General features: G+C 44.6%; 54 protein-coding genes and 2 tRNA genes (2 of these 56 running past the window's edge). 24 read left to right on the forward strand and 32 right to left on the reverse strand.

The features are described 5' to 3' along the window. The 8 genes from ybeY to ADP71_RS09385 all read left to right on the forward strand — a co-directional run. Window positions 1–167: the 3' end of an rRNA maturation RNase YbeY gene (gene ybeY / locus ADP71_RS09345; RefSeq protein WP_104932058.1), read on the forward strand. The gene continues 346 nt to the left of window position 1, outside the view; only the last 167 of its 513 coding nucleotides appear in the window; its start codon lies beyond the left edge, outside the window; it ends in the stop codon at window positions 165–167. Continuing rightward, entirely contained in the window at window positions 167–1,003 is an 837-nt protein-coding gene (locus ADP71_RS09350; protein ID WP_019957129.1) for an HlyC/CorC family transporter, read from the forward strand. Before ybeY ends, ADP71_RS09350 begins: the two co-directional genes overlap by 1 nt. A 26-nt stretch (window positions 1,004–1,029) precedes the next feature. After that, complete coding sequence (locus ADP71_RS09355) at window positions 1,030–1,932, forward strand: DUF808 domain-containing protein (RefSeq protein ID WP_171461105.1); 903 nt, start codon at window positions 1,030–1,032, stop codon at window positions 1,930–1,932. After that, window positions 1,932–3,479, forward strand: a complete 1,548-nt coding sequence (gene lnt, locus ADP71_RS09360) for an apolipoprotein N-acyltransferase (RefSeq protein WP_171461106.1) — start codon at window positions 1,932–1,934, stop codon at window positions 3,477–3,479. The genes ADP71_RS09355 and lnt overlap by 1 nt, the downstream gene beginning before the upstream one ends. Before the next feature lie 312 nt (window positions 3,480–3,791). Then, window positions 3,792–4,652, forward strand: a complete 861-nt coding sequence (gene rpoH / locus ADP71_RS09365) for an RNA polymerase sigma factor RpoH (RefSeq protein ID WP_019957126.1) — start codon at window positions 3,792–3,794, stop codon at window positions 4,650–4,652. 61 nt (window positions 4,653–4,713) lie between these two features. Continuing rightward, window positions 4,714–5,148: a DMT family transporter gene (locus tag ADP71_RS09370; RefSeq protein ID WP_171461107.1), complete on the forward strand. Its 435-nt coding sequence runs from the start codon at window positions 4,714–4,716 to the stop codon at window positions 5,146–5,148. Window positions 5,149–5,210: 62 nt separating this feature from the next. Then, window positions 5,211–6,464 carry an IS256 family transposase gene (locus ADP71_RS09375; RefSeq protein ID WP_104931213.1) on the forward strand — a complete coding sequence of 418 codons (1,254 nt, stop codon included), beginning with the start codon at window positions 5,211–5,213 and terminating at the stop codon, window positions 6,462–6,464. Window positions 6,465–6,664: 200 nt separating this feature from the next. Next, window positions 6,665–7,006: a hypothetical protein gene (locus ADP71_RS09385; protein WP_019957124.1), complete on the forward strand. Its 342-nt coding sequence runs from the start codon at window positions 6,665–6,667 to the stop codon at window positions 7,004–7,006. Window positions 7,007–7,111: 105 nt separating this feature from the next. Here the strand turns inward: ADP71_RS09385 and ADP71_RS09390 are convergent, their stop codons facing one another. The 3 genes from ADP71_RS09390 to ADP71_RS09400 all read right to left on the reverse strand — a co-directional run bounded on the left by ADP71_RS09390 (window position 7,112) and on the right by ADP71_RS09400 (window position 9,981). Next, the gene (locus ADP71_RS09390; protein WP_019957123.1) at window positions 7,112–7,906 is read right to left on the reverse strand and encodes an ABC transporter ATP-binding protein; all 795 of its coding nucleotides are present in this window, start codon (window positions 7,904–7,906) and stop codon (window positions 7,112–7,114) included. Beyond that, the gene (locus ADP71_RS09395) at window positions 7,903–8,808 is read right to left on the reverse strand and encodes an ABC transporter permease (RefSeq protein WP_019957122.1); all 906 of its coding nucleotides are present in this window, start codon (window positions 8,806–8,808) and stop codon (window positions 7,903–7,905) included. The genes ADP71_RS09390 and ADP71_RS09395 overlap by 4 nt, the downstream gene beginning before the upstream one ends. A gap of 129 nt (window positions 8,809–8,937) precedes the next feature. Then, complete coding sequence (locus ADP71_RS09400; protein WP_019957120.1) at window positions 8,938–9,981, reverse strand: ABC transporter substrate-binding protein; 1,044 nt, start codon at window positions 9,979–9,981, stop codon at window positions 8,938–8,940. 416 nt (window positions 9,982–10,397) lie between these two features. Between ADP71_RS09400 and ADP71_RS09405 the strand changes: the two genes are divergently transcribed. The 4 genes from ADP71_RS09405 to bfr (ADP71_RS09420) all read left to right on the forward strand — a co-directional run bounded on the left by ADP71_RS09405 (window position 10,398) and on the right by bfr (ADP71_RS09420) (window position 13,247). Then, complete coding sequence (locus ADP71_RS09405; protein WP_019957119.1) at window positions 10,398–10,946, forward strand: gamma carbonic anhydrase family protein; 549 nt, start codon at window positions 10,398–10,400, stop codon at window positions 10,944–10,946. A gap of 19 nt (window positions 10,947–10,965) precedes the next feature. Next, on the forward strand, window positions 10,966–12,021 hold the full coding sequence (gene tal / locus ADP71_RS09410) for a transaldolase (RefSeq protein WP_019957118.1): 1,056 nt from the start codon (window positions 10,966–10,968) through the stop codon (window positions 12,019–12,021). Window positions 12,022–12,285: 264 nt separating this feature from the next. Beyond that, complete coding sequence (gene bfr, locus ADP71_RS09415) at window positions 12,286–12,750, forward strand: bacterioferritin (protein WP_019957117.1); 465 nt, start codon at window positions 12,286–12,288, stop codon at window positions 12,748–12,750. A gap of 20 nt (window positions 12,751–12,770) precedes the next feature. Continuing rightward, window positions 12,771–13,247, forward strand: a complete 477-nt coding sequence (gene bfr, locus ADP71_RS09420; RefSeq protein ID WP_019957116.1) for a bacterioferritin — start codon at window positions 12,771–12,773, stop codon at window positions 13,245–13,247. 3 nt (window positions 13,248–13,250) lie between these two features. On the opposite strand, the gene ADP71_RS09425 is transcribed toward bfr (ADP71_RS09420), so the two are convergent. Beyond that, entirely contained in the window at window positions 13,251–13,457 is a 207-nt protein-coding gene (locus tag ADP71_RS09425; RefSeq protein ID WP_019957115.1) for a (2Fe-2S)-binding protein, read from the reverse strand. Between the two features lie 170 nt (window positions 13,458–13,627). Between ADP71_RS09425 and ADP71_RS09430 the strand changes: the two genes are divergently transcribed. Then, complete coding sequence (locus ADP71_RS09430; RefSeq protein ID WP_019957114.1) at window positions 13,628–15,640, forward strand: alpha/beta fold hydrolase; 2,013 nt, start codon at window positions 13,628–13,630, stop codon at window positions 15,638–15,640. Window positions 15,641–15,700: 60 nt separating this feature from the next. Here ADP71_RS09430 and ADP71_RS13140 read toward each other — a convergent pair whose 3' ends face one another. The 3 genes from ADP71_RS13140 to pmbA are packed head-to-tail and all read right to left on the reverse strand — an operon-like array spanning window position 15,701 to window position 17,727. Further along, a complete protein-coding gene (locus ADP71_RS13140; RefSeq protein WP_257793065.1) occupies window positions 15,701–15,829 on the reverse strand; it encodes a hypothetical protein in 129 nt (42 codons plus the stop codon). A 13-nt stretch (window positions 15,830–15,842) separates the two neighbouring features. Then, window positions 15,843–16,346 carry a disulfide bond formation protein B gene (locus ADP71_RS09435; RefSeq protein ID WP_171461108.1) on the reverse strand — a complete coding sequence of 168 codons (504 nt, stop codon included), beginning with the start codon at window positions 16,344–16,346 and terminating at the stop codon, window positions 15,843–15,845. A gap of 37 nt (window positions 16,347–16,383) precedes the next feature. Further along, a complete protein-coding gene (pmbA, locus tag ADP71_RS09440; RefSeq protein ID WP_104932062.1) occupies window positions 16,384–17,727 on the reverse strand; it encodes a metalloprotease PmbA in 1,344 nt (447 codons plus the stop codon). A 152-nt stretch (window positions 17,728–17,879) separates the two neighbouring features. On the opposite strand from pmbA, the gene yjgA reads away from it, so the two are divergent. From yjgA to ADP71_RS09465, 5 genes are all read left to right on the forward strand, one after another. Next, the gene (gene yjgA / locus ADP71_RS09445; RefSeq protein ID WP_019957110.1) at window positions 17,880–18,413 is read left to right on the forward strand and encodes a ribosome biogenesis factor YjgA; all 534 of its coding nucleotides are present in this window, start codon (window positions 17,880–17,882) and stop codon (window positions 18,411–18,413) included. Window positions 18,414–18,428: 15 nt separating this feature from the next. After that, the gene (locus ADP71_RS09450) at window positions 18,429–19,394 is read left to right on the forward strand and encodes a YheT family hydrolase (RefSeq protein ID WP_040755244.1); all 966 of its coding nucleotides are present in this window, start codon (window positions 18,429–18,431) and stop codon (window positions 19,392–19,394) included. After that, window positions 19,391–20,182 (forward strand): indole-3-glycerol phosphate synthase TrpC, encoded by a 792-nt coding sequence (gene trpC, locus ADP71_RS09455; protein WP_104932063.1) that lies wholly within the window; start codon window positions 19,391–19,393, stop codon window positions 20,180–20,182. The genes ADP71_RS09450 and trpC overlap by 4 nt, the downstream gene beginning before the upstream one ends. A 60-nt stretch (window positions 20,183–20,242) precedes the next feature. After that, complete coding sequence (gene map, locus ADP71_RS09460) at window positions 20,243–21,019, forward strand: type I methionyl aminopeptidase (RefSeq protein WP_019957107.1); 777 nt, start codon at window positions 20,243–20,245, stop codon at window positions 21,017–21,019. 234 nt (window positions 21,020–21,253) lie between these two features. Next, on the forward strand, window positions 21,254–21,538 hold the full coding sequence (locus ADP71_RS09465; RefSeq protein ID WP_019957106.1) for a helix-turn-helix domain-containing protein: 285 nt from the start codon (window positions 21,254–21,256) through the stop codon (window positions 21,536–21,538). A gap of 89 nt (window positions 21,539–21,627) precedes the next feature. Here the strand turns inward: ADP71_RS09465 and ADP71_RS09470 are convergent, their stop codons facing one another. From ADP71_RS09470 to ADP71_RS09505, 8 genes are all read right to left on the reverse strand, one after another. Continuing rightward, complete coding sequence (locus ADP71_RS09470; protein WP_171461109.1) at window positions 21,628–24,444, reverse strand: valine--tRNA ligase; 2,817 nt, start codon at window positions 24,442–24,444, stop codon at window positions 21,628–21,630. Between the two features lie 116 nt (window positions 24,445–24,560). Beyond that, entirely contained in the window at window positions 24,561–24,749 is a 189-nt protein-coding gene (yacG, locus tag ADP71_RS09475; RefSeq protein WP_104932064.1) for a DNA gyrase inhibitor YacG, read from the reverse strand. Further along, on the reverse strand, window positions 24,737–25,525 hold the full coding sequence (gene zapD / locus ADP71_RS09480; protein WP_019957103.1) for a cell division protein ZapD: 789 nt from the start codon (window positions 25,523–25,525) through the stop codon (window positions 24,737–24,739). Before zapD ends, yacG begins: the two co-directional genes overlap by 13 nt. An 8-nt stretch (window positions 25,526–25,533) precedes the next feature. Continuing rightward, window positions 25,534–26,136, reverse strand: a complete 603-nt coding sequence (gene coaE, locus ADP71_RS09485; protein ID WP_019957102.1) for a dephospho-CoA kinase — start codon at window positions 26,134–26,136, stop codon at window positions 25,534–25,536. Next, window positions 26,133–27,014 carry a prepilin peptidase gene (locus tag ADP71_RS09490; protein ID WP_026353355.1) on the reverse strand — a complete coding sequence of 294 codons (882 nt, stop codon included), beginning with the start codon at window positions 27,012–27,014 and terminating at the stop codon, window positions 26,133–26,135. Before ADP71_RS09490 ends, coaE begins: the two co-directional genes overlap by 4 nt. Before the next feature lie 5 nt (window positions 27,015–27,019). Beyond that, the gene (locus ADP71_RS09495; RefSeq protein WP_171461110.1) at window positions 27,020–28,249 is read right to left on the reverse strand and encodes a type II secretion system F family protein; all 1,230 of its coding nucleotides are present in this window, start codon (window positions 28,247–28,249) and stop codon (window positions 27,020–27,022) included. Between the two features lie 32 nt (window positions 28,250–28,281). After that, window positions 28,282–29,973: a type IV-A pilus assembly ATPase PilB gene (gene pilB, locus ADP71_RS09500; RefSeq protein ID WP_019957099.1), complete on the reverse strand. Its 1,692-nt coding sequence runs from the start codon at window positions 29,971–29,973 to the stop codon at window positions 28,282–28,284. 134 nt (window positions 29,974–30,107) lie between these two features. Continuing rightward, complete coding sequence (locus ADP71_RS09505; RefSeq protein WP_104932065.1) at window positions 30,108–31,148, reverse strand: porin; 1,041 nt, start codon at window positions 31,146–31,148, stop codon at window positions 30,108–30,110. A gap of 457 nt (window positions 31,149–31,605) precedes the next feature. On the opposite strand from ADP71_RS09505, the gene ADP71_RS09510 reads away from it, so the two are divergent. Further along, a complete protein-coding gene (locus ADP71_RS09510) occupies window positions 31,606–31,926 on the forward strand; it encodes a ComEA family DNA-binding protein (RefSeq protein WP_171461111.1) in 321 nt (106 codons plus the stop codon). Window positions 31,927–31,975: 49 nt separating this feature from the next. On the opposite strand, the gene secA is transcribed toward ADP71_RS09510, so the two are convergent. Then, complete coding sequence (gene secA, locus ADP71_RS09515) at window positions 31,976–34,654, reverse strand: preprotein translocase subunit SecA (protein WP_171461112.1); 2,679 nt, start codon at window positions 34,652–34,654, stop codon at window positions 31,976–31,978. Window positions 34,655–34,826: 172 nt separating this feature from the next. Between secA and ADP71_RS09520 the strand changes: the two genes are divergently transcribed. After that, window positions 34,827–35,249 carry a DciA family protein gene (locus tag ADP71_RS09520; RefSeq protein ID WP_104932067.1) on the forward strand — a complete coding sequence of 141 codons (423 nt, stop codon included), beginning with the start codon at window positions 34,827–34,829 and terminating at the stop codon, window positions 35,247–35,249. A gap of 48 nt (window positions 35,250–35,297) precedes the next feature. Continuing rightward, window positions 35,298–37,316: an NADPH-dependent 2,4-dienoyl-CoA reductase gene (locus ADP71_RS09525; RefSeq protein ID WP_104932068.1), complete on the forward strand. Its 2,019-nt coding sequence runs from the start codon at window positions 35,298–35,300 to the stop codon at window positions 37,314–37,316. Window positions 37,317–37,371: 55 nt separating this feature from the next. Here the strand turns inward: ADP71_RS09525 and ftsZ are convergent, their stop codons facing one another. The 15 genes from ftsZ to mraZ form a co-directional block, all read right to left on the reverse strand. Beyond that, window positions 37,372–38,535 carry a cell division protein FtsZ gene (ftsZ, locus tag ADP71_RS09530; RefSeq protein WP_019957093.1) on the reverse strand — a complete coding sequence of 388 codons (1,164 nt, stop codon included), beginning with the start codon at window positions 38,533–38,535 and terminating at the stop codon, window positions 37,372–37,374. Window positions 38,536–38,636: 101 nt separating this feature from the next. Then, a complete protein-coding gene (gene ftsA, locus ADP71_RS09535; protein ID WP_040755481.1) occupies window positions 38,637–39,872 on the reverse strand; it encodes a cell division protein FtsA in 1,236 nt (411 codons plus the stop codon). A 15-nt stretch (window positions 39,873–39,887) separates the two neighbouring features. Then, a complete protein-coding gene (locus tag ADP71_RS09540; protein ID WP_019957091.1) occupies window positions 39,888–40,700 on the reverse strand; it encodes a cell division protein FtsQ/DivIB in 813 nt (270 codons plus the stop codon). Next, window positions 40,684–41,595 (reverse strand): D-alanine--D-alanine ligase, encoded by a 912-nt coding sequence (locus ADP71_RS09545; RefSeq protein WP_026353353.1) that lies wholly within the window; start codon window positions 41,593–41,595, stop codon window positions 40,684–40,686. Before ADP71_RS09545 ends, ADP71_RS09540 begins: the two co-directional genes overlap by 17 nt. A gap of 10 nt (window positions 41,596–41,605) precedes the next feature. Beyond that, window positions 41,606–43,003 carry a UDP-N-acetylmuramate--L-alanine ligase gene (gene murC / locus ADP71_RS09550; protein WP_040755194.1) on the reverse strand — a complete coding sequence of 466 codons (1,398 nt, stop codon included), beginning with the start codon at window positions 43,001–43,003 and terminating at the stop codon, window positions 41,606–41,608. Between the two features lie 17 nt (window positions 43,004–43,020). After that, window positions 43,021–44,088: an undecaprenyldiphospho-muramoylpentapeptide beta-N-acetylglucosaminyltransferase gene (gene murG, locus ADP71_RS09555; RefSeq protein WP_171461113.1), complete on the reverse strand. Its 1,068-nt coding sequence runs from the start codon at window positions 44,086–44,088 to the stop codon at window positions 43,021–43,023. Further along, window positions 44,085–45,245 (reverse strand): putative lipid II flippase FtsW, encoded by a 1,161-nt coding sequence (gene ftsW, locus ADP71_RS09560; RefSeq protein WP_019957087.1) that lies wholly within the window; start codon window positions 45,243–45,245, stop codon window positions 44,085–44,087. The genes murG and ftsW overlap by 4 nt, the downstream gene beginning before the upstream one ends. Further along, window positions 45,242–46,594, reverse strand: a complete 1,353-nt coding sequence (murD, locus tag ADP71_RS09565) for a UDP-N-acetylmuramoyl-L-alanine--D-glutamate ligase (RefSeq protein ID WP_171461114.1) — start codon at window positions 46,592–46,594, stop codon at window positions 45,242–45,244. The genes ftsW and murD overlap by 4 nt, the downstream gene beginning before the upstream one ends. A gap of 12 nt (window positions 46,595–46,606) precedes the next feature. Then, window positions 46,607–47,698 carry a phospho-N-acetylmuramoyl-pentapeptide-transferase gene (gene mraY / locus ADP71_RS09570; RefSeq protein WP_019957085.1) on the reverse strand — a complete coding sequence of 364 codons (1,092 nt, stop codon included), beginning with the start codon at window positions 47,696–47,698 and terminating at the stop codon, window positions 46,607–46,609. 10 nt (window positions 47,699–47,708) lie between these two features. Continuing rightward, window positions 47,709–49,070 carry a UDP-N-acetylmuramoyl-tripeptide--D-alanyl-D-alanine ligase gene (locus ADP71_RS09575; RefSeq protein WP_019957084.1) on the reverse strand — a complete coding sequence of 454 codons (1,362 nt, stop codon included), beginning with the start codon at window positions 49,068–49,070 and terminating at the stop codon, window positions 47,709–47,711. Window positions 49,071–49,082: 12 nt separating this feature from the next. Beyond that, a complete protein-coding gene (locus tag ADP71_RS09580) occupies window positions 49,083–50,495 on the reverse strand; it encodes a UDP-N-acetylmuramoyl-L-alanyl-D-glutamate--2,6-diaminopimelate ligase (protein ID WP_019957083.1) in 1,413 nt (470 codons plus the stop codon). A gap of 65 nt (window positions 50,496–50,560) precedes the next feature. Beyond that, window positions 50,561–52,318 carry a peptidoglycan D,D-transpeptidase FtsI family protein gene (locus ADP71_RS09585; RefSeq protein ID WP_026353351.1) on the reverse strand — a complete coding sequence of 586 codons (1,758 nt, stop codon included), beginning with the start codon at window positions 52,316–52,318 and terminating at the stop codon, window positions 50,561–50,563. 3 nt (window positions 52,319–52,321) lie between these two features. Beyond that, window positions 52,322–52,582: a cell division protein FtsL gene (gene ftsL / locus ADP71_RS09590; protein ID WP_019957081.1), complete on the reverse strand. Its 261-nt coding sequence runs from the start codon at window positions 52,580–52,582 to the stop codon at window positions 52,322–52,324. 7 nt (window positions 52,583–52,589) lie between these two features. Then, window positions 52,590–53,534 (reverse strand): 16S rRNA (cytosine(1402)-N(4))-methyltransferase RsmH, encoded by a 945-nt coding sequence (rsmH, locus tag ADP71_RS09595; protein ID WP_019957080.1) that lies wholly within the window; start codon window positions 53,532–53,534, stop codon window positions 52,590–52,592. Beyond that, window positions 53,531–53,986: a division/cell wall cluster transcriptional repressor MraZ gene (gene mraZ / locus ADP71_RS09600; RefSeq protein WP_019957079.1), complete on the reverse strand. Its 456-nt coding sequence runs from the start codon at window positions 53,984–53,986 to the stop codon at window positions 53,531–53,533. The genes rsmH and mraZ overlap by 4 nt, the downstream gene beginning before the upstream one ends. A gap of 369 nt (window positions 53,987–54,355) precedes the next feature. Here mraZ and ADP71_RS09605 point away from each other — a divergent pair, with 369 nt between their 5' ends. From ADP71_RS09605 to ADP71_RS09615, 3 genes are all read left to right on the forward strand, one after another. After that, window positions 54,356–55,510, forward strand: a complete 1,155-nt coding sequence (locus ADP71_RS09605; protein WP_104932072.1) for a class I SAM-dependent methyltransferase — start codon at window positions 54,356–54,358, stop codon at window positions 55,508–55,510. A gap of 100 nt (window positions 55,511–55,610) precedes the next feature. After that, a tRNA-Met gene (locus tag ADP71_RS09610) sits at window positions 55,611–55,687 on the forward strand. Between the two features lie 160 nt (window positions 55,688–55,847). Next, window positions 55,848–55,924: transfer RNA gene (locus ADP71_RS09615), tRNA-Met, on the forward strand. A 158-nt stretch (window positions 55,925–56,082) separates the two neighbouring features. Here ADP71_RS09615 and ADP71_RS09620 read toward each other — a convergent pair. Next, window positions 56,083–57,671: the 3' portion of an AMP-binding protein gene (locus ADP71_RS09620; protein WP_104932073.1), read on the reverse strand. 43 nt of this gene lie beyond the right edge of the window; only the last 1,589 of its 1,632 coding nucleotides appear in the window; the start codon falls outside the window, past its right edge; it ends in the stop codon at window positions 56,083–56,085.

Here is a 57,671-nt window from a genome sequence, read left to right on the forward strand (position 1 = left end):
ACAAACCTTTAAAAGCCCATTACGCACATTTGACCGTACATGGCATGTTACATTTGATCGGTTTCGATCATATTGAAGAATCTGATGCTGAGGAAATGGAAGCGCTTGAAATAAGCATCTTGCATCAGTTAGGATATACCAACCCATATTTACAGGATGAACAATAATGGACGAAGGCTCGTCGAAGAAACCCAACTTTTTTGAACGCATTTTAAGCCGCTTAAGCAATGACACGCCAGAAAGCCCAGCAGAAATTTTAGACGTTTTGCGTCTGGCTGCTGACAATGAAGTGGTTGACAAAGAAACCCTAGAGCTTCTAGAAAATGTGTTGGATTTTGCCGATTTAGAAGTGCGTGATGTGATGGTCACTCGCAGTCAAATGGATGTCATCAAAGCCAATGACAGCATCGAACGCATCATCGCTTACGTACAAGAAACCTCACATTCACGTTTTCCCGTGATTGGCGAGGACAAAGACGAAGTATTGGGCATCGTCCATGCCAAAGATTTATTACGCTTTTTTGGGCAACCTGAACAATTCCAGTTGGCCAATATTTTGCGCCCTGCCGTATTTGTACCTGAAAGCAAATCACTGACCAACATCATGAAAGACTTCCGTGCACAACGCAATCACATGGCAGTCGTGATTGATGAATATGGTGGCGTATCAGGTTTGGTCACTTTAGAAGATGTGACCGAAGAAATCATGGGTGACATTGAAGACGAATTCGATTTGGATGACAACGAAGATCAAATTTTCGCCATCAGTCCTGAACGCTTTCGCGTCAATGCTACAACAGAAGTCGAAGATTTCAATGAGTACTTCAAAACTCAATTTTCTGATGAAGAAGTCGATACCATCGGTGGTTTGGTCATTCAAGAATTTGGTCGTTTACCTGCACGTGGTGACAAAATCACCATTGGTGATTGGACATTTACCATCGCCCGCGCTGATGCCCGTCGTTTGCATGTGTTATTGGTCACGCCCAACACAGAAGAATGATGTTTTAATAAGTTAGGAATATAATTATGGCAGGCTCTTTACTTCTTTTATTAGACGACATTGCAGCTGTTTTAGACGATGTGTCTGTGATGACCAAAGTCGCCGCTAAAAAAACAGCAGGCGTGATTGGTGACGACTTGGCATTGAATGCCGAACAAGTCACAGGTTCTTCTGCTCAGCGCGAACTGCCCATTATTTGGGCAGTAGCCAAAGGTTCTTTTTGGAATAAAGTGGTATTGGTGCCTGCTTTTCTAGCTTTGTCTTATTTTTTACCCTTTTTAATTGGTCCAATACTGATTATCGGTGGTGCTTTTTTGGCCTTTGAAGGTGTCGAAAAAGTATTGCACAGCTATCACAAATACAAACAAAAGCGCCAACCTGCTGTTCACTCTTCTGAACCTATCTCGGATATGGCTTTTGACGAATCCGCCAAAATCAAAGGCGCCATTCGTACCGATTTTATTTTATCAGCCGAAATCATTGCCATTAGTTTAGGTACAATGGCCACTGCCCCGATTTTAAAACAAGCCTTGGCATTGTCTGCCATTAGCGTTGCAGTCACCGTTTTGGTTTATGGCTTGGTTGCTGGCATTGTAAAAATTGATGACTTAGGTTTTTGGATGAAAACCAAAGCCTCTGCTTTCTCAAAAAAATTAGGCTCTGTATTAATTAGCTCTACACCTTATTTAATGCGCACTTTAAGTATCGTCGGTACTTTTGCCATGTTCTTAGTAGGCGGTGACATCATCGTCCACAATCTGCCATTTTTAACCCATTTAGCACACAATCTCGAACATATAGGTAGTGGCATCACCAATCTCTTAGTCACCAAAAGCTTTAGTATTCTCATCGGTGCCATTGTTGGTAGCATCATTGTATGGATTGTGCACATGATACAAAATCTACGTGGACAGAAAGCTGCTCACTAATGCCCCAATCTTTGTTACAACGCCTCGCAAGCAATCCAATTATGGGCGCATTGCTGATGGTCATTTCAGCGGCCTTAACGCCTTTTGCTTATGCACCTTATCGCTTGTATTGGCTAATGCCTATTTTATTGGCAGTCATGCTCATTGTGGCATTTTGGCATGAGCGCTATCGTTTGCGCTTGGTCTATTTATGGGCATGGGTGACTTATTTTGTGCAATGTTATTGGATTAATACAGCATTACATGACGTTTCAGGTTTGCCTTTGCCAATTTCCATTCCTTTGACTGCTTTATTGCCGATGTATTTGGCACTGTATCCGACATTAACCATTTGGTTATGTGAAAAAATCCGCCTACCTGACAGTGGCAAATTACTGTTGGTTTTTCCCGCTGTTTGGACCTTAACCGAATTTGTACGCGAGCGCGCCTTCACAGGTTTTGGTTGGGGAGCATTAGGCTATACGCAAATTGCCGAATCACCTTTGGCTGGTTACGCCCCTGTCAGTGGCATTGCTTTGGTCACATGGGCCACTGCATTGATTGGTGCAGCAATAGCAGGTCTTATTTTATGTAAGCCGATTTGGCAAAAATCGTTACATGTCGCTGTCAGCATGTTGATTGTCGCCATAGGTGTCAATTTATCACAACACCATTGGACAGAAAGAGATGGCACCCAAGCCAGTGTGGCTCTATTACAAGGCAATATTCCACAAACTTTAAAATGGGAGCCTGAAGCTTTTGCGCATACCATACAAGTATATTATGAATTGCTCACACAAGCTGAGGCTGACATTGTCATCATGCCTGAAACCGCCATACCCCTCATGCGCCAAGACTTACCCGAAGGCTTATTAACCCAATTTGTGAATACGGCACATAGACAAAACGCCGCTTTGGCAATAGGCATACCAGAATACACGCATACAGGCCGCCAATATTTAAACTCAATCATCAATTTTAGTTCATTTGATCCTGAAAAACCCGATCAAGCCTTGCCCACTTACAGCAAAAACCATTTGGTGCCATTTGGTGAATTCAAACCACAAGGCACACAATGGCTATATCAGATGATGAACATGCCACTGGCAGACTTCAGTGCTGGTGGCAAAAATCAAGCACCATTGGCATTGGCCAATCAGAAAATAGCTTTTAACATTTGTTATGAAGACAGCTTTGGTGATGAATTGATTGCCTCAGCCCAACAAGCTTCTTTACTGTCCAATGTCAGCAATATGGCTTGGTATGGCACCTCCCACGCCATGGATTTACAATTGCAACAATCCCAAGCTCGAGCTTTAGAATTAGGTCGCTATATGGTGCGCGCCACCAATACAGGCTTAACAGCGGTGGTGGATCCGAAAGGTCATATTGTGTCTTTGGCACCGCGCGATACCCAGCAAATTTTGACCACCACCATTCACGGTTATCAAGGCGAAACCCCATATATGCGCTTAGGTGGTACTTGGCCGTTGGCGATTTTGCTCTCGGTTTGGTTGTTGATATTATTTATTTACAGTCAGTTTAGACCAAACCCTCAGTCATATTGATATTTATAATCGGTCTTGCATTTTTATGTCAAATACGTAATGATATTTAAACAATGCAAGACCGAATATTTCTATATACCCACTCAATATTTAGTATTTCTGCTACTTTTTTCAGTCTGGTTCCGTCTGTCTTGCGCACTTTTTTAATACAACATTAACACTTAAGCTTTAACTTAATTTAATGAAACTATCAGACTTGCCAAAAGTCTTAAGAAAAGTTAAATTTATGTTACAGCAATAAGATAGCGTTGGTTTTATGCTACACTCAGTTGCTTGCATTATGTCTCATTGAAAGATAAGGACAATACATTGATGAACCCAGCTTTTGCTTTACCTGTACCCAGCGGTCATTCAACTTTGGAACAGTATATTCACACAGTGAACAGCATTCCATTATTGAGCGCAGAGGAAGAGCATGACTTGGCCGAACGTCATGCTTTGTATGATGATTTAGAAGCGGCAAAAAAAATGATTTTGTCGCATTTACGTGTCGTTGTTTCTATTGCACGAGGCTACGATGGTTATGGTTTAAACCAAGCAGATTTGATTCAAGAAGGCAATATCGGTTTGATGAAAGCCGTGAAACGCTTCGAGCCTAGCCGTGGTGTGCGTTTGTTTTCATTCGCTGTGCATTGGATCAAAGCCGAAATCCACGAATTCATTTTGCGCAACTGGCGCTTGGTACGAGTGGCAACTACCAAGCCACAACGCAAATTGTTCTTCAATTTGCGCAGCATGCGCAAAAATATGAATGCTTTGAGCGACATCGAAGCGCAGCAAATCGCCGACGATTTGGGCGTCAAATTGTCTGAGGTGTTCGAGATGGAGCAACGCATGACCGGCAAAGATGTGGCCTTGTTATCCGACAGCGATGACGATGAAGACAGCTTTGCACCCATAGATTGGTTGACCGACCACAACAGCGAACCGACACAAATCTTGGCGCAAAAAGCCCATCACCAATTGCAAACCGAAGGCTTGCAAACTGCCTTGGCACAATTGGATGACCGCTCACGCCACATTGTCGAATCTCGTTGGTTACAAGACGATAGCGGCTTAACCTTACACGATTTGGCCAGCCAATACGGTGTATCTGCCGAACGCATTCGCCAAATCGAAGCCAAAGCATTGCAAAAATTGCGTGGTTTTTTAGGCGAAGTCGTTCCAGCATAATCCTGATTAATGACAAGCGTCCTGTAAACTTACAGGACGCTTTTTTTATGAAAGAATATTCATGCAATGGTTATATCTGAGCATGGCTTTGATAGCAGGTGTTTTGCTTTCCACCCAAGCTGCCGTCAACAGCCAATTGGCAAAATCCCTACTCCAGCAACCTTTATTGGCTGCATTCATTTCTTTTTTAATTGGCACATTGCTGTTGTTCAGCATTGTGTTATTCAAAGGTCAATTGCCGACACTGCAATTGCTCCCACAACAAGCATGGTGGAAATGGACGGGCGGCTTGATGGGCGCATTTTTGGTTTGCTCTAGCATCATTGTTGCGCCTAAAGTCGGGGTTGCCAATATGTTGTTGTTCATCATCATGGGTCAATTGTGTGCAGGTTTACTCATTGATCATTATGGTTGGCTCAACATGCCGCTCAAACCCATAGATTTGAGCAAAATTATGGGGAGCTATAGTCATTTCTGGTGTATGACGAACAAATGAAGAAGGCGTATCCTGTTGATTGATTTCCGACCAAAGATTTCAACCAACAAAAGGAATACGCCATGACTGATTCTAACCCAAATGCATTCGTACAACCACAGCAAACATTCAATGACCCATTGACCGATTTGCTGCGTCAGGGAGCCAGGGAGTTGATTGCCAAAGCAGTTGAAACCGAATTGCAGATTTTGCTGGAGCAACACTCACCCAAGAAACTTCCCGATGGTCGCCAAGCATTGGTCAGAAATGGTTATTTGCCGGAACGAACAGTGCAGACTGGCATTGGTGATGTACAGGTGAAAGTGCCGAAGGTACGAGATCGCAGTGGTGACGGTGTGTGTTTCAACAGTCAATTGTTGCCGCCTTATTTGAAACGTACCAAAAGCATCGAAGAATTGCTGCCATGGCTGTATTTGAAAGGCATTTCCACAGGTGACCACCAACAAGCTTTGGCGGCTGTATTGGGAGAGCAGGCCAAAGGCTTGTCAGCCAATACCATCAGTCGTTTGAAGCAACATTGGACGGACGAACATCGGCAATGGAGCCAGCGGGATTTAAAGGGCAAACGCTATGTGTATTGGTGGGCCGATGGCATTTACAGCAATGTGCGATTGGACGATAGACTGTGTTTGCTGGTCATCATTGGTGTGACTGATCAAGGACATAAAGAGTTGGTGGCGGTTGAAGATGGTTATCGGGAATCTGAAGTCAGTTGGTCAGAAGTGTTGATAGGCTTGCGTTTGAGGGGTTTGGAAACCAGTCCAAAATTGGCGGTCGGCGATGGTGCGTTGGGCTTTTGGAATGCCATGGCCAAGTCTTATCCAGACACCAAACATCAGCGCTGTTGGGTGCACAAAACGGCCAATGTGTTGGCAGCCGTACCCAAATCGGTACAAGGCAAATTGCGAGAGGCTTTGAAAGAAATTTGGATGGCCGAAACCAAAGAAAGTGCAGAACAAGCCTTCAAACAAACAGTGGCTCGCTTTGGTGACAAATACCCCAAAGCCATTAACAAACTGGTGAAGGATGAAGAAGAGTTATTGGCATTCTATGACTTTCCAAATGTGCATTGGACGCACATCCGCACCACCAACCCGATTGAATCCACGTTTGCTACCGTACGATTGCGTAGTAAGCGGGCTAAAAACTGCGGTTCCAGAGAAACCACTTTGGCGATGGTGTACAAATTATTGGAAACGGCCCAAAAGCGTTGGCGCCGGATTCAAGGATTCAACTTATTGACCTTGGTGGTCAACAACGTCATCTTCAAAGATGGCAAGCAGGAAGACGAGCAATCAACAGAGAAAGCGGCCTGAATGCCATACACCAGATTTGACAATAACTCAATTATGGGCATGGGCATCATCATATTGGGCTTGTTGGTATTTTTCTTTGGTCACAAATGGTTGAAATTTTAAAGTATTTTTCACCGATACCAGACACCACCTGTCCCCATTTTGATTACAATAAAGCCATAAATCTATTTTTCTGAAACTTGATTTAGGAAAACACCGCCATGAAACTCTCTTTAGTGTGTGCAATCATTGGGCTATCGCTACCAGTTTCCGCATGGGCACTTAGCCAACAAGACGTTGATTTTGCCAATCGTCAATGCGCCCAACGCCAAGACCCACAAAAATGCCAAACCGCTCGTGACTTGTCCAAAGCCTATAACGAGCAGCAACGCAACCGCTTAGAATACGATGCTGCGGTGCGTGCAGGTCAACCCATGCAAGGCAGTGTGCGCATTGAAACCAATGTGTATGGCGGTGACAATCGAGGTGCTTACCATTGGAACAGTCGCCACAAAAAATACTGCCACCACAATAGTGATGGCAGTGTGTTCCGCTGTTATTAAGCGTCCTGTAAAAATGCAAACAAGCGTCCTGTAAAGATTACAGGACGCTTATTTTTCATCCATCAATCCAATATACAAGCTGAATTGATTTTATTCACTGCATGATTAGCTTAACAACAACGCATCATCCGCCAGTTTTTCACCACTGGTTTGGTGGAACAATTGAATCAAACCTGCTTCATCCATATTGGCACGTTTGTCACCCGACACATCAAAAATCACCTGACCTTGATGCAACATCACCGTACGATGACCATGATCCAAAGCTTGGCGCATCGAATGCGTCACCATCATTGCGGTCAATTTGTTCTCGGTAATGATTTTATCGGTCAACTCCAATACAAATGCAGCAGTTTTCGGGTCAAGTGCGGCAGTGTGTTCGTCTAACAATAAGATTTTTGAAGGCTGCATGGCTGCCATTAACAAACTCACTGCTTGACGCTGACCACCTGACAACAAACCCATACGGTCTGGCAAACGGTTTTCCAAACCCAATTGCAACACGCTCAAACGCTCACGAAACAGCTCACGCTTGTCTTTGTCCAAAGCCAATTTTAAGCCGCGCTTTTCGCCACGACTCAAAGCCAAAGCCATATTTTCTTCAATGGTTAAAGCTTCACATGTGCCTGCCATCGGGTCTTGAAACACGCGAGCCACCAAATGCGCTCGTTTGTAAGCCGGTAAACGGGTCACATCTTGACCGTCAATGACAATACTGCCTGTATTGACCAACAAATCGCCACTGATGGAATTTAAGAAAGTCGATTTGCCCGCACCATTAGAGCCGATCACAGTGACAAATTCGCCCTCATTGATGCCCAACGTCATGCCACGCAAAGCACGGTTTTCAATCGGTGTACCTGGGTTAAATGTCAGGCGTAAATCAGTTGCTTGCATCATGATGGTTTACCCACTTTCTTAAAGTAACTTTTGATTTGCGGGAAACGCAATGCCAATACCACGAGCAAAGCCGTCACCAAATTCAAATCTTGCGGGCCAAAACCCATAGAGCGCAAAGTGTCGCTGCCCAAAGCCAAAGCAATAAACAAACGATACAACACCGCACCAATCACCACCGAAATGGTAATCAACAAGAATTTCTTAGACGGAATCAACGTTTCGCCAATAATCACGGCAGCCAAACCAATCACAATCGTACCGATACCAATCGAAATATCCGCACCACCTTGGGTTTGTACAAACAAAGCACCGCCTAAAGCAATCAAACCATTGGACAAAGCCATGCCTAAAATGACCATTTTATTGGTCGACACACCTTGCGCACGCGCCATACGTGCATTGGCACCTGTCGCTCGCATTGCCAAACCTGTTTGGGTAGAAAAAAACCAATCCATCAAGAATTTAGCCGCAATCACAAAACCCAAAATCACCAATGGCTGTATCCAATATTGGCTAGCAAAATCATCGCCCACAAAACCACTGTACACGCTGGCCTCACCAATCAGTGGTACGTTGGGCGAACCCATAATGCGCAAGTTGACCGAATACAAAGCCACCATCACCAAAATACCTGCAAGCAATTGCAAAATCTTCAAAGACACATGCATCCAAGCTGTCAACATACCTGCCAGAGCACCTGCAATCACAGCCACACCACAAGCAAGCCAAGGATTGACACCATTGACAATACAAACTGCCGCCACCGCACCACCTAAAGGGAAAGAGCCATCGGCAGTCAAATCAGGAAAATCTAAAATGCGAAACGAAATGTATACACCCAAAGCAACCAAAGCGTAAATGAGGCCCGTTTCCAAAGCCCCGAACAATGCAATCATGGACATAAGGATCTTCTTTGTCTTATTTAATCAGTTTTTATCACACCACTCGGTAAGCGGCCTGAATCAAAAAGGCCAACTCCAACAAAATATGCTGTTTAGAGTTGGCCATACTCAGTGGCACCTAAGCGAGACTTATTGAACGACTTCTTTAGCTGTGCTTACCAAATCAGCAGGAATTGTAAAGCCTTGCGCTTCAGCACCTTTTGGATTAACAAACAAATCCAATTTGTCCATTTTTTGCGGTGCAATGGCACCTGCTTTTTCACCTTTTAAAATGCGGGTCACAATTTTGCCCGTTTGCAAACCAACATCATAATAGTTCACACCCAAAGCCGCTGCCGCACCACGTTTCACAGTATCTGTGTCAGAAGCGAGCAATGGAATTTTGTTAGCCAAAGCCACTTTGTACAAAGCTTCATAACCTGAAACCACATTGTTGTCGGTGGTGGTGTAAATCAATTGTACTTTGCCTGCCAAGCCGTTTGCCGCAGTTGAAATGTCCGTAGTACGCTGAGCAGGCGCACCCACCACTTCAATGCCTTGCGCACCCAATTTGGCTTTCAACTGTTCCAAAATCACAGTTGAATTGACTTCACCCGGGCTGTAAACATAACCCACTGATTTGACATTCGGTACCAATTTTTTCATCAAATCAATTTGTGGCTCTAAAGGCAATTCATCCGATACGCCTGTCACATTGGTACCAGACGGCTCCCAAGACGTCACCAATTTCGCCGCCACAGGATCGGTCACCGCTGCAAATACCACAGGAACCGTGCGTGTTGCCGCTACCATTGATTGCGCACTTGGTGTCGCAATCGCCACGATGGCATCAGGATTATCGCCTGCAAATTTCTTCGCAATCTGACCTGCGGTTGCCGTATTGCCTTGTGCACTTTGGAAATCAATGGTCAAGTTTTCACCGACTTTATAACCATCTGCCGCCAATTGCTCTTCCACACCTTTGCGCACAGCATCCAAAGCAGGATGCTCTACAATCGCTGTAATAGCGACACGTTTTGGTGTGCCATCAGCCACAGGGGCCGATGCTGTCGTCGTACCTGATGCCGCTGCTGGTGCAGCTGCCGCAGGTTTGGTATCTGCACCGCCGCCGCACGCAGCCAAAGTGATGCCAGCAATGGCAGAAACAATCAAAGTTTGCACAAATTTAGCCACGTTTTCTTCCTTCGTTATGATTTTTCAATTTGATAAATTAACCCACACCTAAACCCAATCGCCTATAAAAAGTTGCTTGGTGCTTAGAGATAACGCTCATTTATGCTAGTTAATTAAATTAGGTTTCATTCTAAATTAATTTCTCTCAGGCTAACATGCCTACAATATGACAAACGGCCTGATAAATTATTATTTTTTTTCATTAAATCTCAATCAAAAAATAAAATCAACCAATGTATTTCATAAAAATAAAATAATATGCTAACAATAAAAGCCGATTCGCTAGAATCATACTTATCACTTATTTGCTGTTTTTGGGTGCTTAAATTAATGTCATCAGATATAGTTGTGACAAAAATCACGCAAATCGACCTTTTAAAGCGTTTCTTTTTTAACCTTATAATATGGCAATGATGATGAACAATATTCGACCATTTTTAAATACCATTCCAGATACACAGCATGCTGTTTTCATCGATCCTAGCTGTGTCATCATTGGCGATGTCATTTTAGGTACACAAAGTTCGGTTTGGCCTATGGCGGTGATACGTGGTGATGTTAACTACATTCGCGTAGGCGCACGCAGCAATGTGCAAGATTTGGCCATGCTGCATGTGTCACACAAAAATGATCAAAAACCTGAAGGCTCACCGTTAATCATTGGTGATGATGTGACGGTGGGTCATATGGCGATGCTGCATGGTTGCCGCATTGGCAATCGTGTTTTGGTGGGTATGAAAACAACGGTCTTAGACGATGCCATCATCGAAGACGATGTGATGATAGGAGCAGGCAGCCTCGTTCCTGCTCGCAAACGCTTGGAAAGTGGCTATTTGTATGTCGGCTCTCCAGTCAAACAAGTGCGCCGTTTAACTGAAGAGGAAATCGCTTTTTTGGCTTATTCTGCCCAACACTATGTTAAAGTCGCCCAACAACATCAGCAGTCTTTAAATGGAAATACGTAACAATATCAAAGGAACAAACATGAGCAAGTTGCAACAAGTGGCTCAATTAGGACAACAAATTTGGCTCGACAGTTTGTCGCGCTCATTGATTCAATCAGGGGAATTGGCAAGCAAATTGGCAGATGGTGTGATGGGTGTCACATCCAATCCTGCCATTTTCCAACAAGCTTTTCAAAACGATGCGTTGTATACCGAAGAATTGGCTGCTTTAAAACAGCAAGATATGGATGCCAAAAGCCGTTATGAAACCTTGGCCATTGCCGACGTACAGGACGCTTGTTTGGTGACTTTGCCTGTTTACCAAGCCCACAATGGTCAAGCTGGCATGGTGAGTTTGGAAGTATCTCCTGAATTGTCACACGATGCCCAAGGTACCATCACCGAAGGCAAACGCTTGTGGCAAGCGATTAACCAACCGAACGCCATGATCAAAGTCCCTGCCACAGACGCAGGCATTGAAGCATTGACCGAATTGGTGGCCTCTGGCATCAACGTCAACATGACTTTGATATTCTCGCGCCAAGTATTGGCACAAATCATGGACGCACACGCACAAGGCTTGCAACAACGTGTTGCGCAAGGTTTGCCGATTGACAAAATTTTTGTGGTCGCCAGCTTTTTCTTATCGCGCATTGATACGGCTTTGGACATCAGCTTGCCAGAAGCTTTACAAGGCAAAGTGGCTTTGTCTTTGGCACGCAGCGCTTATGCCGATTGGGAAGCGTTCACGCAACAAACACCTTGGCAAGATTTGCAAACACAAGGTGCGACACGTTTGCAATTGTTATGGGCATCGACAGGCACCAAAAATCCTGCCTACCCTGACACATTGTATGTGGACGAATTGATTGGCGAGCACACTGTCAATACCGTTCCTAGCGCCACTTTGAATGCCTTTATCGACCATGGCAACGTCAGCGCCAGTTTAAGTGGCAAAGAAGCTGCCTCAGCACAAGTATTGGCAGATGTAACGGCTTTGGGCATAGACTTGGACGCTTTGGCGTTGCGTTTGCGCGACGATGGCTTGAAGCAGTTTGAAGAGGCTTTCGCCAAAATTCTGTTGATTACCGCTTAAACAAACGTTGGTCGATAGATAGTGTATGGCGTCTGAATCACCATCACTAACAAGGGTTTAGACTCAAGCGTCCTGTAATGATTTACAGGACGCTTTTTTAGATACAAATAGCATTAATTTTCATTTAAATCATTGAAACTTAATGAGAACTGTTATTATTAATAATATAAATTAATACTTTCAAATTGATAAAATTTTTTGTTAAAATAAACCCATTACTACCCATGTCTGGTTCATCCGAACCACAAAATAAAGGAATCCATCATGCAAGGCTCAAAAGCTGTCATTCAATATTTGAACGAGTTGCTCGCAGGTGAGTTGGGTGCGCGTGACCAATATTTTATTCATGCCCAAATGTACGAAGATTGGGGCTATAGCAAATTGTTCGAACGCATGACGCATGAAATGCAAGAAGAAGGCGACCATGCCGCGCAAATGATCAAACGCATTTTGATGCTCGGTGGCACACCTCAAATGGTGCCCAGCGCATTGAATATCGGCACAGACGTTCCATCGATGTTCCAATCGGATTTGGCTTTGGAATTGCACGTGCGCGATGCTTTAAAACAAGGCATTCGTTTGTGTGAACAAGAATTCGATTATGTCACTCGCGATTTGTTGATTGTACAATTGCGTGATACCGAAGAAGACCACGCTCATTGGCTAGAACAACAATTGCGCTTGATTGATTTGATGGGCTTACAAAACTACTTGCAAAGCCAAGTCTAAACTCAATAAAGGAGACGAACATGCAAGGAAGCCGTCCTGTAAAACGTGAATTGAACAAAGTCTTGGCTGTGTCTTTGATTGCCATCAATCAGTATTTTTTACATGCACGCATGTTGAAAAACTGGGGCATCGAAGCTTTGGGCAAGCACGTTTACAAACAATCGATTGAAGAAATGAAGATGTCTGACGACGTCATTGAACGCATTTTATTGCTCGAAGGTTTGCCAAACTTGCAAGATTTGGGCAAGTTACTGTTGGGCGAAAACGTCAAAGAAATGCTCGAATGTGATGTGCAACTGGAAAATATCAAAAGCGCAGCTTTGATTGAAGCGATTAAAGTGTGCGAAGCTGAAGGCGATTACGTCAGCCGTGACATGTTGCACAAACTTAAAGAAGAAAACGAAGAACACATCGATTGGCTAGAAAATCAATTGTTCTTGATTGAAGAAATGGGTCTGGAAAACTTCATCCAACAAGCTGTTGGCAATCAAGCATAAAGCTTACACAGCGTGGATTAAAATGCCCACTGAGCGAGGTTCATGAACATGATGGGCTTCGCTCAATAATTTTTCGCACATATCACCACAACGACCGCAACAAGTCGCCACTTCCAACTCCGCTTGCAAACTCGCCATATCACGGCAACCATCCGCAATGCTTTGCTTGATTTCAGTATCAGTCACACCATTGCAAATACATACAAACATGTGGCAATCCTTGATTTAAAAACAATTATGAATCGCTATAATAATGATAGCTTTTATCATTTGCAAGTAGATTCACTGGATTTACACAAACTGTCAGTCATGTTGCCACTCAAAGCGGCCTGTATTTCACGTTATAATGCATCATTGATGCTTTGATTGAATTGAATACCATGAATTGTGATGCCCACAGCCATCTAGAAGATTTAAACCGTCCTGAAACCCAACAATATGCCGCTTGTGCCCATGCGCAAACCTTGGCACAGTTTGAAGACCAACGCACCAAAGACATGGCGCAAGACATGTTGGCGCAGATTCAAAATGAAAAACAAATTCCGTTTTGCCAAGAGCATCGTGCGCGGATGTACCACATTCATCAAAATGCCGATTATCCTAAAGGCGTTTATCGTGTGTGTACGGCGGCCAGTTTTCGTTCGGGCTTGCCTGATTGGGACATTTTGTTTTCGGTGGAAGCATTTGATGAGGTGTTACAGGACGATGTGTATTTGAATCATGTCACGCATTGCACGTTGCACCCAACTCGCACTTTGTTAGAGTTTGGCAGCAATGGCGGCGATGCCGCTTATACATTGGAATTTGATTTGGCTGAAAAACGCTTGGTGGACAGTGGTTTTCATTTTCCATTGGGCAAAAACCACATTGCATGGCGTGACTTAGACAGCGTTTGGGTCTGCCCTGCTTGGCACGAAGCGCAATTAACCACCAGCGGCTACCCTCGCCAAGTGTGGCTATTAGAGCGTGGCAACAGTATGGATGAAGCCATTCCCGTTTTACAAGCTGAAATCGATGATATGTTTGTCGCAGCTTGTCGCTATTTGGATCCACAAGGCAAAGATTTGGATGTCATTGAAGTGGCGCATGATTTTTACCGCAAAACCTATTACTGGGTCGATGGCGATTTGCAAGCGCAGCCTTTAAACCTGCCTGAAAACTGCGATTTGATTGGTTATTTGGGCGGTCAATTATTGGTGTGGCTCAAAAGCGATTGGCAACGTGCCAATACCCGTTATGCCAATGGCAGTTTGTTAGCGGTCAAATTGAGCAAAGGTCAATTGGGTGCAGCACAAATTTTGTTCGAGCCCACAGCGGCCTGTATTTTAGAAGCGGTCGAAACCACACGCCAATTTGTAGTGATGCATGTGTTGGACAATGTTCAAAGCCAATTGCGTGCGCAACAATTTTCCCAAGGTGCGTGGCAACAAGCCACCGTGCCTGCGCTGCCTCGTGGCACCATCGAATTAGTCGACCAACCTTATGGCGGTGATGTGGTCTATGTCGCCATCAGCGATTTCAGCACGCCTTTGACTTTACTGTGTGTCGATTTTGCCCAGCAAGATGTGGCGGTTTTGCGCAAACAGCCGAAACAATTTGATGCTAAAAACATGCAAACCCAACAATTTTGGACGCAAAGCACAGATGGCACGTCCATTCCTTATTTTCATGTTGGCACGCCAAGCGATGCGCCCAAACCGACAATTGTGTATGTGTATGGTGGTTTTGCTGTGGCTGAATTGCCGCATTATTTGGGTTTAATGGGTCGACATTGGTTGAGCCAAGGTTATGCTTTTGTGGTAGCGAATGTGCGTGGTGGCGGCGAATTTGGTCCGCAATGGCACCAAGCGGCCATTGGTAACAACAAGCACAAAACCATTGAAGATTTACTCAGCGTGGTACAAGATTTACAACAGCGAAATTTGGCAACTGCGACACAAATTGGTTTACAAGGTGGTAGCAATGGCGGTTTGGTGGTTTTGGCGGCGATGGCACAAGCACCGACTCAAATCGGTGCTGTGGTGGCTGAAATGCCATTAGCCGACATGCTCAATTATACAAAATGGTCGTCAGGAACATCGTGGATTGCTGAGTTTGGCAATCCAGATGATGCAGACCCAACAGCCACAGCATCACTACAAGCTTTGTCGCCCTACCACAATTTGCAAGAAGATGTGACTTATCCTAAAACTTTGCTCACCACCAGTTTCAGTGATGACCGCGTGCATCCTGCTCACGCTTTGAAAACGCATGCGCGCTTGCAAGAACTCAAACAAGCAGCATGGTTGTTGTGTCCTGAAGATGGTGGTCACAGCGGCAATGGCACACAAGACCAATTGGCAGAAGAAACCGCTTTGGTATTGCGCTTTTTTGAACAGCAATTAAGCCAATAAAAACGGATACAAACAAGCGTCCTGTAAAACCTTTACAGGACGCTTGTTGATTCAGCCAAATCAATGTGAGGTATAACCCACGCCACCGCTTATTTGACCATACACTTGGCTAGAACCTGAATGGGAACCTGTGCTGCTACACGCAGCCAAAGCCAAAACAATCAAAATCATACCCATACTTTGTTTCATTTTCATCACCTTATCAATAACCATACCGATGGTTTGGACGTGACTTGAACCAAGCAAACCAAGCCATACCAATAGCAAACACAAAAAACAAGGCGCTCCAAATTGGCAAAGGTACACCCAAGAAATAATCCACCACCGCACATTCACCTGAACCACTTAAAACCGTTTGAATCAAACTTTGCAATGGCAAAGTATTCATCATAAAGTCCAAACCCGGACCACAAGCAGGCACTTCTGAAGGTGGTAAACCTTGAATATAACGTTGGCGCAATGCAATGCTCAAACCAATGAGCGCAGGAATGCTGATTAAAATTGCCGCACCCAAACCAACCGTTTTTTGACGATTGGGAATCAATGCCATCAGCAAAGCCACAGCACCCACTGCCATTACCGCCACGCGCTGAAAAATACACAAAGGGCAAGGCTCCATTTTCAACACATGTTGCGAATACAGAGCTGCTGCCATGATGATGGCCGACACCACCACAATGAACCACAAATACTTTTTACCGGACATCTTCTACCCTTAGAATGTGAATCGATGCAGCTCAGGCTTAATCCTCAACTGCTTCATCACCGGCAATCGTCATCTCGCTGATGAGAATCGAACCAATGCGGTGCGCACTGCGTTTTAACCCATCATTGCCAATGGCGACAATATTTTTAAACATATTTTGCAATTGACCGGCAATCGTGATTTCATCAACAGGGTATACAATCACACCGTTTTCTACCCAAAATCCTGCTGCACCACGCGAATAATCGCCTGTTAACGCATTCACGCCCTGTCCCATCAATTCGGTAACCAACAAGCCTGTACCCATTTGCTTGAGCACATCACTCAAATCAATGCTATTGGGACTCAACACCAAATTGTGTGCACCGCCAGCATTGGCTGTGGTTTGCATGCCCAGCTTGCGTGCACTGTAACTGCTCAAAAAATAGCCTTCGACCACGCCATCTTTGATGATGTCGCGCGGCTTGGTTGCCACGCCTTCGCTGTCAAAATACGTGCTTGATAAACCACGCACAATGTGAGGCTCTTCACGCAATTGCACCCATGCTGGCAAAATAGACGTGCCCAAAGAATCTTGCAAAAAGCTGGATTTGCGATACAGGCTGCCACCACTCAAAGCACCAACCAAATGACTGATTAAGCTGCCTGAAACCGTATTGTCAAACACCACAGGATAAACCCCTGTTGGTACTTGGCGCGCACCCAAACGGCGTACAGTGCGCTCGGCAGTGATTTTGCCCAAAGTTTCGTTGTCCAATAATTCAGTGGCAATACGGCTTTGATCGTACCAATAATCGCGCTCCATACCATTTTCGTCTTGCGCCAATACCGAGCAAGATTTGCTGTGGCGGCTCGATTGCATGAACGCGGCAAAGCCATTGCTGTTAGCCAATACATATTGGCTAGAGCCTGTATTGATGCTCGCACCTTCACTGGTATGAATACGGCTGTCTGCTGCCATCGCTGCCGCTTCACACGCTTTGGCTTCCTCAATGGCTTTGTCGACATCCAAAGCCCAAGGATGGAACAAATCCAAATCTTGCCATGTTCGTGCCAACAAAGCCGAGTCTGCCAAACCAGCACAATCGTCTTCGGCAGTATATTTGGCAATATTGAGTGCTGCATCGACAGTCGCTTTTACCGATGCCGCAGAAAAATCGCTGCTAGAGGCATTGCCTTTGCGCTGTCCCATATACACGGTAATATCGAACGATTTGTCTTGTTGGTATTCCAATTGCTCGATTTCTTGCAATCTGATGCTGACCGATTGACCAACCGACTCACTCACGCCGACATCGGCGGCGCTTGCACCACATTGCTTGGCATAATCCAAAGCTTGTTGAGCCAAATCGCTCAATTGTTTTTCGCTGTGATTGAACATAACCTCTTAAACCCATTTATCAGATTGCATCGTCGTTATTGTACCGATATTGTTTGAACTATGGTTAATTGTTATTTAACGGGCTGTTAGCTGCGAAGAATCGATAATTTCGGTATCATTCAACCTTGAAAATTTATGTGGTAGGAACTCTCATGCAAGAAGAAGAATTCGTCAGCAAGACCCAAATTAAAAAACAAATGGACGACAGACAAGATTTGGGCATGCAACTGACCAAATTATCAACCGATACTTTGAAGAAAATAGGCTTAGACGAAAGTTTGTACGAAGCCATCGTGTTTTACAAAAAAATCAATTCTAACGGTGCGCTTAAACGCCAAGCCCAATACATTGGCCGCTTGATGCGTGACACCGACCCTGCACCTATTGAAGCCTTTTTAGCCCGCTTAAAAGGCGACAATACCGCTCACAATGCTTTGATGCAGCGTTTGGAATTATTACGTGAACGCTTGATTGACAACGATGAGGCTTTGACCACTTTAATCAATCAAGAACCTGATTTGGACATCGGCACTTTGCGTACTTTGATTCGCAACGCGCGCAAAGAAAAAGAATTGAACAAATCACCTAAAGCCCGTCGTGAGATTTTCCAAGTTCTCAAGCAGCATTTCACTGCCGAAAAAAGCAGCGATAACGACAACAATGCTGATGAAAATGAACACAACTGATTTTCAGGACGCTTGATGCTCCCCCACTACGCCGCCCCAATTTGGCTAAAAGGCGGGGGGCATTTGCAAACCATTTACCCCAAAGTCCTTGCCCTTCCCTCAGTTTGTTACCGCCGTGAGTTGCTCAGCGATTCCACACAAGAAACTGTCGTCGCTTACGATTTCATCGATGCGCCCCAAACCCATGCGCCTGTCGTGGTTTTATTTCATGGTTTAGAAGGCAGTAGCCACAGCCATTATGCGTTGACATTGATGCATATGGTTAAACAAAAACAATGGCATGGTGTGGTCGTACACTATCGCGGTTGTGGTGGTGTGGTGAATCAAAGCCACAAAGCGTATCATTCAGGTGACAGTTTGGAGTGTGAATGGATGTTACAACAACTGCGCCAACGCTATCCTGAGCAAAAATTGTATGTGATGGGTGTGTCATTGGGTGGCAATATGTTGGCAAAATATTTGGGTGAAGCGCAAAATTTGGCACTGGCGGATGCTGCTGCGGTGATTTCAGCACCGTTGGATTTGCCTATGGCCAGTGTTGCCTTGGAAAAAGGTTTGAGTAAAAAATTGTACGCACCGTATTTTTTGCGCTCTTTACTGCCCAAAGCCACACAAGAGCGGCACCAAGGCAAACACCCCCATTTACATTGGGACCATTTGCTCGCCAGTAACGGCCTGAAAGACTTTGACCAACACTATACCGCACCTGTACATGGTTTTGACAATGCTGACAGCTATTACCGCCTCAGCAGTGCCAAACCTGTGTTGCGCCACATCCAAATACCCACGCTAATCATCAATGCCCAAAACGATCCATTTTTGCCGCCAGAAGCATTGCCAACGGCAGCCGAGGTCTCTGCATGCGTCACCTTGTATCAGCCTGATCATGGTGGGCATGTGGGCTTTGTCAGTGGGCCATTTCCAGGCAACTTACAATGGTTGCCACAAACCGTATTAACCTTTTTCAGTGAGCACGCATGAACGATATTTTGAATAAAATTCTGGCCACCAAAGCACAAGAAGTGAGCGCTTTTTTAGCACAAACCGATTTGACCACCATGCAACATCTCGCCCGCGATCAAGCGCCTGTGCGTGATTTTGTGGGTGCCATTCGTGCCAAACATGACCAATCGTTGCCTGCTGTGATTGCTGAAATCAAAAAAGCCAGTCCATCCAAAGGTTTAATTCGACCGCACGACTTTAATCCTGCCAATATTGCCCATATATATGAACAAGCTGGTGCGGCTTGTTTGTCGGTTTTGACCGATGAGTCCTATTTTCAAGGTGCGCCTGAGTATTTGCAACAAGCCAAAGCGGCCTGTAACTTGCCTGCTTTGCGCAAAGATTTCATTGTCGATGCTTATCAAATTTACCAAGCACGCTCTTGGAATGCAGATGCGATTTTGCTGATTGCGGCGGCATTAGAACAATCGCAATTAGAAGAGTTTGAGGCAATTGCCCACGATTTGGACATGGCAGTTTTATTGGAAGTCCACCATACCGATGAATGGCGCAAATGCGAACGCTTGACCACACCCTTGGTTGGCGTAAACAACCGCAATTTGCGTACTTTTGAGGTTGATTTGCAACAAACTTTAGATTATTTACCTATTTTGGACGATTCACGCATCATCGTGACTGAAAGCGGCATTGCCAAACGTGAGGAAGTGGATTTAATGCGCTCGCATGGCATCCATACTTTCTTAATTGGCGAAACCTTTATGCGTGCCGACAACATCGGTCAAGCCGTCCAAGATTTGTTATTTTAATGACAGTAACAAGCGTCCTGTAAAATTTTCAGGACGCTTTAAGACAAGAAGGAACCCAACATGAGTGTATATATTAACAACGAGCACGATATCGAAAAAATGCGTATTGCAGGCCGCTTGGCTGCCGAATTGCTCGACTATATTGAAGATTTTGTCAAACCAGGCGTTACCACCAATGAATTGAACCAATTGTGTCATGACTACCAAGTGGATGTTCAAGGCGCGATTCCTGCACCCTTGGGCTATGGTAACCCACCTTATCCAAAATCTGTTTGTACTTCAATCAACCATGTCATTTGTCATGGCATTCCAGATGACAAACCATTAAAAAATGGTGATTGCTTAAACATTGATGTCACCATCATCAAAGATGGCTACCATGGCGACTCAAGCCGCATGTTCATGGTCGGAGAAGTCAGCCCTCATGCCAAACGTTTGTCTAAAATTACCCATGAATGCATGATGTTAGGCATCGAACAAGTGAAACCAGGTGCGACTTTAGGCGATGTGGGTCACGCCATTCAAGTACATGCTGAAAACAATGGCTACTCTATCGTACAAGAATTCTGTGGTCATGGCATTGGCACCAAATTCCATTGCGAACCACAAGTTTTACACTATGGTAAGCGTGGTACAGGCTTGCGTTTGGAACCGGGCATGATTTTTACCATCGAACCGATGCTCAACCAAGGCAAACGCCATTTGCGTATTTTGGCCGATGGTTGGACTGTTGTCACCAAAGATCGCTCGCTGTCTGCGCAATGGGAACACGAAGTGTTGGTAACTGACACAGGTTATGAAATTTTGACTATTAGCCCTAAAACAAACAAACCATAATGTTAACTTCTTAATTATTTAAAGAAAATACATATTTTTAATAGTTTTCATATGGTTAAAACATAATTTTTCTTAACTTTAGTGACAAATCTTTACGTTCATTTCTGAAACTATATGGCATAATTCAGGCTCATAAAAACGAGCCATAAAAATAGATGGCCTCCATATGGTTTCAAAAAAACCTAGGTGGATATTCACCATAAAGACACTAATTAGAATCATGAAGGTACCACAATGAAAACTTTTCAAAATATCGACAACATTCGCGACATTCGTAAAAAATTGGGCTTGAACCAACAAGAGTTTTGGAGCCAAATCGGTGTGACCCAGTCAGGCGGTTCTCGCTATGAATCTGGTCGCAACATGCCAAAACCTGTGCGTGAATTATTGCGCTTGGTTCATGTTGAACAAGTAGATTTAACCAAAGTGAATCACGATGACATGGCAATTGCCACTTTGCTCAAAGTGCGTCATCCTGAAATCTACAAAACATTGAAAAAAGAAGCTAAGGCTAAGTAAGACATGTTCATCATGTTTGACTTTATTTTCATGCAATAAAAGCTGCCTTTCGGCAGCTTTTTTATATCAAACAAATACTTTCAGGACGCTTATTTCAATTTTGCCAATTGCTCGATGATTTGAGTCATTTTGTCATTCAATTGCGCCAATTCTGCACGGTCTTTTTCAACCAAGTGTGCAGGTGCTTTGTCGGTATAACCTGGTTTTTCCAATTTAGCCGTCAATTTATCCAACGCTTTTTGCACTTTTTCCTGCTCTTTGTTCAAGCGATCAGTTTCAGCAGCTTTGTCAATTTCCACTTTCAGCATCATGCGTGCGCCCAAAGCAACGGCAACAGGTGCATCGTCTTCTGGCAAAGTCTCGACCAAAGTCACGTCACTCAAACGTGCCATCATTGGCAAATACGGCAAATAAATACCCAACTCAGCACCGCCTTCAATGAACAAAGGTGCTTTCACAGCAGGACCCAAATTCATTTCGCCACGCAAATTGCGCACCGTACCCATCAATTCTTGTAACACATTCATTTGTGCCAAAGCTTCTGGATGGATTTTGCTTTCATCCGCCTCTGGCCATGTTGCTAACATGATGCTGTCGGTTTTTTTGGCGTTGGCCAAAGGTGCCACAGTCTGCCAAATTTCTTCGGTGATGAATGGCATAATTGGATGCAACAAGCGCAATACCACTTCCAATACACGCACCAACACACGGCGAGTAGCACGTTGAGAAGCTTCATCACCGCTGTTCAACTGAACTTTGGCCAATTCCACATACCAGTCGCAATATTCATTCCACACAAACTCATACATCGTTTGCGCAGCCAAATCGAAGCGATAGGTGTTGAATGCATCCGCCATTGCCGCTTCGGTTTGCTGCAAACGTGACATCATCCAATGGTCTACAAATGAATATGCCAAAGGCAAGCTTTCATCTTGACCACAATCTTTGCCTTCAACGTTCATCAACACAAAACGGGTCGCATTCCACAATTTATTGCAGAAATTGCGATAGCCTTCAGCGCGTTTGAAATCAAAATTGACAGAGCGACCCAAGCTGGCATAACTTGCCATCGTAAAGCGCAAAGCATCGGCACCAAACACAGGAATGCCTTCTGGGAACAATTTTTCAGTCGCTTGAATGACTTTTGGCGCAGTTTCAGGACGGCGCAAACCAACTGTGCGTTTTTCAAGCAAATGTGGCAAATCGATGCCATCAATCAAATCCACAGGGTCAATCACATTGCCCTCAGATTTCGACATTTTCTTGCCTTCATTGTCACGCACCATGCCATGAATATACACATCTTTAAACGGCACTTGGCCTGTAAAATGGGTCGTCATCATAATCATGCGCGCAACCCAGAAGAAGATGATTTCGTAACCAGTCACCAATACAGAGCTTGGCAAGAAGGCTTTCAAATCTGGCGTTTTTTCAGGCCAGCCCATAGTAGAAAATGGCACCAAAGCCGAACTAAACCAAGTATCCAACACGTCTTCATCACGCGTCAATACCGCCTGAGCACCTGCTTGTTCACGAGCTTGTGCTTCAGTGCGTGCCACATAATGATTGCCCTCTTCATCGTACCAAGCAGGGATTTGATGACCCCACCACAATTGGCGTGAAATACACCAGTCTTGAATGTTATTCATCCATTGGTTGTACGTATTGACCCAATTTTCAGGCACAAATTTGACTTTGCCGCTGTCCACTGCATCACGCGCCTTGCCAGCCAAACTCAAACCAGTTTCATCGCCTTCGGCCACTTTTTCCATCGCCACAAACCATTGGCTGGTCAACATCGGCTCAATCACCGAACCGGTACGGTCGCCACGCGGTGTTTTCAACGCATGTGGATCGATTTTGACCAAATAGCCTTGGGCTTGCAAATCCGCTACCAACGCCTTACGGGCTTCAAAACGATCCAAACCTGCATACGCTTCAGGCAAAGCAAACGTTTCTTGCGCTTGACCTTGGAAATTGTACACTTCTGCTTGTGGCAAAATTTTCGCGGTCAAATCCAATACATTGATTAAAGCCGTTTGATGGCGTTTACCGACTTCGTAGTCATTGAAATCGTGTGCAGGGGTGATTTTCACACAACCTGTACCGAAATCTTTTTCAACATATTCGTCTGCAATCACAGGAATCAAGCGTCCTGTAAGCGGCAACACCACTTCTTTACCGATGAATGCAGCATAACGCTCATCTTCAGGATGCACAGCAACTGCCACGTCACCGAGCAAGGTTTCAGGACGCGTGGTCGCCACAATCAAAGCTTGTGATGCATCGTCTGCCAAAGGATAACGAATGTGCCACATCGAACCTGTTTCATCGACGCTTTCCACTTCCAAATCCGAAACTGCCGTACCCAAAACAGGATCCCAATTGACCAAACGTTTGCCACGGTAAATCAAGCCTTGCTCAAACAAGCGTACAAACACTTCAGTCACGGTTTCAGCGCGGGTTTCATCCATCGTAAAATATTCGCGCGACCAATCCACAGAACAGCCCACACGGCGCATTTGCTCGGTAATCGTGCCGCCTGAAATGTTTTTCCATTCCCAAATTTTTTGTAAAAACGCTTCACGACCCAAATCATGACGGCTGATGCCTTGTTCAGACAATTGACGCTCCACCACAATTTGCGTGGCAATGCCAGCATGGTCAGTACCCGGCACCCAAGCGGTATTAAAGCCTTTCATGCGATAGTAACGCGTCAAACCATCCATAATGGTTTGGTTGAACGCATGCCCCATGTGCAACGTGCCCGTCACATTCGGCGGTGGTAATTGAATGGCAAACGATGGTTTGCTTTCATCCATAGACGGTTTGAAATAGCCTTGGCTTTCCCAATGTTGGTACCATTTGCCCTCGATTTGGGCTGGATCGTATTTTGCAGCTTCCATTTGACAGATTATCTTTAGTGAAAATATTGAATCCGTCATTATAACGCTTTGCCCGATTTAGGCATACGAAAAGGCGTCCTGTAACTGCTTACAGGACGCCTATTGATATCATTTGATTAACGCTTTAAATCAGACTCTTGCCAATCTTGCGGCTCTTGAGCCCCAACAGTGTATTCCTCATCCGCCCAAGCACCCAAATCAATCAATTTGCAACGCTTAGAACAAAACGGACGAAATTCGCTTTCAGGCCGCCACAACACTTCTTGCCCACATGTTGGGCATTTCACAATTTTTACTTGCTCCATGCTGGCACACTCAATTTTTCAAAACCACACATATGCAAAGTAAACGGAATATTTTGGCTGACTGTCGCACCACGATTGTGAGCAAAATCTGGATGTAAAAAACGAATATTGGTCATGTATTTATTTGCCGATAATTCTGGAATCACACGTTGCCCAGCATCCACATCAATTTGCAATAACAAAACCTTATGTCCCAAACTACTTTGCTGAAACTGTCCTTTAATCGCCTCACACTCAATGCTCACACGATTGTCTCGCAAAATATCCAGCAAAACTTCTAAAGCATTGTAAGTAGGTAATAAAGATGCAATCCACCCATTCAAACGCTCACGGCGACTTTCAGCGGGCAATTGCAACCAATAATGGTAAGCGGGCAAATCAAATGGATTGACATTACCTGGAATCGCCATGCGCTGTTTGATGCCCATCAACCATTCATTTTCACGCAAATGTTGGGCAAATTTGTATTGCACTTGCTGTAAAGAAGTAGATGCTTGCACAATTTTTTGATGCAAAGGCCATTGCTCAGAATCTGCTTTTAACGGCACACCATGAGTTTGCAAAGCCAATTTTTGGCGTTCTAACTCTTGCAAAATGTCCAATTTGAATTCAGCGCGCGAAGCACATTCCATGATTTCAAATAAAGTCATCAACGCTTGATGGTGCGACCATATATCATCTTGAGATAAGACAGCAGTAAAACGTTGGAACAAGTGTTCAACACGCAGCAGATTTCTCACCCGCTCTAATATGGGGTGTTCAAAACGTATGGTCAAACTGCCTCCTACACCGTACTGAAAAGTTGTTGATAATACCGATGCTGATGCAACACTCTTTGTTGTAATGCCAACACATCTTGATCATTGGCAATAACATCATCAGCTAAGGCCAAACGCTGTTCACGCGTGGCTTGTTGTGCCATGATAGCTTTGATTTGCACTGCCGACAATCCACTTCGCTGCATTACCCGTTCTATTTGTGCTTCGGGTGCGCAATCTATCAAGACGATTCGTTCAACCAAAGCCTGAAACATGATCAACTCAGTCAACAAAGGTACGTCAACAATGGCATATACTGCTTGTATCTGCGCTTTTTGACGCTCAACTTCCGCAACAATCAACGGATGTAAAATGGCCTCTAATTGCACTTTGGCTTCAGGCTGGCTAAAAATCAATTGGCGCATATAATCACGATTGAATCGACCATCCAATACCGCTTCAGAGCCAAACACAGCCTGAATATGCGGTAAAGCCACACCATCGTCAGCTGTTAACTGTCTTGCAATCACATCGGTATCAATGATGTGAACGCCCAAATCTGCAAAGAAACCAGCAGCAGTCGATTTACCACTACCAATGCCGCCAGTTAAACCAACCCAATGCGTCATGCGACAAATCCTGATTTGGCTAACCACCATTGGATAAATTGTGTGATGGGATGGCTAAATATCAATACCAACCAACCTGAAATCGCCAGATATGGACCAAAAGGCATAGGCTGGCTTTTCGCGACATTCATAATGACCGCAAAAATCAAACCGACCAACGATGACATCACAATCACAATCGGCAACATGCCCACGCCTATCCAAGCACCCAAAGCGGCCAGTAACTTGAAATCCCCATAACCCATGCCTTCTTTGCCTGTGACCAATTTAAACAACTGGAAGATGGTCCACAACGACATATAACCCACCACAGCGCCCATTACAGAGTCTACCAATGTCGTGATACCCCAAGCGCCCTGTAAAACTTCAGCCAACAAATGAAACACGATACCTGCCCACATCAAAGGCAAAGTCAATTGATCAGGCAATAATTGCGTGTCAGCATCAATGAAAATCATCGCAATCAAATAAGCGCTCAACAACATTGCACCAACTGCCGTCCATGTGACACCAAACTTCCATGCACAAACCGCAAATACCAAGCCCGTTAATAACTCTACCAAAGGATAACGCTTGGAAATAGGTTGGTCACAGTGTTTGCATTGCCCTTTGAGCAAAATGTAACTGACAATCGGAATATTTTGCCAAGGCTTTACAGGGCTTTTGCATTTAGGGCAATGAGAAGGCGGCGTCATGATATTGAAACGCTCCTCATCGATAGGTTCTAAAGGCATGTCCAACATTTGCTTGGCCTGTGTGCGCCAAGAGCGATTTAAGCCCTCAGGCACACGATAAATCACCACGTTCAAAAAACTGCCAACCAGCAAACCCAATACCAAGCAAACAGGCAACCAAAACTCTAATGATAAATTATTCATCATGATTAGAATGCATCACCCATACTGAACAATGGCAAGTACATGGCAATCAATAAGAAGCCAACAATACTACCCAAGACCACCATAATAATAGGTTCCATCAAGCTAGATAAGGTATCTACCGCTTGGTCGACTTCATCTTCATAAAATTCAGCAGCCTTATTAAGCATATCGTCAATCGAATCTGACTCTTCACCAATAGCAGCCATTTGCAAAATCATATTGGGAAATAAATCGGTTTCTTGCATCGCTGATGTCAAAGACGTACCTTGCTGAACTTTAGAGCGAATTTGGAATGTGCCTTCTTCATACCAAATATTACCCGCCGCACCTGCAACCGACTCTAAAGCCTCTACCAAAGGTACACCAGCTGCAAACAATGTCGCAGTCGTACGTGCCCAACGTGCAATCGCAGCTTTTTTAACAATCTCACCAAAAATCGGCATGTTCAACATCAGTTTATCCACAGCTTTTTGAACTGCAAAAAACTTATTAAATGCTACTTTCCATGCAATAAATGCCGCAATCGTCAAAAGCAACATCCACCACCAGTTAGCAACAAAGAAATCCGACACATTCATAACAATTTGAGTTAAATGCGGTAGTTCAGCCCCCAGACCTGAATAAATTTTACCAAACGAAGGCAATACAAATAACATCATTAAAACAATTAAGCCTACTGCCACAATAACAACGGCGGTTGGGTACATCAAAGCGCCCTTAACACGACGCTTAATGGCTTCGGTTTTTTCCATATAAGTAGCCAGTTTGTCTAACAATGAATCCAATACACCGCCGGCTTCACCTGCATCTACCAAACTACAAAACAATTTATCAAAATACTTGGGATGTTTACCAAATGCAGCGGCCAGTGCCGTACCTTGCTCAATATCAGATCGAACTTCCATCAACAAGTCTGTCATGTTCGCATTCGAATGCCCTTTAGCCACAATTTCAAATGCTTGTAACAAAGGTAACCCTGCTTTCATCATGGTAGCCAATTGACGGGCGAACAGTGTCACATCAGAATGTTTGATTTTACTGCGTTTGGCCGTCTTCATTTTACGTAAATGAACGACTTGAATACCACGTCGAGCAAGTTTCTCCTGCGCATCTTTTTCATTTTTCGCAATCACTTCACCACGCATGACTTGCTGACTAGCTCTACTTTTGCCCTCAAAAGAAAAACGTGTGCCTTTTTCTTTTTTGACCGTTTCTTTTTTAGCTGTTGCCATCAAAGATTCCCTTACTTGAATTTTTTAATTTTCTAATCGTTAGTGCCTGCAACCACTTCTTCCAACGAAGTCAATCCATTCATCACTTTTAACAAACCTGCACGGCGTAAATCTACCATACCTTCTTGATAAGCAATGTCAGCAATATCAACTGCAGTCGCATTTTTCATAATAGCACGCTGAATTTCACTACTAATCGGCATCAATTCATACACACCCAAACGACCTTTATAGCCACCGCCACGACAACGATCACACCCAACAGGACCATGAAACTGCAAGCCTTCAGTTTTCATTCTGGTCAACATTTCATCAGTGAAGCCCATTTTTTTCAAAACATCATCTGGAGGAGATTCAACAGGTGCTTTACATTCGCCACACAAACGACGCAACAGACGTTGCGCCATAATCAAATTCACTGAACTGGCAATATTAAAAGGTGCCACACCCATATTTAACATGCGCGATAAAGTTGCTGGCGCATTATTGGTATGCAGTGTGGAAAATACCATATGGCCAGTTTGGGCGGCCTTAATGGCAATATCGGCAGTTTCCAAATCACGGATTTCACCCACCATAATAATATCGGGATCTTGGCGTAAAAAAGACTTTAAGGCCGCTGAGAACGTTAAACCTTGTTTGTCATTCACATTCACCTGATTAATGCCAGGCAAGTTAATCTCTGCTGGATCCTCTGCAGTAGAAATATTGACATCAGGCGTATTCAAAATGTTCAAACAAGTATACAAAGAAACCGTTTTACCCGAACCTGTTGGGCCTGTTACTAGCACCATGCCATATGGACGGTTAATCGCATCTAACAAGATTTCTTTCTGGAAATCCTCAAAACCCAATTGATCAACATTCAGCGATGCCGCTGTTGAGTCCAAAATACGCATTACAATTTTTTCGCCAAACAACGTTGGCAAAGTACTCACACGAAAGTCGATGGCACGAGTATCGCTGACTTTCAATTTAATACGGCCGTCTTGAGGAATGCGTCTTTCTGAAATATCCAAAGAAGACATAACTTTGATACGCGAAGCAATTTGCTCTCTGATTTGAATCGGTGGATTAATCAACTCGCGCAATTGTCCGTCAACACGCAAGCGCACACGTGCCACTTTTTCATAAAACTCGAAATGGATATCCGATGCACCCGCTTTCAATGCATCCAATAACACTTTATGTACAAATTTGGCAATCGGACCATCTTCAACTTGCTCTTCTTCTTTTTCATCCCCAATCGTTCCGCCACCCAATAAATCAGTATCAAAATCATCTAAAATATTGGTAGAAGAGCTGGCACCTAAACGTTCAATTAAACCTAATAATTGATCTGCTGGAACCACAACCATATCAATGGTTACCCCAGCAGAGAACGTTGCTTTTTGCAAAGCTTGCAATACCGATGGGTCTGCAACTGCTACGGTCAAGCGACGTCCTCGTTGTAATAGAGGTATAGTTAAGAACTTGGCACTTTGTTCAGTAGTAATCACAGAGAAATCTACTTTCTCTTGATCAAACTGGCTTAAATCAAACAAAGGGCAACCAAATAAATGCGCTAACAAATGAGCCAATTGTTGAGATGTAATGATTTTTTCTTGTAATACAATCGCTACAATAGGTCTACCATCAGCTTGAGCTTTGCTTTCAAAAGCCGATATCTGCGCATCAGTAATGATTTTTTGTTGAGCCAATATACGTAATAAACCGCTATCCATAGATATAAGCCATAAGATTAATATTATTTTCTTATCATACTGCCATGCATGGTTTTTGTCATTTCAAAACGACATAGTCAAAAAAAAAGTCGGCTTTAAGCCGACTTTTATACCAATCTATATAATTAGATTAATTAGAATGCGTGTTTAAGACCAACGCCTACAGAGTACAAATCTTCATCGTTGCCGCCTTGTACTTGAGCTGTGTTGATCCAACCAGCAGAAACCAAAGCAGTAGTACGTTTAGACAAAGCGTAGTCAGCACCAATGATTACTTGGTTGTAGCCAGAATCTTTTACTTTAGAACCAGCAACTTTTTGGTCCCAACCGTGAGCGTAAGTCACTTTAGGAGTGATCGCACCCATAGTGTAAGCAACAGATACTGCAGCTTCATGAGCTTCTTCAGCTGTAACGCCGCTCAATGAACCGTAGCCAGCCATGTCTTTAGCGTATTGGTAAGCCAAAGCAACAAACAAGTTGTTAGCATCGTAACCAGCTTCTACACGAGCCACGTGACCGTCTTGAACGTCACCGTTTTTAACAGCTTCGTGTTTGTACAAACCGTAGCCCAATTTACCGAAGAAACCAGCATTTTCATAGTTCAAACCAACGATAGTTGATTGACCGTTAGTGCTACGAGAAGGCTCGTAAACAGTTTCAGTCGCAGAGTCAGCCAATTGGTGAGTCACGTTGAAGTTGAAACCAGAGAAATCTGGAGAATCATAACGAACACCTTGGCTACGACCGTCAAAACGAGTCATGTTTTGCAAACCACGTGCTTGTGCGCCAGCGCCAGTACGGTATTCCCAGAAATTCATGGTTTCCATGTTTTCGTTGAATTGGTCAGATACATAACCTGCACGTACTTTACCGAAGCCGCCTTCCAAACCGATGAATGTATCACGGTTGTTCCAACCTTCAGAAGATTGGTTACCAGCCAAAGATACACGTTGTTCAACTTGCCAAATAGCTTTCAAGCCATTACCCAAGTCTTCTTGACCTTTGAAACCAATACGTGAACCGTAGTCTTCCATTTGAGTGATAGTACCGCTATCAGCACCTTTATCACCAACAGTAACGCCTACGCCACCTTTGATTTGACCGTACAATACTACGTCAGCCATAGCTGCAACAGGCAAAGCAGTTAAAGCCAAAGCAATCAGAGTTTTTTTCATTGCTGCATTCCTTTTCTAGTCTAAAACGAACTTAAACGTTGTTCCCAACATATTCAAGCTTAGGGGTTAACCGCTGCTCTGACAAGCAGATTCAGGCGATTTATGGCTGTTAATATAAATCGTTCGTTGTAAAAATACAAACCGTAATCCCATTTTCATGCTGCAAGTGTCTAAAAATGTTAACAACAGATTAACCTTTTTTCAAAAAAATTATATAAATCAACATTTTAAATAAAATAATGTCATTAGATTAATCTATTAACATTTGTTGCAAAAATACAAATACCACCCTAACCATGTCAATTGACCTACCATTTATCCAAAATTACAACTATTTGATTTTATTACAGACAAAAAATAAATCATTTGATATCATAAACTTAGATGGGAACATTTCACTACACACACTCTTGGTCACACACTACTTTTACATGACTTATATCACTAGGAGACAATCATGAAATGGTTTTTCATCATATTACTAAGCGTATTGATGACTTCTCCAGCTTGGGCGGCTATCAATATTAATACTGCTACAGAAACGGAGTTACAAACATTAAAAGGTATAGGCCCTAGCAAGGCCAAAGCAATAGTAGAGCACAGAGAGAAAAATGGCTTATTCAAAACCACTCCCGACATCAAAAATGTGAAAGGCATTGGCGACGGTATTTACAACAGTATCTCGGCAGAAATCAATGTGGGCGACAAGCCTATAGCCAATACACCTAAGCCTGCAACTCAGACAAAAACCAAGCCTATTGAAAAAACCAATCCATAAAAAAAGAGCGCCATAAAGGCGCTCTTCTATCATTTAAATCCAATACAAATTACACCAAGCTACCATGACATTGCTTGTATTTCACACCACTGCCACAAGGGCAAGGATCATTGCGCAAAATATGGATACCACGTGCAGTTAAGGCCGCAGGGCTGTAATCGATTTCAGTATCTTGCTGCGGTGTCGGTGCAATATCATCTTGTACTTGATGAATCTGTTGGTTTTCTTCCACACGCACACCCACCAACAAACGCACCACATCATCTTGTATGTTCTTTAACAAACCTTCAAACATGGCGAAAGCTTCGCGTTTGTATTCTTGCTTAGGATTTTTCTGAGCATATCCACGCAAATGAATACCTTGACGCAAGTAATCCATCGCAGCCAAATGCTCACGCCAGCGATGATCCAAGACTTGTAATGAAACACTACGCTCAAATCCTTGAATTTGCTCCTTACCCACGCGTTCCATTTTTTGCGTATAAGCAGCCTCTACTTCAGCCAATAACAATTCTTTAATGCCCTCATTTTCCAAATTATTATCTGCTTTAATCCAGGCGGCAATATCTACTTCAGTATTGAACTCCGTAGCCAAGACTTTAACCAAACCCTCAACATCCCATTCCTCTTCCATACTTTGTGGTGGAATATAATGGTCTACCAAATCCTCTAATACTTCCATACGCATTGCTTTGGCCACATCAGACACATCCTCATGCTCCAGCAAATCATTGCGACGCGCATAAATCACTTGGCGTTGATCGTTGGCCACATCATCGTATTCTAGCAATTGCTTACGAATATCAAAGTTACGCCCCTCTACTTTGCGCTGCGCACCTTCAATTTGACGTGTCAACAAAGAAGCTTCAATCGGCATACCACGTTCTGGAGCCAGCTTATCCAATAAGAATTTGGCTTTGTCCATCGCAAACAAACGCAACAATTGGTCTTCAAATGACAAGTAAAAGCGACTAGATCCTTCATCGCCTTGTCGACCTGAACGACCACGCAATTGATTGTCGATACGACGACTTTCATGGCGTTCTGTACCAATAATATGCAAACCACCTGCAGCCAAAACTTCATCGTGTACAAGCTGCCATTGCGCTTTCAAATCCGCAATTTTTTGTGCTTTTTGCACATCACTTAACTGTTCATTGATTTCAATGGCTTTGACATCCGCATCAATATTGCCACCTAACACGATGTCCGTACCACGACCTGCCATATTGGTTGCCACGGTAATCATGCCCGGTTTACCTGCTTGAGCAATGATTTCTGCCTCGCGCGCATGCTCTTTGGCATTCAAAACATTGTGTTTCAAACCTTGCTTGGTCAATAACTCTGCCACCAATTCAGAGGTTTCAATGCTTGCCGTACCCACCAAAACAGGTTGGCCACGGGTATAACAATTTTGAATGTCATTGATTACTGCTTCGTATTTCTCTTCAGAAGTGCGGAAAATTTGGTCATTCAAATCTTTGCGTTTTGGTTTGCGGTTCGGTGGAATAATCACCGTTTCCAAACCATAAATACTTTGGAATTCGAACGCCTCAGTATCCGCAGTACCCGTCATACCTGATAACTTTTCATACAAACGGAAATAATTTTGGAAGGTGACAGAAGCCAAAGTTTGGTTTTCTTTTTTCACTTCCACGCCTTCTTTGGCTTCAATCGCTTGATGCAAGCCATCAGACCAACGGCGGCCTGTAGACAAGCGGCCTGTAAATTCATCGACGATGACAATTTCACCGTCTTGCACCACATAATTTTGATCTTTGTGGAACAATGTGTGTGCACGCAAAGCTGCCGTTAAATGGTGCATCAACATAATATTGTTGCTGGCATACAAAGAATCACCTTCAGGCAACAAACCCAATTGCACCAAAATTTGTTCTGCGTGCTCATGACCTTGTTCACTCAAGCTCACTGTATGGTTTTTCTCATCCACCCAGTAATCACCGTCGCCGTCTTCACTTTCTTGACGCTGTAAATAAGCAGGCACTTGATTCATCACTTGGTAAACTTGGATATTGTCATCCGCTTGACCTGAAATAATCAAAGGCGTACGTGCTTCGTCAATCAAGATTGAGTCAACTTCATCGACTACCGCAAAATACAAAGGCGTTTGCACACGCTCTTCTTGCGAGCCGACCATATTGTCACGCAAATAATCAAAACCAAATTCGTTGTTAGTGCCATAGCAAATATCACTGCGATAAGCCGCTTGTTTGTCCCAAGTTTCCATATCGCTGACCACCGTACCAACGGTCAAACCCAAGAAATTGTACAAACGCGCCATCAAATTGGCATCGCGCACAGCCAAATAATCATTGACAGTCACCACATGCACGCCTTTACCTGCTAATGCATTCAAATACACCGCCAAAGTAGCTACTAAGGTTTTACCCTCACCAGTACGCATTTCAGCAATTTTGCCTTGATGCAACACCATGCCACCAATCAATTGCACATCAAAATGGCGCATACCCAATACACGCTGACTGGCCTCGCGACACACCGCAAAAGCCTCAACCAACAACTGGTCTAATGTCTCACCTTTTTCCAAACGCTGTTTGAATTCAGCCGTCTTAGCCTGCAAAGCTTCATCGCTTAATGCCTGCATCTGCGGCTCAAGCGCATTGATCTTAGCAATATCTTTGCGGTATTTTTTTAACAAACGGTCGTTACGGCTACCAAACACTTTTTTGGCAAGACTGGTTAACATAATAATCGGCACCCTTCGCATGATTGCGAGTGAAAATAAAATCTATCGAATCGCTCAATTCTAGCACACGCAATTCCAAAACGTCATTGCACGCCAACCACATTAAGCAGCTTATCTTTTCCAACAGTATGGTGTTAAAGTAGGCATATTCAAGTCATCTCTGATACAAAACATGAATATCGAACATTGGGGCAAGCAACATCGCTTTTTGAATCGGCTCCTACAACAACAACAACATTGGCAACGCTTACAGCAATGTATCAATCAAAGTTTGCCTGCTAATTTAAGCCAACATTGCTCTGTGGCATGCATCAATGCGGATGGGCAATTGGTCATCTATGCACACAATCATTTGGTTGCAGGACGCTTAAAAATGCTATTGCCATCAAAATTAAATACCTTAAAACGCATTGACCCCAACATACAAAGCATACACATCAAATTACGCCCTAACCCAGCGCCTCAACCGAAGCGAATACAACGCCAATTTAGCAGCCATGCTTTAGACAGCTTTGATGATGCGGCAGAAAAAACCGCACATCATCCTGAATTGGCTGCCGCTTTACAACGTTTTGCCAGTAAAAGACGTGCTTAATCTGTACCAAACCAATAACAATCAAATCTACTCAACAAAGGAACACATATGCCGCAAGAGTTACTTGGAACACCTTTATCCTTACACAAACACGTTTTGCGCAACCGCATCATCATGGGTTCTATGCACACAGGTTTTGAAGAACATGCTGAGGGCAACGAACATTTGGCGGCTTTTTACCAAGCACGCGCTGAAGGCGGTGTTGCCTTAATTATTACAGGCGGCATCTCACCCAATGAAGCTGGCGCAGTCACCGAAGGCGGTGCCAAATTAACGACAGATGACGAAGTCAAATGGCATCGTTTGATTACCGACAAAGTACACGAGCACGACACCAAAATCTGTATGCAAATTCTACATACAGGACGCTATGCCATGAGTCGTCAACCGGTTGCTCCTTCTGCCATTCAAGCACCTATCAATCCCGCTCGCCCCAAAGCTTTGAGCACAGAAGAAGTCAAACAAACGGTTCAAGACTACATTCGCTGCGCCCAATTGGCACAACAAGCAGGTTACGACGGTGTCGAGGTGATGGGCAGCGAAGGCTACCTCATCAATCAATTCATCGCCCAACGCACCAACCAGCGTGATGATGAATATGGCGGCAGCTTAGAAAACCGCCATCGCTTTGCCACCGAAATCGTACATGGCATACGCCAAACTTGTGGTGACGACTTCATCATCATCTTCCGCATTTCCGTATTGGACTTGGTTGAGCATGGCTCAACATGGGAAGACAACTTGCAATTGATTCAACGTATTGAACACGCGGGTGCATCTATTTTCAATACTGGCATTGGCTGGCACGAAGCGCGCATCCCCACCATTGCAACCATGGTTCCTCGTGCTGCTTTCAGCAATTTCACTGCCAAACTCAAACAAGCCAGTCATTTGCCTGTGATTGCCACCAACCGCATCAATATGCCAGACGTAGCAGAACAATTATTACAAGATGGTATTGCCGATGCAGTATGTTTGGCACGCCCAATGTTGGCAGATGCACAATGGTCTAATAAAGCCTTGGCCAAGCGTCCTGAAAGCATCAATACCTGTATCGGTTGTAACCAAGCTTGTTTAGACCATATTTTTGCAGGCAAACTGACCTCTTGCTTGGTTAATCCATTTGCTTGTCATGAGTTGCAATTGATTCAAAAACCCGCCAAAAATTCCAAACGCATTGCTGTGATTGGTGCAGGACCTGCGGGCTTGGCTTGTGCTAAAACTGCCGCAGAACGTGGTCACCACGTCACTTTATTTGATGCACAAGCACAAATCGGTGGGCAATTGAACATTGCCAAGACGGTTCCAGGCAAACAAGAATTTAATGAAACTTTGCGTTATTTTGCCTACGAATTGGCACAGCTTAAAGTGGATGTGCGTTTGAACACTTGGGCAGATATCGCACAATTGCAAGAATTCGATGAAATTGTCTTAGCCAGCGGCATTCATCCACGCCAAGTCAACATTGAAGGCATTGACCATCCCAAAGTTTTGAGTTATTTGCAAGTTTTGCGCGACAAAGCCCATGTGGGTAATAAAGTCATCATCATCGGTTCAGGCGGTATTGGTTTTGATGTGGCGGAATTTTTAAGCCATCAAGGCGAAGACAGCTCTCAATCGCCCACATTATTCCAACAAGAGTGGCAAATCGATGCCAGTTTAGAGCAAGCAGGCGGCCTGAAATCCATCGAACCACAATTAACCCCTTCCGTTCGCGACATCACCATTTGCCAACGCAAAAGCGGCGTGGTCGGTCGCAACTTGGGCAAAACCACCGGTTGGATACATCGCTTAAGTTTGAAAGAAAAAGGGGTCAATATGTTGGGTGGCGTCACATATTTGAAAATTGATGATGCAGGCTTGCATGTCCAAATAGGTGACCAAATCCAAGTATTGGCAGCAGACCATATTATTATTTGTGCTGGACAAGAATCCAATCGCGATTTACAGGACGCTTTAAACACTTTAAATAAGCCTGTGCATATTATTGGCGGTGCCGATGTTGCCACCGAATTGGATGCCAAGCGTGCCATTTTGTCAGGCACAGAAGTGGCTTTGGCTTTGTAAAGTGAGACTCAAATAAAAAAGCCTGCTCAAAAGCAGGCTTTTTTGTGACATACGCTTAGTCAGCTTGACGGCGTAACATCGCAGGAATTTCAAAATCATCCAAAACCGATTGATCTGCAAAATCAGAAGCACCCAAGTTCATAGAGCGAGCAGAGCGGCCTGAACGAATCACATTCGGCACTTCCGCACCATGTGTACCCGTTGCTTGTTGCGATTTCACCATTTTCAATGAAGATGGCGCCACTTTGGCATGTTCTTTCAAACCTGTTGCAATAATGGTCACACGCAATTGGTCTTCCGCCATATTGGCATCTTCAGCCGTACCATATTTACGCTCGGCTTCAGGATGCGCATATTCGCTCACCACAGACATGATTTCTTTGTATTCAGACATTTTCAAGCAGCCAGGTGCGGTGGTGATGTTCACCAACACGCCTTGCGCACCATCCAAAGACACATCGTCTAACAATGGGCTGGCAATCGCTTGCTCAGTTGCCAAACGTGCGCGATCGACACCGCCTGCTTGTGCTGAACCCATCATCGCCATGCCCATGATGCTCATCACATTTTTTACGTCAGCGAAGTCCAAATTGATGATACCAGGACAAGTGACCACTTCCGAAATACCTGCAACAGCATTGCGCAAAACATCATCTGCCGCGCGGAAAGCCTCTTTCAAAGTCACATCATCGCCCAAAGCTGACATCAATTTGTCATTTGGAATCACAATCAAAGAGTCCACTTGGTTTTTCAAACGCTCCAAACCTTCTTTGGCCACGTTCAAACGCTTGCCTTCGTATTCAAACGGACGCGTTACCACCGCAACAGTCAAAATACCCATTTCTTTGGCAATATCAGCCACTACAGGCGCAGCACCAGTACCCGTGCCACCGCCCATACCTGCAGTAATAAATACCATATTGGCGCCATTCAACGCTTCAGCAATGGCTTCACGATCTTCTAGAGCGGCATTTTTGCCCACTTCAGGATTGGCACCAGCACCCAAACCACGGGTCAAATTAGTACCCAATTGGATGCGTTTAGGAGCTTGATTCAACTGCAATGATTGCGCATCTGTATTGGCACTGATGAACTCAACACCACGTACAGCACTGTTAATCATATTGTTAATGGCATTACAACCACCGCCGCCAATACCAATGACTTTAATGACAGCAGAACTTGCTGCTGACTCTACAACATCATATACCAATTGCATTTTGACTCCTAAGCGTATCGCATATTTTCAAGCGGTTACGCAAATTATAGCGGATTAAAGCAAACAATCTCAATCTGCTTGATCCAATTTATTTAAAATGATTAAAAATTATTGCGTAGCCAGTTCTTAAATTTCGCAATCACAGATTCACCCTGCTCCTCTTGCTGAACCCGTACTTCCAATAATTTTCGCGTCTCACCCGTATTTGATAATTGTAATAAACCAATTGCAGTTGAATAACGTGGGTTACGAATGCGCTCTGAAACACCACCCACATCTTTTGGTACACCAATGCGTGCAGGCAAATTAAACATGTCTTCCGCTAAGTCCACAATACCGGTCAACAAAGACGCTCCGCCTGTTAATACAATACCTGAAGTCAAAACTTCTTCTGGAAAACCTGCTTTACGCAGTTCATTCAATACCAATTCCAAAATTTCTTCAACTCGTGGACCAATCACACTGGCCAAAGTCTTACGAGAAATTTGACGGGGTTGACGATCACCCACGCTAGGCACTTCAATCATTTCATCTAAATCATCCATCGTTGCAATCGCCACGCCATGATTGATTTTAATGTATTCAGCCGCATTGTGCGGTGTACGCAATGCTTGCGCCAAATCTTTGGTAATCAAATCACCTGCAACAGGAATAACAGCTGTATGGCGAATCGCACCATTGGTATACACCGCGATATCAGTCGTACCGCCACCGATATCAATCACACACACGCCCAAATCTTTTTCGTCTTCAGTCAAAACCGCATGACCACTGGCCAAAGGTTGCAAAATCAAATTGTCAATGTGCAAACCACAACGGCTGACACATTTTTGAATGTTTTGCATTGCTGTAACCGCGCCAGTAATGATATGTACACGCGTATCCAAACGCACGCCACTCATACCGATAGGTTCTTTAACACCTGGCTGATTGTCAATAATGTATTCTTGCACCACAGTGTGCAACACATTGTGATCTGGTGGAATGTTCACCGCTTTGGCTGTTTCAATAGCACGATCAATGTCTGCTTGCATCACTTCGCCGTCTTTGATTTTCACCACGCCTTGTGAATTCAAACTGCGAATGTGATTGCCTGCAATACCAGTGGTGACACTGTTCACACGACAGTCTGCCATGAGCTGTGCTTCATCCATAGCTTGTTTGATGGCTTGAGCTGTGGCATCAATATTGGTTACCATACCGGCTTTTAGACCACGCGAAGCCGCTTGGCCCAATCCCACTACCTGAATTTCACCATCATCTAACACTTCGCCGATCAATGCGATGACTTTAGAAGTCCCGATATCTAATGCTGAGATGTATTGTTTGTCTTTCACAGTCAACACCTGTTTTTAGTTAATATTCGATTCATTATTTTTTATTGTTGCTGCATTTGTCACAACAGTGTCTGCTTCATTTGCTTTGGCTTTGGCCTCAGCTTCTTTTTGCAACCTCACCGCCAGTGCAGCATCTCGTCTGATGGCAAACCCATCGTGGTAACGTACGTCCACATATTCCAAACTGGCACCCAAAGGTGCTAAATCACGCTGCCAATACGTTAAAAAGCGCTGCAAACGTGGTTCCAAATCTCGCCGACCTAACTTTACCACCACTCCATTGTCCAGCACTACAATCCAAGCACCACGCTCACTGACTTCTAAAGTCTGCAAATTCAAATTCTGTTTGCGTAAAAGTGGTACCATTTTATCCTGAAACACCACCATTTTCGGCAACATATATACAGGACCCTTAAACAGAGGCAATGTTTTTTCAGTTTGAGCCATAAATACCACACCTTTGGCATCAATCAGACGTTTGTCATCTTGTTTGGCTACAACTTGACGTTCATCTACAAACACATTAATCGTATCTGGCCACAAACGTTGCACCCGAACAGATTCAATCCATTGGTCTTTTAACAAAGCCTCTTTTAAAACATTCATATCGGCTTTAAAAAAGTTACCTGTAATATTACGCTGTGCCACTTCAGCCAAAACTGTGGCATTGGTTTCTTTCAATTCACCATAAAAATGAATTTTTTGCACAGGAAAATAAGACGAATCCCACAACCATTTAAAGCCTGTTACACACAATGTCATCACTACAATTGTATACAACCATAAAGTGACGCGGCGTAAGGCTTTGGCATCATCCCAAAGTCGCATGTTCTAAGATTTCCACACACAACTGAGAAAAACTACGACCTGTTTGCAAAGCAGCTTTAGGCACTAAGCTATGAGACGTCATACCAGGAACTGTATTGGCTTCTAACACATACAATTGTCCATCTACACCACGTAAAAAATCCACACGTCCCCAACCTCGACCATCAATCGCAGCAAATGCTTGCAAAGACAATTCACGCATCAAAGCTTCGTCTTCTGCGCTCAAATCCGATGGGCACAAATATTGAGTATCGTCACGTGCATATTTAGCTTCGTAATCATAAAACTCAGTGGCAGGCACAATTTTAATGGTAGGCAATGCTTCATTGCCCAAAATAGCACAAGTATACTCACCACCGCCAATAAATGCTTCTGCAATCACCGCACCACGGTATTGTTTGAGCTCTTGGTATACCGCAGGCAATTGACCCGTGGTTGATACTTTCACCACACCAACACTGCTACCTTCCGCGCTAGGCTTCACAAACATAGGCAAACCCAAGCGCGCTTCCACTGCGGCAAAATCAGTATCGTCCTGTAACACTGCAAAATCAGGCACAGGCAAATCCAAAGCTTTCCAAATCAATTTGGTGCGCAATTTGTCCATACCAATGGCAGAAGCAGCCACACCACAACCTGTATAAGGCAAGCCCATAGTTTCCAATACCGCTTGCACACGACCATCTTCACCCGCGCCACCATGCAAAACGATGAACACACGATCAAAACCCAAATCTTTCAAAGCAAACAAAGATTGCTCTTTGGTATCAAACAAATGTGCATCCACACCTGCTGACAACAAAGCTTGGTAAACCGCATTGCCACTGTTCAAAGACACTTCACGCTCAGTGGACTCTCCACCCAATAATACCGCGACTTTACCTAAGTGTTGCATCATCATACCTTTATGCGAAATGGTTTTTCAATAATTTAGGCAAGGTGCTAATATTGCCTGCACCCATATTTAATAAAATATCACCGTCCTGTAATACATGCGCCAAGCTTTCAGGCAACTCAGCAACCGTTTCCACATAAATCGGCTCTAGCTTGCCATGTACACGAATAGCACGAGCCAAAGCTTTGCTGTCTGCGGCAACAATCGGTGCTTCGCCCGCAGGATAAACTTCGGTTAAAACCAAAGCATCCACTTGTTTTAACACGCTCACGAAATCTTCAAACAAATCGCGTGTGCGGGTGTAGCGATGTGGTTGAAATGCCAATACCAAGCGCTTGCTTGGATATGCACCACGTACCGCAGCCAAAGTCGCTGCCAACTCCACAGGATGATGACCATAGTCATCAATCAAAGTAATGCTACCGCCTTGCGGCAATGCCAAACCATCATAACGCTGAAAACGACGACCCACGCCACCGAACTGCAACAAACCTGCTTGAATGGCTGCGACATCCACACCACATAACAAAGCAATCCCAATACTTGCCAAAGCATTCAAAACATTGTGCTCACCCGGTGTATTTAACACCACATCAAACGGACGCACCGACATGTCTTTGACATGCACAGTGAAACGCATTTGCATGCCATCTGCCACCATGTCTGTAGCGTACAAATCTGCATCTACACTGAAACCATAAGTAGAATAAGGCTTGTTGATTTTCGGTAAAATCGCGCGCACATGTTCGCTTTCCACACACAAAAACGCACGACCATAAAATGGTAAACGGTGTACAAAATCAATGAAAGCTTGGTGCAATTTATCGATGCTGTGATCATATGTGTCCATGTGATCGGTATCGATATTGGTAATGACGGCCATAATTGGCGACAAATGCAAGAAAGACGCATCTGACTCATCCGCCTCAGCCACAATATAATCGCCCTTGCCCAATTGCGCATTGGCGCCAGCGGCATTGAGTTTGCCACCAATGACAAAAGTTGGGTCTAAATTGGCTGCACCCAAAATCGAAGCGGTCAAGCTTGTGGTCGTGGTTTTGCCATGAGTGCCCGCAATGGCAATGCCTTGGCGAAAACGCATCAACTCCGCCAACATCATCGCACGCGGAATCACAGGAATGTGTTCATCCAAAGCCGCTTTGACTTCAGGATTGTCACGGTTGATGGCAGTCGAAGTAACCACCACATCCACATTTTCCACATTTTCAGCATGGTGTCCGTGAAAGACAGTAATGCCCAATTCTTTTAATTGTTTGGTAGTGGCACTTTCAGATTGGTCTGAACCTGAAACTTGATAACCCAAATTGTGCAATACTTCAGCAATGCCACACATACCCGTGCCGCCTATGCCTACAAAATGAACACGTTTGACCAAATTTTTCATTATTATTTATCCTTTTTTTATCATTCAAACGTTGAAATCACTGCCGCAGCGGTTAAACGTGCCGCATCAGGCAAAGCTTGTTCGCGCGCACACTGCGCCCATTGTAAACAAGTTGCTCTGTCCATGTTTTGCAATAAATCAGCTAAAGCCTCTGGCGTAAACTGCGATTGTGGCACACTGACCGCCGCTTTGGCATCTACCAATACTTTGGCATTAAAAGTTTGATGGTCATCCACTGCATGTGGATACGGCACAAATACAGCGCCCAAACCAGCCGCTGCCAATTCCGCCACCGTCAAAGCCCCCGCTCGGCACACAATCACATCCGCCTCAGAATAAGCTTTGACCATTTCATCAATAAACTCTACACACTGTGCTTCCAAACCCAATTGTGTATAAGCGTCCTGTAAAGCAGGCAATTTATTGCGACCTGATTGATGCATCACGCTAGGACGTTGCTCTTCAGACAGCAATGCCAAGGCTTTGGGCACCATGTCATTGAACACTTGCGCACCCAAACTGCCACCCACCACCAACAATCTCAAGCGTCCTGTACGCCCTGCAAAACGCGCCTCAGGCGCAGGCATCGCTACAATGTCCGCACGCACAGGATTGCCTACCAAACCCTCGGCATTGGCAAAAACTTTCGGAAACGCATACAACACACGATTGGCATAACGTGACAACACTTTATTCGACAAACCCGCAATCGCATTTTGCTCATGAACTGTTAATGGCAAACCTGCCAGCTTGCCACCGACGCCACCGGGAAACGTCACAAAGCCGCCAAAGCCAATCAAAGCTTTGACGTTGTATTGTTTGATAATGCGTTTCACATCTTTGATATTGCCCATCAAGGTAAACGGCAACATCAATTTGCGTTTGATACCATTACCACGCACACCTTTAATCGCGATGGTTTCAAGCGGAATACCTGTTGGTGGCACAATGCGTGTTTCCATGCCGCCTTCAGCCCCAAGCCACACCACATCAAAACCTGCGGCCTGTAATTCACGCGCTACCGCCAAAGCAGGAAAAATATGACCGCCCGTACCACCGGCCATAATCATGACAGTTGCTTTACTCATACCTTATACCCTCTCATGACTCGGCGATTTTCCCAATCTACCCGCAACAAAATACCCATACACAACAACATGACAATCACTGCTGAACCACCATAAGAAATCAATGGCAAAGTCAAACCTTTGGTCGGCAACAAACCCAAATTCACACCCAAATTAAAAAAGCTTTGAATGCCTAGACAAATACCAATACCTTTAGCGGTATAAGCTGCAAAATACTGCTCTAAATCGCGTGCTTGTTTACCAATAGAAAAAGCGCGCCACACCAACCACACATAGCAAAAAATCAGTACGAACAAACCTGCAAAGCCCAATTCTTCACCAATGACTGCTGCGATGAAGTCTGTGTGCGCCTCTGGCAAGTAAAAACGTTTTTCCACGCTGGCGCCCAACCCTGCTCCCAACCATTCGCCACGAGCAAATGCCATCAAAGCATGGGTCAGTTGATAACCCGAACCAAAAGGATCTTCCCAAGGATTCATAAATGCCGTGACCCGTCGCACTCGATAAGGTGAAGTCCATACCAACGTCACCATAGAAGCAATGGCAATCCCCACGACCGCTAAAAACCAACCCATAGGCAAGCCGCCAATAAACAACAAGCCTACCGCAATCACAGCAACAACCACAAACGAACCGAAGTCTGGCTCCAACATCACCAAAGCCAAACCTGCACCAATCGGAATGCCGACAAACCATACCTTACGGAAATTGGTTAAAACATCCACACGACGGGTTAAAAAGCTACTCAGGTATAAAATAATGGCAATTTTAAAAATCTCTGTGGGCTGAATATTGAAAGGTCCAATATGTATCCAACGCTTGGCACCGTTGATTTCACGCCCCAATACCAATACCAACACCAACAGCAAAAAACTGAACAACAACAAACCCCACATACCTTTGTGCATGGTGCGTATGGGTGTTTTCATCATGCACCACATCGCAAAAAAACCCATGCTCAAAAATATCAATTGGCGTTCGACAAAATAAAAACGGTCGTCATGTAAACGCTCTGCGTGTTCAATCGAGGCTGAAAAAATCATCACCAAACTGAACATGGTCATCAACACAATCATCCACAACAGCGACCAGTCGAAAGTTTCACCATTTTTCAACAAGGTGCGGTCTAGCCATTTGGTATTGATGCGAAAATTCATGCTTGTGACAACTCTTTGAAAGCTTCGATAAAGACTTCTGAACGGTGCGCATAATCACGGAACATGTCCATGCTCGCACATGCAGGGCTTAACAAAACCGCATCGCCCGCTTGTGCCAACGCAAAACCTTGTTGCGTTGCCGCTTCCAAACTTTCACAACGCACAACAGGCACATCCAATTGCAATGCCGCTTCAATGTGCGCCGCATCGCGACCAATCAACATCACCGCGCGGGCTTTATGAAGCAAAGCGTCCTGTAAAGGTGAGAAATCTTGCCCTTTGCCCAAACCGCCTGCAATCAACACTATCGGCTGTTGCAAGCCTTGCAAAGCCGCACAAGTAGCACCAACATTGGTACCTTTAGAGTCATCAATGAATTGAACGTCTTGGTAAAAACCGATGGTTTCCACGCGGTGTGGCAAACCTTTGAATTGCGTCAACAATGGCAACAAACCCGCTCGCGGCAAACCAATCGCCTCACACAAAGCCAACGCCACCAACGCATTCGCAGCATTGTGTAAACCTGTCAAAGCCAAATCTTGCGCCTTTAACAACATGTCTTCACCCGCTTTGAGTGGCAAAGCAGCGTCCTGTACATCGACCCAATAATCACTCGGTTTTTGCAATGAAAACCATTTCACCTCACGATTCGGACGCGCCATTGCCAAACACAAAGCATCATCCGCATTGAGCACTTGCACACCACTGCCTGTGAAAATGTGCGTTTTGCTGTGCGCATAATCCAGCAAATCGTCATAACGATCCAAATGGTCTTCTGAAATGTTCAACACCGTTGCTGCCGATGCTTGCAAACTGCTCGTGGTATCCAATTGGAAACTGGACAATTCCAAGACCCAAACGTCTGCTTGTCCTTGGTTTTGCATCCAAGCATCCAAAACAGGCAAACCAATATTGCCTGCCACGACTGTTTTCAGGCCGCTTTGCTCGCACAAAAAGCCCGTCAAACTGGTCACTGTGGTTTTGCCATTGGAGCCAGTAATCGCCAACACTTTGGCATCTGTCTGCGCCACAAGCTGTGCAAAAATTTCCACATCGCCCACAACCTTGCCGCCACGAGCTGCGAAAGCTTGGACTTCAGGCTGACGCGATGGAAAGCCTGGACTGACTGCCAAAATATCAGCGTCCTGTAACACTTGCGCCAAACTGCCATCGACCAATTCAATGTCAGGACATTGCGCAGCAATCTCAGCACGGCGTTCTGCGCTCAATTTGGCATCGTAACCTTGCACCGTACATTCTTGAGATTGGAAAAAGCGCAACATGGATACGCCACTGCTGCCCAAGCCAGCCACAACAATGTGTTTATTTTGCCAAGATGGTTTGCTCATCGCCCTACTCCCTTAACGAATTTTCAAGCTGGCCAAACCAATCAACACCAACACAATGGTGATGATCCAAAAACGCACCACCACTTGGGTCTCTTTCCAACCCTTTTGCTCGTAATGGTGGTGAATCGGTGCCATTAAGAAAATGCGTTTTTTGCGCGTTTTGTATGAACCCACTTGCAACATCACCGACAACGCTTCTACCACAAACAAACCGCCCATGATGAACAAAATGATTTCTTGGCGAATAATGACCGCCACCGTACCCAAAGCCGCACCCATCGCCAAAGCGCCCACGTCACCCATAAATACTTGCGCAGGATAAGCGTTGAACCATAAAAATGCCAAACACGCACCACAAATGGCCGCGCAGAAAATCATCACTTCATTGGCACCTGTAATGTGGGGCAATTGTAAGTAACGGGCAAATTCCGCATGGCCGCTGGCATAAGCAAAAATCGCCAAACCCGCAGACACCAATACAATTGGAAACGCTGCCAAACCATCCAAACCATCGGTCAAATTGACCGCATTAGACGTACCGACAATGACCAAGTAAGTCAAAATCAAAAAGCCTACCAAGCCCAATGGATAAGCGATGTGCAAATTTTTAAAATATGGAATCACCACATAAGCCCATTGCGGCATGTTGACACTTGAAATTAAGAACAAGCCTGCGCCCAATGCCACCACCGATTGCCACACAATTTTAAAGCGGCCTGAAACACCATTGGGGTCTTTGTAGACCACTTTGCGCCAGTCATCATAAAAGCCCAAAGCACCCGTACCTATGGTCACTGCCAACAACAACCAAATGTATTTATTAGACAAATTACCCCAAAGCAGCACGCTCACGGCAATAGCGGTAATAATCAACGTACCGCCCATTGTTGGCGTACCGGTTTTGACCAAATGCGTTTGCGGACCATCGCGGCGTACCGCTTGTCCCACTTTCAATTGAGTCAATTTGCGTATGGTCCAAGGACCCAATAACAAACCGAATAATAAAGCTGTCAACGCAGCCATGACTGCACGAAACGTCGTATATTGAAACAAATTCCAAACATCGAACCACTGGTCCAACAAACTGGCTAACCACAACAACATAATTCAGGTCCTATTTATCCGTAGCTGACAATAAAGCTTCAACCACACGTTCCATTTTCATAAAGCGCGAGCCTTTGATTAACAAAGTATTACCCGCCATATTGTATTCACGCAACGCTTCAATCAAAGCCGCTACGTCCTCAAAATACTGTCCCACCTCGCATGCTTCACATGCAAAACGAGCATCTTCACCCAATCCAAACAAAGCCTGCAAACCGATTGCATTGGCATATTGCCCCACTTCAGCATGCAAATTCGGCGCATCCTCGCCCAATTCACCAATGGCACCCATCACAAACACTTTGGCGCCATCAAAACGTGACAACACGTCCAAAGCCGCTTTCATCGAATCAGGATTGGCATTGTAAGTGTCATCAATCACCAATGCACCCGCTTCAGAGGTAAAGCCTTGCAAACGACCTTTGACATTGGCGAATGTCGCCAAGCCTTGCGCAATACATTCCCATTGCACACCCAAAGCACGCACCAAACTCACTGCCGCCACTGCATTGTAAATATTGTGCTCACCTGCCACAGGCAAATGCACTGCCACTTCTTCTTGACCATCGGTCACAATAAAATCACTGGCCAACGGCGACAAAACCACATTTTTGGCACACACATCGCCTTGCGCCAAACCAAACGTGGTTTGTGCAAAGCGTTGAGCAGCCGCTTGGAAAATAGCCAAATTGGCATCATCTGCTGGCAAAATAGCCATGCCATTTGGTTTCAGGCCGCTGTAAATCTCACTTTTGGCACGAGCAATGTCATCGACACCATTAAAATCATTGCCAATGTGCGCACGCAAAGCATTGTTCACCAAAACCACATCAGGTTGGGCAATGTGGGTCAAGCGTTGGATTTCACCAAAATGGTTCATGCCCATTTCCAAAACCATCACTTGATGAGCGTCCTGTAAACGCAAGATGGTCAAAGGCATGCCAATTTCATTGTTAAAATTGCCCGCTGTTGCCAAAACCGCAGCTTCACCAAAGGCCACACGCAAAATGGCTGCCACCATTTCTTTGACAGTGGTTTTGCCACTTGAACCTGTCAAAGCGATGACCTTGGGATTGAGTTTCATGCGCCAAGCATGGGCAATTTGTCCCAACGCTGCCAAAGTGTCTTCCACAATGATTTGACGCGCATCACCTGCCACCACTTCGCGGCTGACAATCACCGCAGCTGCGCCTTGCTCAAGCACCGCTGCAACATAATCATGCCCATCAAATTGCTCACCAACCAAGGCCACAAACACGTCACCCGCTTGCACTTGACGACTGTCAGTCACAATGCGCACCACTTGTGTATCGGCATGATGGGAGGGCACTTGCAAAGCGTCCTGTACAAAAGACAAAGTCAATGCTGTCATTTTTTACATTCTTTATTGACGTTGTGCCAACGCAGCGCGGGCACATTCAAAATCGGAAAAGTGGTTTTTCACACCACCCATATCTTGATAAGTTTCATGACCTTTGCCTGCAATCAAAACAATGTCATCGGCTCCTGCATGGGCAATGGCATATTCAATCGCTTCGGCGCGTTCAATCGTCACATATTCAGGACGCTCAAGCGCAGGCAAAATATCATTCAAAATGTCTTGTGGCACTTCCAAACGCGGGTTGTCACTGGTCAACACCACTTTGTCAGCATATTGGTTTGCTGCCGCACCCATCAACGGACGCTTGCCCTTATCGCGATTGCCACCACAACCGAACACACACCATACTTGCGAATGCGCTTGTTTGAGTTCATGCAAAGTCGCCAAAGCTTTTTCCAAAGCATCTGGCGTGTGCGCATAATCAATCACCACCAAAGGTTTACCCGTTTCGCGAATGCCATCCATGCGACCTGTTGCTGGTTGAATCTTGCCCAACACAGATGCAATGTCCGCCAAAGCATAACCTTGTGCGCCTAAAACTGCCACGCAAGCGGCCAAATTTTGCGCATTAAAGCGTCCAATCAATTGGGTGTGAATCGTGACATCGCCCCAAGGCGTCCTGAAATCAATTTGTGTGCCGTCCAAACTCGGCTGATATGCCACAATGCACACATCTGCTTGCTCGGAAAAACCATAAGCATAAGCTTGTGTAGAAGGTGTGTTGGCTTGAATTTGCTGCAACAAAGAAACGCCAAACTCATCATCAATATTGATAATTGCGTGTTGCAAATGATGCCAGAAAAACAAACGGCTTTTAATGTCGCCATAAGATTGCATGTCACCATGATAATCCAAATGGTCACGCGTCAAATTGGTGAAAATGGCCGATGTGAACGGGACACCATTCACACGAAACTGATCCAAACCATGGCTAGATACTTCCATTGCCACCGCTTTGGCCCCTTCGTTGACAAAGCGCTGCAACCACTGTTGCACCGACCATGCATCTAAGGTGGTGTGGGTACTTTGTTCAAGCTGCTGCCAAAAACCATTGCCAACCGTACCCATAATGCCGCACGGTGTTTGCAATTGGTCCAAAGCCTGCGCCAGCCATTGAGTGATAGAAGTCTTGCCATTGGTGCCTGTTACACCAATCACATCCAATTGGCGTCCAGGATAGGACAATGCATCTGCCGCAATCACGCCCATATATTGACGCAAATGCTCAATGCCTAAATTGGGCGCATCACCGAAAGTCCATTCAAAACCACCTTCGGTATCCCAAAGCACCGCAGCAGCACCACGATTTAAGGCGGCCTGAATAAAATCGCGCCCATCAGTGTACTCACCGGGGCACGCTAAGAAAACTTCGCCAGCTTGAAGCTGGCGGCTGTCAATGACCACACGCACTGGCATGGTCAATCCCAAATCTGACCATTTCCAGGTCAATGGGTATAAGGGTGTTTTATCACTAAACATAGTTATGGCTGTTTTGTCGTTTGGGCCTCAGTGACATATAGAGGCTTGGTTGGTACCACGCCCAATACATTCAAACTGCCGGCCATAATTTCTTGGAAAGCAGGTCCTGCTACTAGACCGCCATAATAGCCATTTGCACTCGGTTCATCAATGCTTACTACGACAATTACACGAGGATTTTGTGCTGGTGCAAAACCTGCAAACAATGAAACATATTTACCTGTCGTATAACCTTTACCTGGCACATATTTTTGCGCCGTACCAGATTTGGCTGACACATCATAACCATTGACTGCACCGCGCGTACCCGTACCACCAGGCTCAGTCACCGATACCATCATTTTTCTGATATCTTGCGCAGTTTGCGCTTGTATGACTGGCTCACCTTGCGGTGCTTTGTCTAACTTATGAAATGTCACGGGCAAAATCGCACCATCGTTAGTAAAAATAGTATAGGCACGTGCCAATTGCAAAATACTTACTTGAATGCCATAGCCATAAGACATGGTCGCTTGCTCAACAGGTTTCCATTTTTCCCATGGGCGCAATTTACCATACGACTCACCCGGAAAACCTGTTTCCAATTTACGACCATAACCAATTTTAGAATAAAAATCATACATGTCTTGTGGCTTAAACATCGCTGACAATTTACTTGAACCGACATTAGATGATTTTTGCAACATGCCAGTAATACTCAATTGAGGATAAACATGTGTGTCTTTAATGACTTTCGGGCCCACGCTATATGGCATGGTATTCATCACCGTATTATTTTTTACTTTACCTTTATCCAAAGCCAAAGCAATCGGAAAAGGCTTCATAGTAGAGCCGGGCTCCACCATATCAATGACAGCGCGATTACGACGGTTTTCAGCAGTGGATTTAGCAGGATAATTACCATCAAAACTTGGCGCATTGGCCAATGCCAAAATCTCACCTGTTTTAGCATCTAACACCACGGCACTACCCGCTCGGGCTTTATGATGATCCAAAGTTTTAATCAAACTGTCATAAGCCACAGTCTGAATGCGTTGATCCAAAGACAACTTCAAATCTTCACCATTTTTTGCAGGACGGTTTTGACCTTCGTCGACCCCACTAAAAATAGTGCCGTATTTATCCACCATCACTGTTTTAACGCCATTTTCACCCGAAAGCGATTGATTCAAACTACGCTCTAAACCTTCTTGACCTTCGCTATCAATGTTAACAAAACCCAAAACAGGCGAAAACGCCTCACCCATCGGATAATGGCGTTTAGAATCTTGCTCCAAATGAATGCCTTTGATACCCAAAGCCTCGACTTCTTTGGCTTTATCCAAAGGCAATTGGCGCTTCAAATACACAAATTGGCGTTTTTTATCACTGAGCTTTTCCAATAACTCTTCACTGCTTACACCCAAAATAGCAGACAATTGCATCAATTGCTCTGCAGTTGGCAAAGTCGCTAGTTTAGATGGATCAGCTGTCACATAGCGCGCAGGAACACTCAAAGCCAAAACAGAACCATTGCGATCGGTAATCGTGCCTCGGCTGGCTGGTAAAGGCAGACTGCGTATCACACGCTGATTGCTCTGTTCTTGTAAAAACGATTGCTGCTGCGTCTGCATGTAAATACCCTTAGCACACGCAGCCACAAAAGCCACCGACAGCAATCCTAAAACCACAAACAAGCGTCCATTACTGGCTTGCACTTTTTTAGGCTTTTTGGACTTATTGGCCACCATCTTAGGCTTGAATTCGTTCTTAATTAGCATGATTTATTCTTTTTCTATCATTTTGGTTTCAGCCAAGCTTGGGACATGCAATTTTTGTTTGGTAGCAGCCGCTTGAATCACATGGTGATTGCCAAATTTAGCTTGCTCCAAAATCAAAACTGCATGCTCCTCCTCCAAGCGATGACCGTCTTGCTGCGCCTGAATCAATGCAATAAATACCACTCGATTTTCATAATGCAAAGTGACCAATGCAAATGCTGATGCGACCACCAATACCAACAACAACACATTCAATTTATTCATTTTGTATTCAAACTGTTTCTGTGCGCTGTGCAACCCGCATAATAGCCGAACGTGAGCGAGGATTAGCCTTCACCTCTTGCTCCGATGGTTTAATGGCTTTGCCCATCAACTCAATTGGCGGCTGAGGCAAATCCTCATCTTTAACCATCACCCAACGAGGCAATTTTGGCTTTTCCACCAAGCTTTTAAAATATTGTTTCACAATTCGGTCTTCCAAAGAATGAAACGCAATCACAGCCAAGCGTCCTCGCGGATTCAAACGTGCAATCGCTTGGGGCAAAATCTGCTTTACTTCTTCAAGCTCACGGTTGATGAAAATCCGAATGGCTTGGAACGTCCTCGTCGCGGGGTCTTGTCCACGTTCGCGAGTACGGACGACTTGTGCCGTAAGGGCTGCCAACTGACCGGTCGTTGTAATGGGGTCTTCATCTCGCCGCGCCACAATGGCACGCGCAATTTGGCGATTAAACCGCTCTTCACCATAAGTCTTAATCACCTCTGCAATGTCTTGTTCTTCCGCCTGTGCCAACCACTGCGCAGCAGTCAAGCCACGGCTGGTATCCATACGCATGTCCAAAGGCGCATCAAAACGGAAACTAAAACCACGACTGCCATCATCGATTTGTGGCGATGAAATGCCCAAATCCAATAGCAATCCATCTACTTTTTCAATGCCCAATTCATCCAAAGCACTGTCTAAATTGGAAAAACCTTGGTGCACCACGGATACGCGAGCGTCTTGCGCCGCTAAAGCTGTAGCCACCGCAATGGCCTGTGGGTCTTTATCAAATACCACCAAACGACCTTGGTCGCCCAATTGGCTTAAAATTTTACGGCTGTGACCACCTCGGCCAAACGTACCGTCTACATAAATGCCGTTTGCCTGAATATTCAAAGCTTCTACAGCTTCATTCAGCAACACGGTTAAGTGGGTAAATTCTGTCGTACTCATAAACGCAATGTGGTTTTACCCAATTCTTCTGCTAATATATTTTCATCAATATCCAAGGCGGCCTGTATTTGCTCATCCCAAGCCGCTCTAGACCACAATTCCATACGATTGCCACGCCCAACCAAAGTCACTTCAGACTCAAAATTCACCAATTTACGCAAATTTTGAGGCAGCAACACACGACCCATAGCATCCATCGTCACGCTTTCCGCATGGCTTAAAACCAATTGCTGGAAGCGCCGCAACACCAAATTACTCTGAACGGGCAACGCCAACAATTGCACTTCTACTGCTTTCCATTCTTGCTTTGGATACAACAACAAATGATTGCGCCGCTCCAAAGTCACCATCAACTCATTGCTATCGTGTCTCAATAAAGCATCTCGAAACTTACTGGGAATCACCAACCGTCCTTTGGCATCGATGGTCAACTCTTGTATCCCATTTAACATGCACATCACCCATTTGGTGTATCAAAATCAACAATTCGTTCAAATTCCCAGCCAAATAAAGCTTCCAATTCCCACTTTATTCCACTTCATACCACACTATAAGAAAAAAAATATGTCTGGTCAATGTGCGACATCAAGCGCAAGCCAATAAAAAACTGTGTCATATAAATGGCTTAAGCTTCAAAACTGTATTCACTTCAACATCTCAAAGCTCAAAACAACACACAGACAAACGAATGACATTATACTTTTACTTTAACAACTGATACTTGCATTTTAGTTCCATAAACAGCATAAAAAAACGCACTTATATTTGATTGTGAATTAAAATGCCATGACTAAGATTAATCCATACTTGATTAGTGTAACATGAACAAAAATTTACCTTTGCCACACCCCGATGCAGAACAAGCAAGTTTGCATCTACAACAACTCATTGCCCAAAACATCATCACCCAAAATGGCTGGCTTTCCTTTCACGATTACATGAATATGGCCTTGTTTGCCCCCAATTTAGGTTATTACACAGGTGGTAGCCATAAAATTGGTAGCGCAGGCGACTTTGTCACCGCACCGAGTTTAACGCCTTTGTTTGGATTAACCATCGCCAAACAAATGGAAGCCTTACTGCCACAAACAGCAGGCAATATATATGAGTTTGGTGCAGGTACGGGTGAATTGGCGGTCAGTTTGTTAGCAGGAATCGAGCCAACATCTTTACAAAACTATTATATAGTCGATGTCTCACCTGAATTAAAACAAAGGCAATGGTCATTGATTGCAGAAAAATTGCCCGAACACGTACACAAAGTCGTTTTCTTAGAACAATTGCCCGACGAATTTGACGGCATCATCATTGGCAATGAGGTTTTGGATGCCATGCCTTGCCATATCACGCGTTGGCAAGACGGTCAAATCTTTGAAATGGGTGTGGCGCTTGAACACAATCAATTCCAATGGCAAGCCAAAGCCATTACCGAAGGCGCTGTCTTTGAAGCGGCAAGCCGTTTAACGCCAGCGGCAACGCCTTTTACCAGTGAATTGCATCTCAATCAAATCTCTTTCATCGCCACTTTGGCACAACACCTCAAACGCGGTGCCATCATCATGATTGATTATGGTTTTGATGAAGCGCAGTTTTACCACCCTCAACGCAGCATGGGCACATTGATTGGTCATTATCGCCATCATATTGTAGATGATCCGTTTTTCTGGCCGGGCTTAATGGATTTGACCAGCCATGTAAATTTCACCGCAATCGCGCAAGCGGCAGTCGACAACGATTTAGATTTGATTGGCTATACCAGCCAAGCGCATTTTTTGTTTAACTTGGGCATTACCGATGTTTTAATGAGCCGCCACAGCGATATTAACCACAAAGAATACTTACAGGACGCTGCTCACTTGCAGCAATTGATTGCCCCACATGAAATGGGTGAGTTATTCAAAGTGATTGCCATGGGCAAAAATATCGATGTCGATTGGCAAGGCTTTGCACATGGCGATTGGTGTCACAAACTTTAATCACCTTAAAAACAACAATATGGATTTTAAAATGTCAAAAATACTATAAATAAGTTGACTAAAAAAAAACATATCTGTATTATTCGAAATCTCAGGAAACGGCGAATTAGCTCAGTCGGTTAGAGCAGAGGAATCATAATCCTTGTGTCCGGGGTTCGAATCCCTGATTCGCCACCAAATTTTAGAAACCACATCTTCGGATGTGGTTTTTTTCATTCAAGCGTCCTGTAAAGCCAGAATCTGACCAATAGCAAACATATTTTTGCCTCACACAATCTGCGTACAAACATATTGACAAAAAAACTGAGCTTCTATAATATTCAACCCCTCAGGAAACGGCGAATTAGCTCAGTCGGTTAGAGCAGAGGAATCATAATCCTTGTGTCCGGGGTTCGAATCCCTGATTCGCCACCAAATTTTAAAAACCACATCTGCAGATGTGGTTTTTTTCATTCAAGCGTCCTGTAAAACTTATAGCATGTTTACAGGATGCTGGTTTCATTCTCATCACAAAAAAAGGGCATCCAAAGATGCCCTAAAACCACACGCTCATTGCAGCAAAAAAATCAATTTTATGGCACCGCCAAAATCGTTTTGGCTCGTTGGCGCAGCACAAATTTTTGTATCTTGCCCGTTGCTGTTTTAGGCAACTCTTCAAACACAAAATGCTTCGGCACTTTGAATCTGGCTAATTTACTCAAACAATATTCTGTCAATTGCTCAGGTGTTGCTGTCTGTCCCGCTCGCAACTCTACAAACGCCATTGGCACCTCACCCCACTTTTCATCGGTCACCGCTACTACCGCACACGTCAATACCGCAGGGTGTTTGTACAAAACATCTTCCAATTCAATGCTGGAAATATTCTCACCGCCTGAAATGATGATGTCTTTACTGCGGTCTTTGATTTGAATATAACCATCAGGGTATTTGACACCCAAATCGCCACTGTGGAACCAGCCACCTTCAAAAGCTTCCATTGTCGCTTGTGGGTTTTTCAAATAACCTTTCATGGTGTGATTGCCACGTATCATCAATTCACCCATGGTTTCACCATCCGCAGGCACTTCGGTCATGGTTTCTGGATCCATCACCGTAAAGCCTTCCACCAAATTCGAGCGCACGCCTTGGCGCGCATTCAAAGCGGCACGTGCTTCAATGTCTAAGTCTTGCCAAGCGTCATGCCGCTCGCAAATCGTAGCAGGACCATACACTTCGGTTAAACCATAAATATGCGTGATTTCAAAACCCATTTGCTCCATCGATTCCAATAAAGCCGCAGGCGGCGCCGCACCTGCAATCGTTCCATGCACCACATGGTTAATGCCTGCTTTCGCCTCCGCAGAAGCATTCGCCAAACCTGCATGTACAATCGGTGCTGCTGCATAATGCGTCACCTTGTGCTCACGAATCAATTGCAAACACAAGTTAGGCTCAAAACGGCGCAAACATACAAAAGTGCCAACTTTGGCAGTAATGCTCCACGGGTAACACCACGCATTACAATGGAACATCGGCAGCGTTGCCAAATACACAGGATGCAAAGACACGTTCCAATCGAGTAACATCGACAAAGAACTCAATACCGCACCACGATGCGAATACACCACACCTTTAGGTTTGCCTGTTGTGCCTGAAGTGTAATTCAGTGCAATGGCATCCCATTCATCATTAGGCAATACCCAATTGTCTGACTGATTCAAAGCGTCCTGTAAAAAGGTTTCATAATCCACTTCGCCGAATAATTCGGTTTGTGGACCCAAAATATCATTCACTTGCACCACATACAAATCAGGCAATACGGCTTTGATTTGCGCCACTTCTTCTGCAAACTCACTGTCAGCAAGCAATACTTCCGCTTCGCCATGTTCCAAGATATAAATCAAGGTTTCCACATCCAAACGCACATTCAAAGCATTGAGTACACCACCTGCCATCGGCACCCCAAAATGCGCTTCTAACATCGCAGGCGTGTTGGGCAATAAAGCGGCCACAGTACTGTTACAACTGATGCCATGCACGCGCAAAGCGGCTGCCAATTGTTTGCAACGCTGCGCCGTTTCATGCCAAGTTTGGCGCAAATGGCCATGTATCACCGCCACGCGGTTGGGATACACTTCTTGTGCGCGCAATAAAAAATCAATCGGCGTTAAGGCAGCAA

Origin of the sequence: Vitreoscilla sp. C1 (assembly GCF_002951955.2) — a bacterium.
In the GTDB taxonomy this organism is placed as follows: domain Bacteria; phylum Pseudomonadota; class Gammaproteobacteria; order Burkholderiales; family Neisseriaceae; genus Vitreoscilla; species Vitreoscilla stercoraria.

Bases quoted from the DNA above. Each gene is read 5' to 3' on its own strand.
- trpC (WP_104932063.1), top strand. From the start codon at position 19,391: ATGAACGATATTTTGAATAAAATTCTGGCCACCAAAGCACAAGAAGTG.
- ADP71_RS09390 (WP_019957123.1), bottom strand. From the start codon at position 7,906: ATGATGCAAGCAACTGATTTACGCCTGACATTTAACCCAGGTACACCG.
- ADP71_RS09430 (WP_019957114.1), top strand. From the start codon at position 13,628: ATGAATTGTGATGCCCACAGCCATCTAGAAGATTTAAACCGTCCTGAA.
- yjgA (WP_019957110.1), top strand. From the start codon at position 17,880: ATGCAAGAAGAAGAATTCGTCAGCAAGACCCAAATTAAAAAACAAATG.
- ADP71_RS09375 (WP_104931213.1), top strand. From the start codon at position 5,211: ATGACTGATTCTAACCCAAATGCATTCGTACAACCACAGCAAACATTC.
- ADP71_RS09505 (WP_104932065.1), bottom strand. From the start codon at position 31,148: ATGAAAAAAACTCTGATTGCTTTGGCTTTAACTGCTTTGCCTGTTGCA.
- ADP71_RS09385 (WP_019957124.1), top strand. From the start codon at position 6,665: ATGAAACTCTCTTTAGTGTGTGCAATCATTGGGCTATCGCTACCAGTT.
- ADP71_RS09525 (WP_104932068.1), top strand. From the start codon at position 35,298: ATGCCGCAAGAGTTACTTGGAACACCTTTATCCTTACACAAACACGTT.
- pmbA (WP_104932062.1), bottom strand. From the start codon at position 17,727: ATGTTCAATCACAGCGAAAAACAATTGAGCGATTTGGCTCAACAAGCT.
- rpoH (WP_019957126.1), top strand. From the start codon at position 3,792: ATGAACCCAGCTTTTGCTTTACCTGTACCCAGCGGTCATTCAACTTTG.
- bfr (WP_019957117.1), top strand. From the start codon at position 12,286: ATGCAAGGCTCAAAAGCTGTCATTCAATATTTGAACGAGTTGCTCGCA.
- ADP71_RS09490 (WP_026353355.1), bottom strand. From the start codon at position 27,014: ATGAATAATTTATCATTAGAGTTTTGGTTGCCTGTTTGCTTGGTATTG.
- ADP71_RS09425 (WP_019957115.1), bottom strand. From the start codon at position 13,457: ATGTTTGTATGTATTTGCAATGGTGTGACTGATACTGAAATCAAGCAA.
- ADP71_RS09585 (WP_026353351.1), bottom strand. From the start codon at position 52,318: ATGCTAATTAAGAACGAATTCAAGCCTAAGATGGTGGCCAATAAGTCC.
- ADP71_RS09465 (WP_019957106.1), top strand. From the start codon at position 21,254: ATGAAAACTTTTCAAAATATCGACAACATTCGCGACATTCGTAAAAAA.
- ADP71_RS09405 (WP_019957119.1), top strand. From the start codon at position 10,398: ATGAACAATATTCGACCATTTTTAAATACCATTCCAGATACACAGCAT.
- ADP71_RS09580 (WP_019957083.1), bottom strand. From the start codon at position 50,495: ATGCCAGTGCGTGTGGTCATTGACAGCCGCCAGCTTCAAGCTGGCGAA.
- ADP71_RS09470 (WP_171461109.1), bottom strand. From the start codon at position 24,444: ATGGAAGCTGCAAAATACGATCCAGCCCAAATCGAGGGCAAATGGTAC.
- murG (WP_171461113.1), bottom strand. From the start codon at position 44,088: ATGAGTAAAGCAACTGTCATGATTATGGCCGGTGGTACGGGCGGTCAT.
- ftsW (WP_019957087.1), bottom strand. From the start codon at position 45,245: ATGAATTTTCGCATCAATACCAAATGGCTAGACCGCACCTTGTTGAAA.
- ADP71_RS09510 (WP_171461111.1), top strand. From the start codon at position 31,606: ATGAAATGGTTTTTCATCATATTACTAAGCGTATTGATGACTTCTCCA.
- ADP71_RS09575 (WP_019957084.1), bottom strand. From the start codon at position 49,070: ATGACAGCATTGACTTTGTCTTTTGTACAGGACGCTTTGCAAGTGCCC.
- murD (WP_171461114.1), bottom strand. From the start codon at position 46,594: ATGAGCAAACCATCTTGGCAAAATAAACACATTGTTGTGGCTGGCTTG.
- ftsZ (WP_019957093.1), bottom strand. From the start codon at position 38,535: ATGCAATTGGTATATGATGTTGTAGAGTCAGCAGCAAGTTCTGCTGTC.
- map (WP_019957107.1), top strand. From the start codon at position 20,243: ATGAGTGTATATATTAACAACGAGCACGATATCGAAAAAATGCGTATT.
- ADP71_RS09395 (WP_019957122.1), bottom strand. From the start codon at position 8,808: ATGTCCATGATTGCATTGTTCGGGGCTTTGGAAACGGGCCTCATTTAC.
- pilB (WP_019957099.1), bottom strand. From the start codon at position 29,973: ATGGATAGCGGTTTATTACGTATATTGGCTCAACAAAAAATCATTACT.
- bfr (WP_019957116.1), top strand. From the start codon at position 12,771: ATGCAAGGAAGCCGTCCTGTAAAACGTGAATTGAACAAAGTCTTGGCT.
- ftsL (WP_019957081.1), bottom strand. From the start codon at position 52,582: ATGAATAAATTGAATGTGTTGTTGTTGGTATTGGTGGTCGCATCAGCA.
- ADP71_RS09540 (WP_019957091.1), bottom strand. From the start codon at position 40,700: ATGCGACTTTGGGATGATGCCAAAGCCTTACGCCGCGTCACTTTATGG.
- ADP71_RS09435 (WP_171461108.1), bottom strand. From the start codon at position 16,346: ATGTCCGGTAAAAAGTATTTGTGGTTCATTGTGGTGGTGTCGGCCATC.
- yacG (WP_104932064.1), bottom strand. From the start codon at position 24,749: ATGGAGCAAGTAAAAATTGTGAAATGCCCAACATGTGGGCAAGAAGTG.
- ADP71_RS09605 (WP_104932072.1), top strand. From the start codon at position 54,356: ATGAACAAAAATTTACCTTTGCCACACCCCGATGCAGAACAAGCAAGT.
- coaE (WP_019957102.1), bottom strand. From the start codon at position 26,136: ATGACGCATTGGGTTGGTTTAACTGGCGGCATTGGTAGTGGTAAATCG.
- secA (WP_171461112.1), bottom strand. From the start codon at position 34,654: ATGTTAACCAGTCTTGCCAAAAAAGTGTTTGGTAGCCGTAACGACCGT.
- mraZ (WP_019957079.1), bottom strand. From the start codon at position 53,986: ATGTTAAATGGGATACAAGAGTTGACCATCGATGCCAAAGGACGGTTG.
- ADP71_RS09450 (WP_040755244.1), top strand. From the start codon at position 18,429: ATGCTCCCCCACTACGCCGCCCCAATTTGGCTAAAAGGCGGGGGGCAT.
- ADP71_RS09355 (WP_171461105.1), top strand. From the start codon at position 1,030: ATGGCAGGCTCTTTACTTCTTTTATTAGACGACATTGCAGCTGTTTTA.
- mraY (WP_019957085.1), bottom strand. From the start codon at position 47,698: ATGTTGTTGTGGTTAGCCAGTTTGTTGGACCAGTGGTTCGATGTTTGG.
- ADP71_RS09370 (WP_171461107.1), top strand. From the start codon at position 4,714: ATGCAATGGTTATATCTGAGCATGGCTTTGATAGCAGGTGTTTTGCTT.
- tal (WP_019957118.1), top strand. From the start codon at position 10,966: ATGAGCAAGTTGCAACAAGTGGCTCAATTAGGACAACAAATTTGGCTC.
- ADP71_RS09520 (WP_104932067.1), top strand. From the start codon at position 34,827: ATGAATATCGAACATTGGGGCAAGCAACATCGCTTTTTGAATCGGCTC.
- rsmH (WP_019957080.1), bottom strand. From the start codon at position 53,534: ATGAGTACGACAGAATTTACCCACTTAACCGTGTTGCTGAATGAAGCT.
- lnt (WP_171461106.1), top strand. From the start codon at position 1,932: ATGCCCCAATCTTTGTTACAACGCCTCGCAAGCAATCCAATTATGGGC.
- ADP71_RS09495 (WP_171461110.1), bottom strand. From the start codon at position 28,249: ATGGCAACAGCTAAAAAAGAAACGGTCAAAAAAGAAAAAGGCACACGT.
- ADP71_RS09350 (WP_019957129.1), top strand. From the start codon at position 167: ATGGACGAAGGCTCGTCGAAGAAACCCAACTTTTTTGAACGCATTTTA.
- ADP71_RS09545 (WP_026353353.1), bottom strand. From the start codon at position 41,595: ATGCAACACTTAGGTAAAGTCGCGGTATTATTGGGTGGAGAGTCCACT.
- ADP71_RS13140 (WP_257793065.1), bottom strand. From the start codon at position 15,829: ATGAAACAAAGTATGGGTATGATTTTGATTGTTTTGGCTTTGGCTGCG.